The organism is Candidatus Proelusimicrobium volucris (genome assembly GCF_959605025.1).
GTDB classification, from domain to species: Bacteria; Elusimicrobiota; Elusimicrobia; order Elusimicrobiales; family Elusimicrobiaceae; genus Proelusimicrobium; species Proelusimicrobium volucris.
The window spans coordinates 228,545-285,317 of record NZ_CAUHCY010000002.1; the positions used below are offsets into that span (position 1 = coordinate 228,545).

A 56,773-nucleotide genomic window follows, 5' to 3' on the forward strand; every position below is an offset into this window, starting at 1 on the left:
TAGAGATAATAGCGGAATACTTTTTATAAGAACTTTAATGTTTGGGTAGTATTTTGGTCGTCGGTTATTGCTATTTCTAGTAGCGAAGCACATTTGTGTAGGGGAAGGTCCCGAGCTTTTTATGGTTTTAGTATTTTTGACTTCAAAGGAAAATAAAGAACCTAGGGCGAGGCCCTAGGCTCTGAACTAACCGCCCCGCATCTGAATGTGAGGCGTAAATATTTTATCATTATGGGGCAAGCGATACAATCGGGTTCTAAAATTTTGCGCCGAAGACGAAGGATGCTTGGCTTGAAGAGTCGCTTAAATTGTACGTATAGTTAAGCCCGAAGGGGAAGGGAAATCTCCAAAACTTATAGGATATGGAAGCGCCCGTTCCGCTTTGGTGGCGGTATCCTCCGTCATAGAGATAGGCAAGTTCATAAAAGGGCTGCAGGGAGAGTAGGCCGATATTGTTCCTTAGCAGATAGTATGTGAAAGAGGCGCTAGCGCCCGCGCCGTATCGTCCGAAAAGGGTGCGGCTGTATCTGCCCTGTCCGCCAAGCAAATCTTGGGCGCGAACTTGTGCGGCGAAGGGGGAATTAAAGGAGCTTTCTCCCCGAATTTGCAAAGCGAGCAAATGCCTGTTTCTAAGTTCCGTCAGGCTTTGCGCAGAAGCGGAAAGTTTTGATATGTCAAAATTCGCACCTGTCCAGTCCCCGCCGTTTTCATAAGAGATTTGGGCGGAAAAACCGTAAATCGGGATTGGCAGATCTTTCAGGCTTTCTTCTTTGTCGGTAAGGCCGTATCCGAACAATGCTCCCATATTGGCGCCGGATCGTATATTTTTTTTATAGTTTAGGCCGAAGGCGACGGTACTATAATTGCCGGAAGCAAAATCCTTATCGTATCTTATATATCTGTATTGCGGGGATATAAAGGCTTTAAGCGGGCCGTATTCGCGGGAGTATTGCAGATAGAAGGAATCTTCCTTTGTATATATTTGGGCGAGCGGATCGGAAAAATCTTCCTTATCGTCAGAGGTGCTGAAAATGCCGTCATTGTTAATCCAGTTGCCTTGATAAAAACGCTGTTCGAAATTCATATTTTTGGCGGCTCCTAAAAAGGTATTTCTTCCGTCTTTAAGCATAAAGCTGAGCATAGATCCGTCTTTGCCCATTCCGCCGAATATCATAATGGTTTCGCCTCTTTTAAAAAGATTGCCGGTAGCCAAGGCTAGGCCAGCCGCGCTTTTTTCCCCGCCCGTGGCAAAAGCCAAAGGAAATATATAATAACCGTCTTCGGCGTTTATGGATATATCGATGGTTTTATCTTCGCGCGGCTGAAGGGAAAAGGAAAGTTTCTTTGATATTCTTAAATCGTGCAGTTCGTTTTTTGCGTTTTCGTAGAGTGCGGAGTTAAAGACGTCGCCTTCTTTCAAAGCAAAATATTTTTTAAGCAGTTCAGGCTTAGTTCTTTTGGATAAGACATTGACTTTGTTTATGGTATAGCCGTCATATAGGGTATAGCTTTCCCCTGCGTAAGAGCAAAACTGCATAAAGGCGCAAAATAGCGCCGTCAGAAATATTTTATTTGTAAATTTCATAATTACCCCGTAAGCCGCGCGCAGACGCGTCGCCTATATTGTACAAAAAAGGGCGTAATATCGGGCGGAAAGCGCGGTATAAACGTCAATAATTTATATAATTTATACATATTATGAATAAGAATATATCTCAAACGGTGTTGGAAAAAGCCGAAACGATAGTATTTAAAGTGGGGTCCAGCCTGATAGTGGATTCCTCCGGCAATATCAGAACGGACTGGGTAGACTCCCTGGCCGAGGATATCAGGGACTTGGTCCTTAGCGGCAAGAAGGCCGTAATAGTTTCCTCCGGCGCGGTTGCGATGGGCAGGATCCGCCTAGGCCTTGGCATGCAGAAGCTCAATTTAAGCCAGAAGCAGGCGGCTGCGGCTGTGGGGCAGATAGAACTTTCGAGTTTGTATCAAGAGATACTCGAAATAAAAAAGATAAAGGCCGCGCAGGTGCTTTTGACCCAAGATAACGCCGATAATGAACATACATTTATTAACGCCGTGGCTACGTTAAAAACTTTGCTGGAAATGGACGTAGTCCCGATAATAAACGAGAACGACACCGTCAGCAGCGAGGAAATCAAATTCGGCGACAATGACCGATTAAGCGCGATAGTTTCGCAGATGACGGGCGCCGACGTCTTGCTTTTGCTTTCGGACGTCGACGGCCTTTACGAGCATGATCCGAAGCTGGATCCCAAGGCCAAATTTATTCCCGTAGTCAGGAGGATAACCCCCGATATAGAGGCCATGGCCTCCAACAGCAAAAGCACTCTGGGTACGGGCGGAATGAAGAGCAAACTTATGGCCGCGCAAATGTGTATGGGCATAGGCTGCGATATGGTAATATCGGCGGGCAAGGAACTTTATCCTCTGCGCCGTTTGCTCAACGGGGAAAAGTGTACTTGGTTTTTACACGGTGAAAAATAATGATTGAAAACACTATAAAAGAAATATGTCTAAGCGCAAAAGAGGCCGCGAAAGCATTGGCTTTGGCATCTTCGGAACTAAAGAACGAAGTCCTTTTAAAAGCGGCGGATAATTTAATTGCCGATACGGACAAAATCCTTAAAGCGAACGCAGAAGACATAAAGAACCTTTCGCCTGAAAAAGCGCATGCTTTTAAAGACAGGCTTCTCCTTAACGAAGAGCGGATAAAAGCTATGGCCGAAGGCGTAAGGAAAGTAGCCTCTCTGCCCGATCCCGTCGGCAGGGTATTGGCCTCTTGGCGGGTGCCCAGCGGTCTTGAGATAAGCAGGGTAACAATTCCGCTTGGTGTTTTGTGCGTAATTTTTGAGGCGCGCCCGAACGTCTGCGCCGATGCGGCCGCTTTATGTTTTAAAGCGGGCAGCAGCGTTATACTTAGGGGCGGGGGCGACAGTTTCAATTCCTGCTTGGCCATTTACGATTGTTTTAAAAAGGCTTTGGAGGAGTGCTCTTTGCCTCAAGGGTGTATAAATTTGGTGCCTTCTAAGGATCACGAAGCGGTGGATATTTTATTAAAGCAAGAGGATTATATCGACGTCTTAATCCCGCGCGGCGGTAAGAAACTTATCGAGAAAATCAGCCAAAGCCGCATACCCTCGTTCAAGCATTTAAACGGGATATGCCATACCTATATACATAAAGACGCGGATATGGAAATGGCCTGCAAAGTGCTTGTAAACGCCAAACTTAGGCGCACCTCCATTTGCGGCGCTACGGAAACGGTGCTTTTGGATAAAGAACTGGGCGAGGCAAAGATAAAACAAGTTCTCGGCGCGCTTATTGAAGGGGGCTGTGAGGTTCGTGCGGACGAGTATATCCGCTCCTTTATGCCCGATTTGCCCGCCGCCAAAGAAGAAGACTGGGGTACGGAATACTTGGACGCGATAATATCGGCCAAGACGGTATCATGCGTCAAAGAGGCGGTGGAGCATATAGGCAAATACGGTTCCAATCATACCGAATCCATAATCACGCAAGACGCCCAAGCGGCGGAAGAATTTTTAAACGGCGTAAACAGCGCGGTGGTAATGCATAATACTTCCACTCAGTTTTGCGACGGCGGAGAATTCGGCATGGGCGCGGAAATAGGCATAGCTACGGGCAAACTGCACGCGCGCGGGCCTGTCGGTTTGGAACAGCTTGTAACGTTCAAATATAAAGTGGAAGGACACGGAGAAACAAGAAAATGAATACGGGCAAGATATTGTTTGTCGGCTGCGGCCATATGGGCGGAGCATTGCTTGAGGGCTGGACGAAGTACGGCGGTTTAAGCAAAGAGGATATTATCGTCGCAGAGCCTTCAGATATTATAAGGAAGTGTTTAAAGAAAGAAGGCTATAAAGTTTTTGCGGGTCTTGAAAAGCTGCCCCGCAGGACGGAAATAAAAGCCGTCGTCCTTGCCGTGCGGCCCGATACTTTTAAAGAAGTTTTACCTTTGCTTGCCGAAAGGCTTTCTCCCTCGGCTTTAATAATCAGTATAGCGGCAGGCAAGAAGATATCCTTCATAGAAAGCTATTTGCCCAATAATCCTGTAATAAGAATAATGCCTAATATGGCGGTATCGCAAGGCTTGGGGATAAGCGGTTTGTGCGCCTCAAAGAAAACGAAGTCCGAACATAAAGATTATATTTTCGGCTTGATGAGTTCCTGCTCCCGCGCTTTATGGCTGGAAAAGGAAGAGGATATTCACAAGATAGTCGCGCTCGGCGGCAGCAGTCCCGCGTACATATACAGCTGCGCTTTGGCTTTGCAGAACGCGGCGCGCGATTACGGCCTGCCGGAAGATTTCGTGTCGGAAGCGGCGGTAAACGTGTTTTTGGGCTCGGCGGTATTATTTGCCAGAAGCGAAGGCTCTCTTAGCGACGCCGTTGCGAAAATAGCCACCAAAGGCGGCACTACGGAAGCGGCGGTAAACGCTTTTAACGAAGGCGACGCTTTGACAAAGCTCTTTTCCAAAGCGATGAAGGCCTGTATGGCAAGATCTAAAGAAATGTCCAAATAGCAAAGCCCCGCCGAGGCGGGGCTTTTTTTATGGTTAAACCGCGCTTGGCGGCGGGGTGGATAAACCATAAATGATATAATGAAATAAAAGGGCTTGAGGAGACCGATGGAAGAAAAATTCTCTAAAGAAGGACTTACCTTTGACGACGTTCTGTTGATACCGCAGCATTCGCAGGTGCTGCCCAAAGACGTAAAAACCCACACCCGCCTTACCAAAAAGATAAAACTTAACATACCGCTTATCAGCGCTGGTATGGATACCGTTACCGAATCGGCTTTGGCCATAGCCATAGCCAGGGAAGGCGGCATCGGCATAATCCACAAAAATATGCCTTTGCAGAAGCAGGCCCAGGAAGTGGACAGGGTAAAACGCAGCGACAACGGCGTAATTACAAATCCGTTTTCCTTGGGGCCCGATAACACTTTGCAAGACGCCAAAGATCTTACGGCGAAATATAAAATATCGGGTGTGCCGATAGTGGACGGCGCGGGCAGATTGGTCGGTATAATCACCAATAGGGATATGCGCTTTGAGACGGATAACTCCAAACGCATAGCCGAGATAATGACAAGCGACAATCTTATTACCGCGCGCGAAGGCACTTCCCTAAAGGAGGCCAAAGAGATACTCCGCCGCGCGAAGGTGGAAAAACTTCCTTTGGTTGACTCCAATAATATTTTAAAAGGCTTAATCACGATAAAGGATATAGAGAAATCGATTATCTATCCCAACTCGGCCAAAGACGAACAAGGGCGCCTTTTGGTTGGCGCGGCGATTGGGATAACCAAGGATATGCTCAACCGCGCGCAAACGCTTTTGGCGGCTGGCGCGGACGTGTTGGTGGTGGATACGGCGCACGGACACAGCCAGGGCGTATTGGACGCGGTTGCGAAGATAAAGCAGAATTTCCCGCAGTGTCAGCTTATAGCGGGCAATATCGCCACGGCGCAAGCGGCAAAGGCTTTGATAGAAGCCGGCGCCGATGCCTTAAAGGTAGGCATAGGCCCCGGCGCGATATGCACAACCAGGGTAGTAGCGGGGATAGGTATGCCTCAGATAACGGCGATTTACGATTGTTATACTGCCGCCAAAGAATATGATATTCCGATAATAGCCGACGGCGGCATTAAATATTCGGGCGATATAGCCAAGGCGATAGCGGCGGGCGCGAGCACTTGTATGTTGGGCTCTCTTTTCGCGGGCACCAATGAAAGCCCCGGCGAAAATATAATTTATAACGGCCGAGCCTTTAAGGCTTACCGCGGAATGGGCTCTTCGGCCGCGATGAAGGCGGGCAGCAGCGACAGATACTTCCAGGAAAACGCCAAAAAGCTCGTGCCCGAAGGCGTGGAAGGCAGAGTCCCGCACAGGGGCGCTTTGGCCGATGTGGTGTATCAGCTGGTCGGCGGGCTTAAGGCGGCGATGGGCTATTGCGGAGTTAAGACGGTGCAAGAGCTTAGGGAAAACGGCAAATTCGTAAGAATATCCAATGCCGGTTTGGTGGAAAGCCACCCCCACGATATTTTTATCACTAAAGAAGAAAGCAATTACAGCAAGGGTTTGTAATGGAAAGAGAACTTGTCTTAATAGCCGATTTCGGCGGGCAGTACAATCAGTTGATAGCAAGGAGGGTAAGGGAAGAACACGTATATTGCGAGGTTGTGCCCTTCCAAAAATTGCTTGCCAAAGCTAATGCCTCCAAGCCCAAAGGCATAATATTTACCGGCGGGCCTGCCAGCGTGTACGAGGAAGGCGCTCCGAAAGTGGAAAAGGAAGTCTTCTCTTTGGGGATACCCGTCTTGGGGATATGTTACGGACATCAGCTTACAGCGCATTTATTGGGCGGGGAAGTTGTCAGCCCGGATTTTAAGGAATACGGTAAAGTAAAGATAAACATAGACGGCGGTTTATTGTTTAAAGGAATAAAAAGCGAAGATATTTGCTGGATGAGCCACCGTGATTACGTTAGGCAGCTTCCGCCGGGTTTTAGAACTTTGGCCTTTACCGACAAATGCCCCGTAGCGGCTATGGCCGATGAGAAGCGCAAAATATACGGCGTACAGTTCCACCCCGAAGTGGAACATACCCCTTTCGGCAGGGCCTTGCTGAGGAATTTCCTCTTTGATATTTGCGGCTGTAAAGGCGATTGGACTATGGATAATATAGCCGCCGCGCTTATTAAAGAATTAAGACAAAAGGCATCTGGCAAGCGAGTGCTTTGCGCGCTTTCCGGCGGGGTGGATTCTTCGGTGGCGGCGGTGTTGGCCAATAAAGCAATAGGCGATAATTTGATATGCGTATTCGTTGACCACGGCCTGATGAGGAAGAACGAAGGCGACGAAATAGAAAAAATGTTCAAGCGCGATTACCACATCAATATGATTAGGGTAAACGCGGGCGAAAGATTTTTAAACGCATTAAAAGGCGTAAGGGATCCCGAAGAAAAAAGGAAAATAATCGGCAGGGAGTTTATTTCCGTCTTTGAGCGGGAATCTTTAAAACTCGGGCAGATAGACTATCTTTTGCAGGGAACGATTTATCCCGACGTCATAGAATCGGGCGCGGGCCAGGCCAGCGTTATAAAGAGCCACCACAATGTCGGCGGCTTGCCCAAGAATATGAAGTTCGGCCTTTTGGAGCCTTTGCGCCTTCTGTTTAAGGATGAAGTACGCGCGCTCGGTTTGGAAATTGGCCTGCCCAAAAGTTTGGTGTGGCGCCAGCCTTTCCCCGGGCCCGGCTTGGCGGTAAGGTGCCTTGGCGAGGTTCGGGAAGATAAACTTAAGATAATACGCGACTCCGACGCCATTTTGCGAGAGGAAATATCCAAAAACGGGCTTGAAGACAAAATTTGGCAATACTTTACCTTTCTGCCCAATATCAAAAGCGTCGGCGTTATGGGCGACGAGAGGACTTACTTCCACACCGTCGGCATAAGGGCTGTAACATCGGTCGACGCGATGACTTGCGACTGGGCCAAAATCCCCTATGATGTTCTTGATAAAATATCTTCCAGAATAGTCGGCGAGGTGGAAGGCGTCAATCGGGTTATATACGACGTAACTTCCAAGCCGCCCGCCACGATAGAATGGGAATAGCCAAATACCCGCACGGGGTATGCGTATGCTATAATAAACTAACGGAGGGCTTATGGCTTTGCATACCGATTGCAAGAACAATACTCAAAAAACTATCCGCCTGCTTAAAACGGCGCGCGGCCAAATAGATGGAATAATAAATATGATAGAAAGCGACAGGGCTTGCGTTGATATAAGTTCGCAGCTCTTGGCGACGCAGTCTATACTGAAAAAAGTGAATGTAGAGATACTTTCCAATCATCTTTCCCGCTGTGTAAAAGACTCCATAGAACATGACAGCGAAAAAGTTAAAAGAGCGAAACTGGAAGAAGTCGTATCCCTTTTAAACAAAATGCTTAAATAGTTTTTTCCACGTTTATTAAATAGAACTCGGCTTGAGCGGAAATTAGCGTTTTTATTTCTTCCGCGCTTTGCTTGGCGGAACATTTAATCACGGCGGCGTATTTGCCTTGGCCCGTATTCCAAATATGAAGATATTCCACGGATGCGCCCGCTTCTTTAAGGGTTGTGATGAGCTCTTCTTTAAGGGCGGGATCTTCATAGTCGGCCAATATTTTGCCCGTAGCTTTGATGAGCCCTAACGCCCAAGAGCAAATCAGCGCGCCGCCCAGGAAGCCCACCAGAGAATCCAGGAAATTTAACCCGGCGTATTTGCCAAGTATTAAAGCGGCTATTGCCAAAAGCGAAGTTAAAGCGTCGGCCAAAATATGCAAGTACGCCGATTTAAAGTTAAAATCTTCGTGTTTGTGTCCGCTTTGTGACTCGTGTTGATGCGCGTGCCTGTGGCTGTGGGCGTGGCCGCCCATTATAAAAGCGCATAAAGCGTTTACCAAAAGGCCGATTGCCGCCACCAAGATAGCCTCGTTAAAGTTTATTTCCAGCGGATTAAAGAACCTTTCGGCCGATTCGTATAAAATCCAAACGCCGGATAAGGCCAAAAGTATCGCGCTGGCAAAGCCGGCCAAGGGGCTGAATTTGCCGCTGCCAAAGGCCAGCTTTTCTGAATATTGGTATTTGCGTATCATCATATAGGCAAAGAAGGTTATTGACAGCGCGAAAGCATGCGTCCCCATATGCCAGCCGTCGGCCAAAAGCGCCATGGAATTGGTGAAATAGCCGAAAGTTATTTCCGCGGCCATGGTTATTAAAGTCAGTATTATTACTGTTAAAGTTTTTCTTTCGTTCTTTGTCATACTTTCTTCCTTACCGGATAAAGATCGGTGATATTCCTTATAGTCATACACCCCCCTGGGGTATAGTATTAGTATAGTTTATATATCTTCTTTTGTCAAAGAGTTTTATTTGCTAAAATTTAGCGTGTTTATAAGAAAAACCGAAGAAAAAGATTTGCCGTCGATAGAACTTATCTACGCCTGCGCCCGCGCTTTTATGAGGCAAAGCGGCAACGGCGGACAATGGGGCGAGGGCTATCCCAAACGCGAAAAATTGCTTGATGATATTTCGCGCGGCTATTCTTACCTCTGCCAGGAAGGGAATGATATTTTAGCGGTATTTAGCTTTTGCCCTTCGCCAGATCCGACTTACGCTAAGATAGAAAACGGCACTTGGCTTAACGATGAACCCTACCGCGTTATCCATCGTATGGCGGCGGGGAAAAGAAGGAGCGGAGCGGCCTCTTTTTGTTTGGGCTGGTGTTTTAAACAATGCCGCAATATCCGCATAGACACGCATAAAAACAACGCCCCAATGCTGGGGTTGATAAACAAATTCGGCTTTAAATATTGCGGAATTATCTACACCGACGACGGCAGCCCCCGCCTCGCCTTCCAAAAGAAAATATAATTTCGCGCTTAGACATTCTTTATATTTAAATAAAACCCCCGCTTTTGGCGGGGGTTTTTGGAAGATTCGTCTTATAAAAACAGTTATTTTATTTCTATGGTTTTAAGCGCGGCGTCTATTTTCGCGGCCAGATTATTGTTGATTTCTGTTTCTGCTGTTAATATGGCGTCTTTTTCCTCTTGGGTAAGATCATCCGTCAAAGCCTGATTGGCAAAGAAGGTTTGGATTATAATTTCCCAGGATTGTTGATTGTCGTGGCAGGATAGCATTACGACTTTTTTCTCGTCTTCCGTAAAGACGCTCTTCCTGCAGGTTTTTCCGCTTATGGTAATATCTTCTATTGCGTCATAAAAGACTTCCTGAAAACCAAAGGGAGGGCGATTTTCAAAGAAATTGGTGTTCATCTTGGTATAAGCGTAAGACAAACTTATAGGCGGATAATTTTCAAAGTTGTCATACATATAGGTTTGTACTTCGGTTATGGAAGGATCTTCTTTTTGATAAAATTGCAGATTCTCTTTCGGGTTTACTTTTATTTCCCTTAATGTCCCGAAATCCTGCTGCGAAAGTGTGATGTTTAATCCGCCTTTAAGAGCGTAAGTTTTGCTTTTATCGGCGGCTTTGTCTGCGCAGGCTTGAATCAGAAAAACAAAAGAAAGGAGCAGCATGGTTTTTAACATTGTTTTCATATATTGTCCTTACCCTAAAGGGATTTTATGATATATCAATTTTTATATTATCAAAACCGAATTGCTAAGGCAATAGCGGCAAGGAGGCTTTTGCAGACAAAAATAAAACCCCGCCTTAAGCGGGGTTTAAATGGCGGAGTCAACGGGATTCGAACCCGCGGTCTCTGCCTTGACAGGGCAGCGTGTTAACCAGGCTACACCATGACTCCAAGTACTTCAGTTATATATATTCTATATCTTTACGCTTCGCGAGTCAAGAAGGAATTGCATAATGACTTTTTTATCTTTCTAAAACTTACCCCAGAGTATTTGTTCCGGCTCAAGTCTGACTCCCGTTTGGGTGTAGACTTCTTCTTGCACTTTCCTTATAAGATTGTAAATATCGGACGCGCTGGCTTTGTCGTAGTTTATTATAAAGCCCGCATGCTTTTGGGATACTTGCGCGCCGCCTACGGTTAGGCCTCTAAGGCCGCAGGAATCTATCAGGCGGCTTGCATAGTCGTTTTGCGGTCTTTTGAACACGCTGCCCGCGGATGGGTATTCCAAAGGTTGTTTTTGCGCGCGCCTTTCAAGTATGGATAATCTGCTTTGTTTTAATTCTTCGGAGTTTTTCTCTGTCAGTTCCCAAGTAACGCTTAGTATGATACAACCTTCTATCCCTTTTACTTTGCGGTAGCCGTATTGCACTTCACTTTTAGAAATTTCTTTTATTTCGCCGTTTGGGGTGATTGCTTTAAAGGATTTAAGGCAGTCGAAAGTTTCCTGCCCGAAGGCACCCGCGTTCATAAAAACCGCTCCGCCGCAGCTGCCGGGTATGCCGCTTAGGCATTCTATCCCGCCAAGGCCCTTTTCGGTCGAGAAACGCACGGCTTCATCAAGCGCGGTGCCCGCCTTTGCGCTAAGGTCCTTGCCGTTTAAGGCTAGGCCGGCATAGTTCTTGAGGCAGCAGGTAATACCGTTTAAGCCCAAATCGCTTACTAATATATTGGAGCCGAACCCGATTATGCGGAAGGCAAGGCCGTATTGCTGGGAAAAAGTTTTCAGATACAAAATTTGATCTTCGTTTTCTGGCAAAGCCAAAACCTGCGCCGAGCCGCCCGTTTTATAGGTGGTATAATCGCGCATGGGAGCGTCGAAAATCAAAATATTTTTTATTTTTTCGTCTAAATTCTCTTTCCAATCCATTTAATATATTATATAAAAAGACTATGGAGGATAATTTATGACAGATAAAAACGCAGGCAAACTGCCTACGCAAAGTATAGATTTGAAAATGTTGGAAACGGAATTTTATAATCCTTCTTCGCAGCCCGCGAAGGTAAAATTCGGCACTTCAGGGCATAGGGGGGCGCTTGGTTCTGGCTTTTGCGCTTTGCACGCCAAAGCGATAGCTCAGGCCGTTGCCAAAATGCATTTGGAAGAAAACATAAAGGGCAAGGTTCTTGTAGGAGGGGATACGCGGCTGATGTCAAAAGTTACCGCCGAACTGTGCGCCTGTGTTTTGGCAGGCAACGGGATAGAGGTCTCTTTGCCGTCTATACCTGTGCCGACGCCGGTATTTTCTTTTGAGATTTTATCAAAACGCGTTGTGGCGTGCCTTAACGGTACGGCCAGCCATAATCCGCCGCAGGATATGGGGCTTAAATATAATCCTTCTACGGGCGGGCCGGCGGATTCTTCCATAACCTCTAAAATAGAAAAATACGCCAATTATTTTATGCAAAATGAAAGCGAGATAAAATTTATCTCGCTTGACGAAGCCAAAAAACGCGGCCTTATAGACGTGCCCGATATAATCGGCAATTATGTCAAAGCGTTGGGGGACAAGATAGATTTTAAAGTGATAAAAACCGCCGCGCTTAAAGCCGCTCTGCACCCGATGGGCGGGACGAGCCTTCCGTTTTTCAAAGCGATAAAAGAATATTACAAATTGGACAATGTGGAAATAGTAAGCGAATTGCAAAATCCTTCTTTTAACTTTATTCCGCTTGACCACGACGGAAAGACGAGAATGGATCCTTCCTCCAAATATCCGATGTCCCCGCTGATAGATTTGGCCTTAAGCGGCAAGTACGATTTTGCGGGAGCGTGCGACCCCGATGCGGACCGCTTTGGCGCGGCGACTTCAAAGGGAGGTTTGCTTTCCCCCAATCACGCGCTTTGCGTTATGCTTAATTATCTGGCGGACAATAAAAAGACGTCTAAAACGACAGCCGTCGGACGTACCATCGGCACTACTCACCTAATAGATAAAATAGCCGCAGCGAAAGGTTTGCGCGTTGATGAGGTAAACGTCGGTTTCAAATACTTCGTGCAAGGCCTTTTGAGCGGGGAACTTTTAATGGCCGGCGAGGAAAGCGCAGGTATGTCCGCGGCCGATTGGGTGACGGAAAAGGACGGTATGCTGGCAGTGTTCTTGCTTCTTGAAATTATGAGCAATACCGGGCAAGACATAGCGGGCTTGTATAAACAGCTTACTGAGCTTTACGGCAGCCCCGTTTATACGCGTGTTGATATGCCCGTTACGGAGGAAGTCAAAGCGAAACTTAAAGGGTTTAACAAAGAAAGTTTGGCGGGCCTCAAAGAAGTCGCCGGCGAAAAGGTTTTAAACGTGCGGGATACCGACGGCGTTAAAGTGTATTTGGAAGACAGTTGGTTTCTTGTCAGGCCTTCCGGCACCGAAGCGATAGTAAAATTCTATGCCGAAACTTTCAAAGGCGAAGAGCATCTGCATAAGATACTAGAAGAAGGACGAAAGGTTTTTGGCCTTTAGATGGGCGGTTTAAATATGTAAAATAAAAGCCCGGCTCGGCCGGGCTTTTTATTGCCATAGAAGGGTATATAATAGTTTTTATCTCTTCACAATGTTTATAGCGGAGGCTATCTTCAAAGAGATAAATTTTACCGGATTGCCGGCAGCGAACTAATACTCTTCTAAGGATATGCTTGGAAGAAAATAAATTGAGTATATTGAGCATGTCAAATCGTATTTGTAAGGGCCTTCCAAGAGGGATAAGCATTAATGAGTTTTAACCGCCAGCTTGGCTGTTGAATATTGTGCCGGAGAGAAAAAGCGAGAAGGCTTTCCGCCAAAAACTTTTATAAGACGGAGCTTTCCGTATTTTGGTACCTAAGATGGAAAACTTTATCATAAATATTCCGCATATACCTTTAATAAGCATGATAGCGGCCGATAGGGAAAAAAGGAACGAAGGCCAAGGTCTAAACTCGGCTGGGAAATAAGATCTGGTACAACTTTGAAATAATTAAATATAATAGGAGTGTATGGCTTTAAGTCCTTTAGACGGAAGATATGGCGAAGCTCTTAAAGAGCTGGCCGCTTTAGCCGGTGAGGAACGCCTGATTGCTATGAGAATCAAGGCGGAATGTTTGTATTTGCTCGCTTTGGCGGAAAACGGAATAATAAAAATATCTGCCGCGGACAGAAAGAAAATTCTTTTGCTTGCCGAGGCTCCAAAAGGGGCCGTTGAAACGGTAATACTTATAGAAACCAAAGGTTTTAAAGGCATAAAAGCAACAAGGCACGATGTCAAAGCCGTGGAATATTATCTGCGTCTGTCTTTTGAAGAAAAAGGCTTGGGCAAATATATCCAATGGCTGCATTTCGCCTTAACTTCCGAAGATGTAAACAGTCTCTGTTACGCCGTAATGATGAGAGACGCTTTGCAAGATCTTTTAATCCCCGCCTTGGACGGGATATTATCTGTCTTAGGCAAATACGCAAAGAGTTACGCGGACGACGTTCTTTTGGCGCGTACGCACGGGCAGGCGGCAGTGCCGACCACTTTCGGCAAAGAGTTTAAAGTTTTTGAATATCGGCTTTCAAGGCAGATAAAACAGCTTAAAAAACAGCAAATTTCCTGTAAATTCGGTGGTGCGGTAGGTTGTTATAACGCGCACGCCGCGGCATTTGGCGATATCGATTGGCCCAAATTTTCAAAAAAATTTATAGAAACATTTAACAAAGGGTGCAAAAGCAAGATATTTTTGTGGGAAGTGTCTACCCAGATAGATCCGCATGATTCCTATGCGGAACTTTTTGACAATCTGCGCCGCATAAATATGATACTTTTGGATTTTTCGCAGGACATTTGGCGTTATATATCCGACGGTCTGATAAAGCAAAAAAGCATAGAGGGAGAGGTTGGCTCCTCAACAATGCCGCAGAAAGTAAATCCGATAGATTTTGAGCAGGCGGAGGGCAACTTTGGTCTGGCTAACGCTTTATTTGGGTTTTTCAGCGGGAAGCTGACGGTATCGAGGCTGCAGAGGGATTTATCCGATTCCACGGTATTAAGGAATATTGTTTGCGCCTTCGGATATTGTTTGACAGCTTATAAGTCTTTGGACAGGGGTTTGTCAAAGATAAAGCCGGATACTCAATACGCCTTGGAGCAAGTGCGCTCCCATCCGGAAGTTATCGCGGAAGCGTTGCAGACTCTGCTCAGGACTTACGGCCGGCAAGACGCTTATGAAAGCCTTAAAGGGCTTACCCGCGGCAAGAAAATAACCGCTGAAGATATTGATGCTTTTGTGGGAAAATTAGATTTGACCCCGCTTCAAAGGAAGAAACTGCTCTGCCTTAAAGCGGAAAAATATATTGGCCTGGCGGCCAAAATGGCGAGGAAGGTTTATTTATGATAGATATAGTATCCGGCGGACAGGCCGGCGATGAAGGAAAGGGCAAAATATCGGCGTATCTTTCTTATAAGGGTAATTACTCTTATTGCGTCCGCATAGGCGGGCCGAATGCGGGCCATACGGTTTTGCATCAAGGCAAGAAGTATACTTTAAAAAATATTCCGTCCGGATTTCTTAACCCTAAGACCAAACTGGTTTTGGGCGCGGGCGCCTATACCAAAACCGATTGGCTTTTAAAGGAAGTTGAACTTACCGGGACAAAAGACCGTCTTATAATCGACCCTATGGCGGTGCTTATTGAAGATAGGCATACTTCGGCGGAGAAAGGCGACAGCCATTTTATGTCCGCGGTAGGCAGCGTAGGCACGGGCTTGGGCCAGGCGGTGAAGGAACGTATAGAAAGGCGCGAACTTAAATTCGCCAAAGACGAACCCCTTCTAAAAGAGTTTATACGGGACGTGCCGGAACTTTTAAACAAGTCCTTGGCTAAGGGGGAAGATATGTTGGTTGAGGGAACTCAAGGCGTTAAACTTTCGCTTTTGCACGGGGAATATCCGTTTGTTACTTCGCGCGACACAACGGCGTCGACCTTTTTGGGCGAGGCCGGGCTCGGCCCCAAGGCCGTAAGGGATTGCTGGGTCATTTTTAAGCCTTATGTAAGCAGGGTTGGCCCGGGGCCTTTGGCAAGTGAGATTTTTGACGAAAAGGAACTTGAACTTTACCACGGCAAAGGCTGCGAAATCGGCAGCGTCAGCAAAAGGCTAAGAAGGATAGGCCGCTTTGAAGATGAAACCGCCAGAAAGGCCATTATGCTTAATACCGCCACCAAAATAGCTATTACGCATATAGACCTTTTTGCCGGCAATGACGCCGGTACCGTAAGCAGCTACGAACAGTTCAGCGGCGAGGCCAAGAAATTCTTGGAGCATTTGCAGGGGATACTCAAGAGCACCTATCCGTATCCGGAACTTAAGCTGATCTCCAACGGGCCGGAATTGGAAGATATGGTAATCTTATAGATTTTCCAAACCGTACAAGCCGCCTATTGCCAATAGGCGGCTTTTTGTTTGGCGGTGAGATTTTTGTTGTTCGGTTTATGTTTGGCGTTTATACGGGATAATTTCTTAGCGGCGGAATTAAATAAACGGATTGCAAAAGGAATAAAAATTGTTAATAATGAATAAATAGACCGCGGAGGGACATTTATATGAAATCCTATGCCGTTGACAGCATTTACGCTTTTATTATAATAGTGGCAGTGTTTTTGGTTTTGCCTTTCTTTGTGCCGATGCAGGAGGAAGAGTTCGTGTCTGAGCCTGTCGGCGAATATACGATAGAGGAAGAAAAACCGGAGATTTTTACCCGAATAATAGACAGAGTCTCATCTTTTTATCATCTAAAGAAGAAAAAGAAAGCAGTGCTTTCTAAATCCTTTTCCGAAGATAAATCCGCGGATAAAAAAGGAGAGCTTTCTTCCCTGAATGCAAATTCTGCGGAAGGCGCGGCCCAAGCCGGGGCTTCAAACGAAAGAATGTCTGCCGATTCCGTGCGCACGCAGAGATCTCAGTCTGAAGGAACTGCCGGACGATATAACGCAAATCCGCGTTCTTTGCCGGATATGGCCGAACTTGACGGAAAAGTATATCAGATAATGCCAGATCCCTATGGCAATAAATATGTGATAGCCAAAGGCGGTCCGATACCGCTTAAGGACTTTATAGCCAAGGGCGGCAGGATAGTAAAGCCGTCGTTCAATTATGAAACGGGCAACAACTTATCAGTGAATATGTCTGGGGGGAGTATACGTTCCGTGGGGGAGGGATCTCCCGTAAGATATGGTAGTGTTTCCGGCGGCAGGGCCGGTGGCGACATATCTGCATATAAAGGGCGAAGGGGCGGCAAAATAAGTGGGTTTAATCAAGGAAAAGTTACAGACGTGGGAGAAGAGTCCTCCAGCGGATCTCAGGGCGGCTCACGGGGCATAAGCTCGGGTTTTGACTTAAGCGGTTTTGATTTTGGTTCAGGGGAAAGCTTTGGCGAGTTACAGCAAAATTTAGTCGCCAAAAGCGGAGGCGGGGCCAAAAGCGATAATACAGATGACAGAGATAACAGGCCTTCCAAGGTGTACAAACTTCAGAATACCAAGCCTTTCGTGAGCGAAAATGCCGTAGGCGTAGCGATACAAAAAGAAGACGAGGGTATAACAATTGACATGAGCGGCGGCGGAGAAACGGACGAATTCGGTTTCGCAGACACATCGGGTTTTGAATCCGATTTTGACTCGCAAACGCCGCAGGATGATGGGAATGTCCTTTTGTTGAATATAGAAGCCGGATATGAAAACTCTTTGGGAATTATCCCGGAAAATTCCGAGACTCGCAAAGCGATGACGCGCGAGCTTTTGGGGGATTCCTCTTTTATCGGTAAATCTTCCCGGGGGAGAGTAAGCGACCCGTGGATATTGCCTAACAATATAGACAACGGCCCCGGTAAAGAATTTTTTGAAGCGAACAGAGATGTCTTATTGGGCAGCGACGCTGTCAGCTTTAAGGAATGGGAAGAGAACGATATCTATTACAACAAGGTCCGCGGCGATATAGAAAGCACGACAAACGGCGCCGTTACTCCTTTGGTTATGATAAACGGGCAAAAAGGGCCTTTCACCATACAAGTTATGCCTGAAGACAGTTATTATTACAAAGTGACTTCCAATTTGCTTAATAATAAAGTCCGAAAAGTTGACGAAGGCGGCGAAGTAGATTTGAACCGTATAGACAAAAACAGGGTGTTGGTGGTTGTGCCTGAGCGTCCGTTGGCGGAGAATTTGAGGAAAGACGGTTATAAAGTCGCCATATTTGACAAATATATAGTAACGCCGGGCAATTTAAAGAATTTTTACGATCAAACATCAAACGCCATTAAGGATATAGAAGAAGGCAAAAAAGCCGATCACGAGGCAAAGAAACAAGATATAGCGCGCTCCTTAAAAAAGTGATTTGGGCCTTAAGACCCAGGTATTTTTGGGCCTAAAAACCCTTGTTTTATAGAAGGTTATTTAATAAATTTTAATAATAGAAGCAGTGTTTTTTATAGCTTTGACATTAAATTTACGGAGTAAGCGGATATGAAGAAAAAGTTTTTGTTTGTTTTGGCATTTTCGATATTGGCTCTTGGCGCTTTGCCGGCGCATGCCGATTTGCATATGTACTGCAAAATAAACGGCGTGGAATATGAATTGGGTGACGTAATTAAAAGATTTGGCAATTACAGCAAAGCCGTTATAGGCTGCTGCGATTTGACGAAAGTATGCGGGCCCAATTATATATCCAATGTCGAGGGTGACGAATACTTGCATTCTCTCAGCTTGATAGCGGCAAAATATAACCACTTAGGTTCTTTAAAATATCTTATAGACGTCAAGGGTGTAGGCTATGAAAGCTGGCCGATGAAAAAAGGCAGTGACGGTCATTATAGAGATTATAAAGATTATACCCAGCTTATGTACGCGATAAAGAACGGCAATGCGGATATGGTTGCTTATCTGTTAAAGAAAGGTGCAAACCCCCGTTTGTCCAACCAGTATGGCGAAGACGCTAAGGATATAGCCGAAGGGACGGATAATTCAGAGGTAAAGGAACTTGTAAGAGAGGCTTGGAGTTCTTACAGATACAAACTTGATATTGAATATAAACGGGATATTTTAGACCTTAAGAACGAAAATTACGACGATATCTTTGCCGGTTTTCTAAAGATGATAAATTTTGACGACAGCATTTAATTGAAGGACTGGAAGAGGAGGCGGCTATGGCGCATAAAAAAACAGGGAATATAATTATATGGATTTTTGCCGCCGTGGCGATATTTTTGGCGGTTCCGTTTGTTTTTCAGGAAGAAGTGCCGGGTAAAAGCGGAAGCGGAGTTTCAATAGACGGGGAAGGTCTTTTGCCGGTAGTCAGTTCCGAAAATCCTTTAACCAAATACGTAAAGAAGCTTGCGGAGTTTTACGGCTTTAAGAAAAAAGGTGTTCCCGCTGGGAAGTCTTTTGCCAAAAGCGACTCTTACTCCGAAGACGATTTGAGGTATATGAAAGATGCTTTCGGCGGCCTTTTCTCCAACTCTGAAGGCGGAGCAGACACCTCTGCGGGCGGGGATACCTCCGCGCTTTCTGCCGAGGCGGTTGGTTCTATTCGGGCGGCTTATGCCAAAGGGGAAAGTGTCTCTTTGGAAAACGGCACCGTAACTACCGCCAAGGGCCTTGTTCTTAAACCTTCAAAAGACGGCTATTCGATAAACGGCAAGTTTTATAAAAACGGGGCCTATCCGTCTGCAAAAGATAAACGTGAGATAGAGAGAGCTTTAAGCAAATTCCATAAAGAGAAGGCTGCCAAAGAAGGGCTTAGGGCAGCTTATGTGCGTAATCCCGATGGCAGTTTGTCGGTTCAATATATGTCACCGGAAACCCTGGATACAAGAATGGACAACAATTTGTACGCTTCAAGCAAAAGGGCCGGCGGCGATTATTACCGCGGCGCTAGGATAATTTCCAGAAAAGATTCCGCTCCCTCTTCCTCCGGCGGAGCCAGCTCTTCCGGATCCGCCTCAAAGCGGAGCGGATATTCGTCATTTGACAATATAGACTCCATATACGATAACGTATCTGATAGGTTAAAAGAGCATTTTGGAGATAAAGAAGAAACTGCGGCTGAAGAAGAGAATGAGCAAGAAAGTACCGACGGGCAAAGTCTTTCCCAAGAGCTTATAGCCAATTCTAACCGTGCGCCGGTAAGTTTGCTGATAAGCTCTCAGTTAAGAGAATCACCCAACGAAATCCCCGGCACTGAATATTTAAATGCCCCTAGGGTTTCCCTTAGATTGGCTAGGACTAATGCCAAGACGAAATCTTTGGAAGATTTTTTAAGTAAATACGGAGTTGAGGGCAAATTCCATTTTACCGAAATTCAAATGCCCTATATAGCGCGCGGTACTAGTGAAGAACAAATAAAAGAGATCATGTCTAAATGGTCCCAACAATTGGACTCCTTAAGATCTGAGGATGGCCTTCTTAGGGTGTTTTCTCCTTCAATGATACCTGATGAGGTTTTTATTAACAATACTCCCGATCCTACAATGTATATCGGATATCCTAGAGTGCCGTATATGGATATCGATTCTTCCGGCCAGCCTGCGCTTACCAGCTTTTCGGAAGTCTTTTTAAACAGAACGGGCCTTTCCAATATGTTCTACGCGATGAGCGATCCCAACGGCGAAAAGTTGGATACCTCCGAATTGGAAGCGCGTTATTATGCCTTGGACGATATGCGTAACGAAAATAACAAGTATTTGCAAATGTTTGGCAAAAATGAGGGAATAAAAAAGAAAATGCCCAAAGTGGTATTCTATTTGGGGAAAATGGTGAAAAATGAGGGGAATGTCGCGGTAGCCTCGCCTGCCTCGTTCCTGTACGTATATGCTCCGAATATGGCGCCGGACTTTATATTGGGCGATGATAAACTTTCTTCGTTTAGAGAAATGCCGGCGGACGTCTTTTTAAATAACGTTAATGAAAGCGGTAGCAACAACATAGTAATAGTTAATGACGAAAAAATCAAAGATACTTTAAATAAAGCCGGGGTAAAAAATGTGTCCGTTATAGAAACGGACAGACTCTCTTCCGGTACTCCGGAAGATGTTGAATATGTGATATCCGCTTTGAAAGACGTAGTCACGCAAAGAGTAATGGCCGATGAAGTGCTAAAGCAGGAGTTTATAAAGGCTATGAAAGAAGCCAGCGAAAAGGAAAAGGGAAAATAGTGATTATATTAAGCAAGGAGAGTTTAATATAATTATAAAGAGGGTAAATTTATGTCAAAGGGTTTAATATTAAAAATTATTCTTTGCGGGTTTGTGGTATTTTTGCTTCTTCCTGCCGTCTTTGATGAGGAGCAAGCCAAACCTGTAAAGAGACAGCCGTTTGAAGACGCCACCGAATTTAATCCCAGTTTATATGACGGGGAAGAAAGCCTTCCTATACTAGATATAGCAGAGCCTGAAGAGGCCAATGTCTTTACCAGATACGCAAAAAAATTTAAGAATATGTATGGCCGAGCATTATTTGGCCGAAACGACGAAAAAACACCCTCTTACAAAACGGCGCAAACCGATGAATACGGCGACGAGGAATTATACTATGCCATGGCCGCTTTGTTTAGCGCGGGAAATTCCGAAAAGGGTGGCGCCGAGCAAAGGGCATCTTATGACTCGGGAAACTCCAAAGGCGGAGCCAATATCAATGCCGTTGCATATGATAAAGAGTATTTCAGCGGGGTTCCCTCTACCGTGAAGCAGACGGTGCACGAAAATGCCCCGGTAAAAGGATTGTACGAAACTTCGGCGGTGGAATCTTATGAAACCCGCAGTAAGGCTCAGCAAGTATATAGCAATGTGATGAATAAAGTCGACAGAACCGTACCCAAAGCGGCTAGGGCGAAAGCCCTCGGCGAAGTTTCTTCCGCGGGAACTGAAGATACTGAAAGTTATCAGGGCGGCAGTTACGGCGCTTTTGATCAAGCCGCAGCGGCGGATATCGGCTACGATGATCGTATGCCGGACTTAAATGACTCTATGATGTTTGCCGCCGCTAGTACCAAGAAAAACAACAGTAAATATAGCGGGATAGCGAGCCGCAGCTCAAGCCGCAGCGGTGGGAATTACGGCAGTGGGAGTTATAGCGCGTATAGTAGAAACTCTGTCGGCAGTCTTGAAGATTTAGGCGGAGGCTTTGGCGATAGTTTTGAAGCTTTGCTATCCCGTACGCAAGGCAGCATCTCTACGGCGGCCGATATAATGAAAGAGGAACGGCGCGAAAGAGAGGAAAACGAATCTAAAGGACAAGGGGGGGGAAACCAAAGCGGCAATGATAAGGAAAGTGTGCCATCGCAGAGCGGGAATTTAGAAGGATTGCCAAATGATAACGGCCAATCGGGAGGAAATGAGGGCTCAGCCGTTGCCGGCGGGGACGAGGAAACCGTGCCTGGTGACGAAGCGGGCGAAAAAGATGGCGCCCAAAATGGCGGTCAAACTCAAGAGGGCGGCAAGAAACCTGGGCAGGACAATCCTCCATTGGGGCAGGATACGGTTTTTGACCAGCAAAAATACGATTATGTATTGCACGACACCTGTGTAGACGGCCCCAATTCGGATAGGTCTGCAAATACGCAGTTGCCTTTTACCGAGGAAATAGCTTCCTTTAACTCAAGAAAGGGAATATTATCTCCGTCTTCAGCTTCTAATCCTGATAAGATAGAACCATTTTGTTCTACTCCTTTAGAGGGTGCTCAGCCCATAGAAGCGGCCATTGAAGGGAAAAATATAGTTGTGGACTTGGGCTTAACGAAAGGCAATGACGGTAATTTGTATAGGGTAACGCCTACTTATATGTCGCTTTCTGACAAAGGGTTAAGCCAAATAGGTATAGAAGATTATTATGAAGGATCTAGAAACTCAATAAGTTTGGGAGAATTGTTTAAAGGCACAAGAATTTCAGAGTTTGCCGCCGCGGCAAACAATAAAAACAGCATTGTTATAACGGTATCTCCGGCCGTAGCGAGGGCGTATTTAGGCAAGTCTGTCCTTATAGAAGAAGGAGATTTGGAGAGCAAAAGCGGATTGAGATCCCTTTCAGAGAAATTAAATAATCTTCCCGCGGAAAGGGAGCGCATCCTTGCTGTTACCAGTCAACAACAGGCGGCTATAATCCCTCAGCCTCAAGGCAGAAGCCAAGCTCAAGAACAAGCCCGTAAAGAGGCTGCGGCCAAAGCTGACATTCAAGAAAAGAAAGAAGAGATAAAAGAGAAAGGCTTTTTCGGAAGGATATTCGACAATTTGCGAGGCGGAAATAATACAAAGAGAAAGTAATCTTTTTAGGGAAAGTCTAAAGCAAGACAAAATAAAAATGGAATTTAAATTTGATTTGAGCAATTTAGAAGAGTTTTTGCCTAAGGATTTAGACGCCGATAAACGGCTTAAGGCAAAAACTCTTTTCTTTAAGAAGCTGGCTTTGGCGGCCCATAGCTTTTACGGCGGCAAGTTGACGGTTCTGCCTAAATCCGGCCCGATGAGTTCGGGTTGGATGAATGTGTGGTATACACCGGGTGTATCGGCTGTGTCTACGGCGATAAGAGATCACGAGCCAAAATCTTACGATTTAAGTTCGCGCGGCAATAGAGCTTTGGTGTTAAGTGACGGCACTCGTGTTTTGGGTGACGGCGATTGCGGTGCGGCTGGCGGACTTGGCGTGATGGAAGGCAAGGCTATGCTTATGAAGTATCTTGGCGGCATAGACGCGGACGCGATATGCATAAACAGCCGTGACGGCAAAGGAAAGCCCGTATTTGGCAAAATAGTAGATTTCGCCAATATGATAGCGCCGAGTTTCGGTGCTATAAATTTGGAAGACATAAGCCAGCCCAATTGCTATAAGGTGCTTGACGAGTTAAGGAGGACTTGCCCGATCCCCGTATGGCATGATGACGCGCAAGGTACGGCGTGCGTTACTTGCGCCGCGTTGATAAACGCTTTAAAACTTGCCCGCAAAAAAATAAATAATATCAAGATAGTTCTTTACGGGGCGGGTGCCGCCAACAGTACGGTGGCGGAATTCCTTATGGCTATGGGCGCGGACGGCGGCAATATCATAATATTTGATAAGAGCGGGGCCTTAACTAAAAAAAGAACGGACCTGAAAAACGATCCGGATTTCTACAAACAATGGTCTTTATGTTTAAGGACGAACGGCGCAAATATTAAAGACGAGCATTCGGCTTTTAAAAATGCCGATGTCGTTATCGCGCTGTCAAAGCCCGGGCCGGATACGATAAAAAGCGAGTGGATAAAACTTATGGCACCCAAGGCGATAGTATTTGCCTGTGCCAATCCCGTGCCGGAGATATCGCCGGAGGAATCTTTGAAAGCGGGCGCTTTTATAGCGGCAAGCGGGCGGGGTGATTTTCCAAATCAGGTAAACAATTCGCTTTGTTTCCCGGGGATATTGAAAGCGGTGCTTTTGTGCAGGGCACGCGGCATAACCGATACTATGGCGCTTGCCGCGGCAAAAGCGATAGCGAAATGTGCGGAACTCAAAGGGATTAACCCCAAGAGAATATTGCCCGATATGTATGACGGGGAATTATATCCTATGCAGGTAAAAGCCGTTGTGGAGCAGGCGCGAAAGGAAGGCCTAGCCGGGCTGGAGATAACACCGCAGGAAGCCTATAAAAAAGCCAAGACCGACATAAAAGCGGCGCGCGCCCTTAGCGATGCTTTATGGCGGAAAGGGTATATTAAAAAAATGCCTCTGACGATAATCAAAAAAGCGTTGAGGGAAACGCTTAAAGAAATATGAGAATAATAAAAAGCGCGGAGATAAGAGATATGGTCGCCTCTCTTTGCATTGAGGCGGCTTATAATTTGCCCAAGAACGAAATAAAATTATTGAGGGCCGCTCTCAATAAGGAGAAGGGCCGTGCCGCCAATTTGATAAGGCTGATCTTAAAGAACGCCAAAATAGCTTCAAAAGGAGAATATCCCTTGTGCCAAGATACGGGCAGCGCGGTCATTTTTGCCGAAATAGGGGAGAAAGTTCATATTGAAGGCAATATAAACGAGGCCGTAAACGAGGGCGTCAGGAAAGGATATAAAGAGGGCTATTTACGCAAATCGATAGTATCAAACCCGTTGTTTGACAGGAAGAACAGCGGGGACAATACTCCGGCTATTTTGCATTTAAGCATAGTCAAAGGCGACAGAATTAAACTAAAAGTTTTGTTAAAAGGCGGCGGCGCGGAAAACGCAAGCCGGTTAAAAATGTTTACACCAGCAGACGGGAAAGAAGAAATAATCTCTTTTATCAAGCAAAGCGTGAAAGATGCCGGCGGCAAGGCGTGTCCGCCGTATATTTTGGGGGTAGGCATAGGGGGCGATTTTGAACAATGCGCTTTTTTAGCCAAGAAGGCATTAACTAGAAGCCGCGCCAACTCAAAGAAGAGTTACGCCCTGCTTGAAGAAGATATTTTAAGAGAGGTAAATTCCTTGGGGATAGGCGCGCAAGGTCTTGGGGGTAAAGTTACGGCTTTGGCCGTTTATGTGGAAAGTGCGCCGTGCCATATGGCAAGTTTGCCCGTAGCGCTAAACATTTGCTGCCACAGCCACCGCATAAAGGGGGGCGTGATATGAAGAGGATTTTTCTCCCTGCGGATATTGCGGCTCTGAAAAGTTTGAAAGCCGGCGAAGAGGTTTTGTTAAACGGAACGATTTATTCTCTTAGGGATAAGGCTCACGCTTTGCTTTTGGGCGTAGGGGATATTCCGGACTTTTTGAAAGGCAGCGTAATATATTATATGGGTCCTACGCCCGCGCGCCCTAATAAGGCTATTGGCAGCTGCGGGCCTACCACAAGCGCTCGTATGGATAAATATACGCCTACAATAGTCAAAAAAACAAGTATAATTGGTATTATAGGCAAAGGCGAACGCAGCGCTGCGGTAAACCGCGCGATGAAAGGCAAGGCGATATATTTTCTTGCCTATGCGGGATTGGGCGCATTGTGCGCCCAAAGCGTTTTGAGAAGTGAAGCTGTATTGTATAAGGAATTGGGAGCGGAGGCTGTTTTTAGGTTGGAAGTAAAAGATTTTCCGCTGATAGTGTGTCAAGATCTTAAAGGCGATAATATATACGGAGGAATAAAATGAAGAAGTCACTACTGTTTTTGATTGTATTATGCGGCGCGGTTCTTTTCGGCGCCTGCAGCGGCAATAAGAAAGACGCGAACTATGAGGAAGAACCATATAATCGTTCCAAGAAGGCCGCCTATGAGAGCCAGCTTAGATATTCTGTATTCGCGCCTTTTATGTATGAAGATAAGTTCTACTCTTATTATGCTTTGGCAAAGAAGATTTCCGGCCCGGACAATGAGGGCTGGTATGAAGCCGAATTTAAGAACGGCCCCAAAAAAGGCGAGCGCATAAAGACAAAGAATATTATTATCAAGACTAGGCCGGCCGACGATTACGAGTTAAAGAAAGGAATGGTTGTTTTGGTAAACCATTGGAACCCCAGAACTAAGAACGACGAAAGCCGCACGGATATGTGGCGCAAGGGCGTGGTGTATAATTTAGACGAACTCAGCAAAGGCAAAGTAATGTTGGAGTTCCCCTATGACCGCAACGATTTTATGGCTACCAAAGAGGTATACCTCTTGGATAATATAAGGCTGATATTGGAACCTAAAGGCGTGCGGGATCCCAGAATATTTTTAGATTAAGATATGTTCAAGAGAATATTTTTTGCGGTTTCGGCTTTGATACTTTGCTTTTTGCCGCTGCGGGCTATGCAGAGCGATACCTATTTGATAGATACGCCCACGGCCGAAGTCCTTCCGCTTAGGGATTTAAGCGTAAGAACCCGTATCTTTACAGGCGGCGGCGTACTTGCCTATTTTGATTTTACCGTTATAAACCGCTTAAGCATAGGCGCTTCCTTAACGGCGGAGCATTTGGTCGGGGAAAGCGACGAGGATATAAAACTGCTCGTGCCCGCGCTTCAGTTGAAATATCGTTTATACGACGGCGGGGAGCATTTGCCCGCTTTGGCCATAGGTTTTGACAATCAGGGTTTTAAGTATAACCACGATTTGGACGAATATGAACAGCCGGCCAAAGGCCTGTATTTGGCATTTAGCAAAGAAATACTGATACCGGGACTGCTGTTTAACCCCGGCTTGAACGTAACCGTAGACGGCTTTGAGTTCGACAAATTGGCAGGTTACGTATCGGCGGCTTACAATATAAAGGACATAGTCAATTTAATGTTTGAGTGGGATAATATACACGGTATAAAAGAGTCCCGTTTAAACGGCGGATTGAGGTTATACATAACGGAGAACTTTTCTCTGGATTTTGCGGTTCGCAATTTCAATCATAAGGCGGAGCGTATAGCGCAGTTTAAATATAGCTGCAGCATATAGGAATATGGAAAGAATAAAGAAACCGTATAAACGCAGTATAATTTTTATCAAAAAGCACATGCAGTTGAAGTTTGTGTTTTTGTCATTGCTTCTTGCTCTTTTGTGCGTAGTTATGTGCACTTATGAATTTGTAAGTATGATACAGGCCTTTTTTAAGGCTCATCCCGTATTGTTGCTGGAGCTTATGGAGCAAAGTTCCGTACTTATACCGATATCCTTAATGAAACTTGCGATATTTTTTGCGGTGATAGCGATACTTGCGGCTATTTTATCCAATAGAATAGCGGGGCCGATATACAGGTTTGAAAGCGTATGCAAAGAAGTGGCCAAAGGCAACTATAAGGTGCGGGTGAAACTGCGTGACGGCGACGGCCTTAGAAGTTTGGAAAAAGAATTTAACGCTATGCTCGACAGCTTGGAACGGAAAGAAGGGGAATCTAAAAATGAGAAATAAGGCTGCGGCTCTTTTGGCCGTGATAATGACTTTTGCGTGCTTTGCCGGCGCGCAGAAATACCGTATAAAATATTCGGTTGACGAGAAAGATCCTATTTCCTTGGAAAACGCCATACGTTTGGCTTTGGAAAACAATTACGAACTTTTGCTTACCGAGCAAGACGTGGTAATATCCGAGCAGCGTTTAAAGGAAGCGAAGTTCTTATATCTGCCGGAGATAAGCTTTAACGCCGCGGCGACGGGTTATAATTTAGATTCGCCGATAGTGCTGCCCGATAGTTTGGGGCTTAGATATATCGCCCCGGCCAAAGATCACGACACCGATACTCTTTTTTATGGTTTGGGTGTTTCCGCGACGCAGTATTTATATACGGGCGGGCGAATTTCAAGCACGGTAGGAATGGCGAAAGCCGGCCTTAAGGAAGCGATGAGCCGCTACGAGGCGGTAAAATACTCGGTAATTTATCAAGTTAAGGAAGCGTTTTTTGAGCAGCTTTTCCTCCAACGCAAGGAAGCCTTGCTTGAGGATATGGTAGAACGGGTGGAATCGTATTTGAAAGGTAAAAGTTACAAACAGTGGGAAAGAGTATTGATACAAGCCGAGCGCGCGAAAATGAAAAGCAAAGTAAACGCTTTAAAAGAGGAATTGTCTTCTGCCAATCTAAAATTGATAAATGTATTAAATAAAGAGCTTAACAGCAAAGTGGTAATAAGCGGGGAGTTTGATTTTAATCCTATAAACGTGGACTTGGCGAAAGCGACCTTGTGGGCTATGGAATTCCGCCCCGAGCTTAAAAGCGCCCTATATAAGTTGGAGATGGATAATATCTCGGTAAAATTATCTTTGGCCAGGCGTTATCCCAATATATTGCTCGGGATAGGCTACGATCGCCAAGGCGAGGATAATATCAACGACGAGAATATTCAAGCCACTTTGGCATTGAAGCTGCCGTTTGGGTACGATTACGGCACTCAGCTCAAGCAGAAACGCGCGGAACAGCGGCAAAGCAATCTCAAGCGCGCGGCGATAGAAGATTCCATTCGTTCCGAAGTTTTGGAAGCGTATAATAATTTAATGTTCTGGCAGGAAGAAACCGCCGTACGCATCAACACGTGGGACGCCATTAACAAAGAGCTTGGCAGTCTAAATTACAATACTTTAAGCAAGGAAGAAGCCATAAAAGTGTTTAATTACTATTACGAAGCGGGCGTGGATTATCTTGAAGGAATAAAAGAACATATGCTTGCCATAGCCAAGCTGGAACTGGCGGTGGGGCAGGACATAAGAGAATAGATTTGATGAAGTTTTACGGAATAAGAATAATTCTTTTCGCATTAAGTTTTTTGGCGGTATCATACGCGCAGTGCGGGGTAATAGACGACAAACGGGAAAATGAGATACTGCGCGAATTTTTATGGCAGGAATTTGTTTCTTTACCCAAAGATAAACGCCCTAAGATTGGGGTGACGCTTTCTGCAGGCGGCGTGCGAGGATTTTCTCACATAGGCGCATTGGAGGTTATCAAGGCCAGCGCCTTGCCGATAGATTATATGTCGGGTACTTCGATGGGGTGCATTGTGGGCTCGATGTTTGCGGCGGGAGTAAGCCAGGCGAGACTATTGGACTTGGCGGAAAACCCTAAACTTTCCTATATATCAAAAGATCTTACCATACTCGGCGTTATAAAATACGTTTTTGGCAATAGGTTATTCTCTTCGGAGCGGTTCCAAGAATTTATAGAATCGGAAATAGGATCCATATATTACGAAGATCTTAATATCCCCTTTGCCTGTGTCTCGGCAGATATAAAGACGGGCGAGAAGGTAATTTTTAACAGCGGGCCTGTGGCTTTGGGCGTACGCGCGAGTATGAATTTGCCCGGCATTTTCGCCCCGGTGGAATACCGTCAGCGTTATTTGGTGGATGGCGGTGTAGTGGATTATATGCCGGTTGATTTGGTTAAAGATATGGGGGCCGATTGGGTACTTGCAATATTTTCGCTGCCGGATTATTCCAAAAGCGTACCGACGACCATTTTGGGCTATATAGTCAGGACGGGCGATTTAAGGGGCGCTTTCCTTACGGAAAGCTCCGAAAAGAGCGCCAATTTCCTTATAGAGTCGCGCGTAGGCGATATACATTCCTTTAACCCTGGTGAATCTTTAAAAGCGCTTGAAATCGGGGCCAAGTCCGCCTATGGATCTTTAGATCAAATGAAAGATAATTTACTTTTATATTCGGTGGATTATGTTTTTAAATAGGGTATTGTTTATCGCGCTCGCCGCCTTGTTTTTATTATGGCCTTTTGAACAAAGCCGAGCCTTGTTCGGCATAAGCGCGCGCAAAGCCCAAAACCAGATGCTAAGCCAAGCGCAGGAGGCTTATGACGATGCTCAATATAAGCGCGTGGAGGAATTGGGCAAAGAGTTCTTGCTTAAATATCCCTCCGCCTCCAAGAAACGCCTAAAAACGATGTATTTGCTTTTGGGCGATTCTTACAAAGAGCGCGGCCAATACGATAAAGCATTGCTGACTTATAACGAGGCGGCGGAATTCCTGCCCAAAGACGAAGACGTAAATCTTGCATTGGGCGGGATATATCTTATCGGCGGGCTGACCGACAATGCCAAAGACATATTCAGAAAAGTGTTGGAAATAAACAAAGAAAACAAGGACGCTCTTTTAGGTATGGCAAGAGCTTATTATGAGGAAGGCCTTTTCTCACGCGCGAATGTGTTTTTTGAATATTACCGACAGGCCGGCGGCGAAGAAATATCGGGCCCGTTCTTCTATTATTATGCGATGTCGCAATACCTTGCCGACAATCAAGATGAGGCTTTGGATTTGGCTTTAAAAGCATTATCGGCAGAGGAGACGGCAGATACTTTATTTCTGCTGGCTAAAATTTACAGAAACGGCGACGACGAAGAAAACGCTTGGCTTTATATAGACGCGGCTTTGGATAAAGATCCTTCGCGCTATGATATTTATTTAACCAAAGCCTTATGGCTTTCTTTCGGAACTTTGGAACAGAATAAGCAGGCTGAGAAAATGGCAGACTCCATACTTAAGAAAAACAGCCGCGATAAATTGGCGCTGTTTATCAAATATTTGTCTTTACGAAAGCGCGGAGGCGACAGCGCCAAGGCTAGGGAATATTTAAGGACGATAATGTCTATGGAAGGCGATCAGCTTATGGATAAAATGGCCGCGAAACTTTACTATATGGATATGAACGGGAAAACTCTTAAATAAAATTTTGATAATAAAAACAGAAAACCGCCGCTTTTTAAGCGGCGGTTTCTATTTGGTAAAAGGGGCGGGGAACTACTCCTCTTTCTTTACGCTTATGTTTTTGAAGGCTTTAAATATCATCATTATTACGCCCATTAAAGCGTAAAGCCCGAATACGATAAATACCACGTCTTGCGGATATTTGAACAGGAAAGCTATCACTATGGCGATAATAGCCAGTTTGGTGACGGATATTTTCTTATGAGGGGTATCCTGCGAGTTTTCTTTCTTGCCTTTAAAAGCGGCATAAGGGATATTTGAAACCATAAGCAAAGCCAAGCCTATCGTAATAAAAGCTATCAGATTATAGATATAAGGAAGATAAGTTTGCATAAAGGGCATAACTTTGCCGTTGGCGTCCAGCGCGAATATATTGTAAGAAAGCGCGAAGGATACCAAAACCGCGGCGGCCGCGGGTACGGGCAAACCGGTAAAATACTGTTTTGAGGATTTTCCCGCATGGGCCATGGCATTAAATCTCGCCAGTCTTATAGCGCCGAAAAGTACGAAAATGAAAGCTATTTGCGCCCCAAAGACGGTAATATTCTGCAAGGCGATGTAGTAAATGAGGAAAGCCGGCGCGGTGCAGAAGGATATTAAATCCGCCAGGGAATCCATTTCCACGCCGAAAGAAGATTCCGCATTTAACATTCTGGCGACTCTGCCGTCGAAGGTATCAAGCAGCATAGCTATAAAAATAAGCCAACCCGCCTTTGAGTAATGGCCGTTTATGGAAGCCATTATGGAAAAGAATCCGCACCCTATATTGCCCATTGTGAACAAGGAGGGAATGGTAATAATGCCGGCGTGTTTTATTTTTTCTAAATTCATAAATTATCTCCAAAGGCCGAGTACGGTAAGCGCGCCTTGTACATTTTGGCCTTCTTTAACGGTGATTTTAACCTTGTCTTTAGGCAGATATACGGCCACTTGCGAGCCGAAGTATATCATCCCCGCATATTGCCCGGCTTTCACCTTTTCGCCCGGCTTAACCCAGCACTCTATTCTTCTGGCTATGGCGCCGGTGATTTGTTCCATATAGGCGAATTTATCGCCGTTGACGAATTTGATGAGGTTTCTTTCATTGTTGTTCGCCTCGGGGTTATTGGCGAAAGCGAATTTGCCTTTGGTGTATTTAACCTCTTGCACCTCACCGTCTATCGTTGCCCTTTGTATGTGGACGTTGAAAATGGAAAGGAATATGCGTATTACCAATACATTGTCGTCGCCTTCGGTTTTAATTGATAAAATTCTGCCGTCGGCGGGGCAGGCGATTTCGTCTTCTTTAAACACCGTAGGTCGGTATGGATCTCTAAAAAAGAATGCCACGAATATCCCTAGCGCGGTGTACAATACGGCTACCGCCAAGGATAAAACGGAACATGTAAAAAGGTAAACTATGAAGGCTGTTAGGGCAAGAGCGAATATTATAAGGGAGGTTCTTTTTCCGCGCGGGTGAACGGTCGTAACCCAGCCGAAAACTTCTCCCATAGTTCTTTTGATGTCTTCCAACATAAAACCTCGCTTATAAGGCGTATTATATAAAATAGGCCGCCCTTATGCGGCGGCTTTAAAAGTGTGGGCAGGGGGGGACTCGAACCCCCACGATCTTGCGATCAACAGATTTTAAGTCTGTCGCGTCTACCAATTCCGCCACCAGCCCTTAGTAAATTGTAAATATATTCTAGCAAATTTAATCGTAAAAGGCATTAAAAAATTTGTCGCAGGAAACGCTCTTTATCCCGATGGAACGGACCTTTTGCGCCAGCTCTCTGTCCGATGTCACCACCACCGTTCTTTTGCCGTATTCTTTGCAGTACTGCGCCTGTTCCAATATTACCTCGTCCGCGGTCATTTCTTCCGTAAAAGTTGCGTGTACGCAAGGCGTTACGGTAGGGCCTACTTTGCGGAATGTGCCGTCGAGTATCAATCGGAATTCCGAGCCGTACAACTTTTGCGAGCCCAGCTCGTCCAGCCAAGATATAAGCTCCGAAGTCAAATTATCTTCGCTTACATAACCGTTCCCGGCCAAGAAAGTTCTTATAAAGTTCAGGCCGTCTATAAAGTATATTGTTGGTTTGGAGCTGCCTTTCATAGTGTTATTGGGTATAAAAAAACCGCCTTTCGGCGGGACCGTTATAAAAACATTGCGGGGGCAGGATTTGAACCTGCGATCTCAAGGTTATGGGCCTTGCGAGATACCGGGCTTCTCTACCCCGCAATATTATTATACATAATCAGAAGGGACTTTGCAAATAGTGAGGAGTTTATACTCCGTTTCGGCGTGGAAGGCTCAGATAAGGGTTCTATAATATTCGCCCCATTTGGCCATCTCTTTTAAAAGCGGATCAAGCGTTTGGCCTAGAGGGGAAAGGGAATATTCCACCCTGGGGGGGACTTCCGGGTATACTTTCCTTTTTAGCAGTTTGTTTTCTTCCAATTGACGCAGATTGTCGGTAAGCACTTTTTGGGAGCATCCTATGCTTTTCTGCAGCTGTCCAAAGCGTCTTACCCCGCATAGCAAATCCCTTATGATAAGTATTTTCCATTTGTTTCCTATCAGCTGCAAAACTATAGCTACAGGGCATAGCGGAAGAGTTTTTTTATTATTCATGAAATCCCCTTTGTATTGATATAGTTACTTTTTTAATACTACATTACAAAAAAGTGCCTACTTTACATTTGTACTGTTGAAAATATAGCATATTATAACAAGAAAATAAAGGAGGAGTTATGAAGGAAATCATCGTTAAAAACTATAAGGAAACAGAAGGTATCCAGCAGGGGGAAGGAAAAAACAATTTTACGGTAAAGCCTGTAATCCCCGCTGAGGGCGTAAACAAATGTTCCGCTAATTTTGTGGAAGTAGCGCCAGGCAATACGGCTTACGGATATCATTGGCACGAGGCTAACGAAGAAGTATTTTATATTATCAGCGGGGAAGCTTCCGTAAAAACCGAAGACGGGGAAATCCACCTGAAACAGGGCGACGCGATCTTTTTCCCGGCAGATGTAAAAGGTTCCCACGTAATATCAAACCCGTCCGAAACTGAAAAACTTGTTTATTTGGATTTCGGTACGGCTAATAGACCCGATATTGTACATTTTACGGGTACGAAAGCCGGTATGGCTGTATCCGAAGACGGGAAAGTCCATATGTTCGGGAAATAGCAAGTATACGGCAAGTGCGGTAAGCTTTTAAGCCTGTTTTTTTATTCCAAGAATCAGCTTCGCGAGGGGTTTAAATATAAAAGAAATCAGCTTAAAAGCAAATGCCAGCAGTTTGGACAGCCCGGCTTTAAACAAGTAGAAAGCCGGGTTGTTTTTTTTGTATAAATTTTTAATCTCTTTACGAAGTCTTTTTTCTCCAGCCGTATTGCCCAAGCTTCGCATTGTGTAGCTGTTTTGCGTTAAATTCCATAGGGTAAGTTCTTTGTTTATAAAATGGAATTTATGCTTAAAAGAAAGCTTTGCCCAAAGCCAATAATCGGCCTGCGGAGGATAAGGGGAATCAAAACCGTATTCTTCGGCCAAAGCGGTTTTTAGCATTACGCAGGAAAAAGTCGGTATCGGGTTGAAAGAGAATAAAGGAAAAGTCAAATTATATTTACTTGAAAACGGATTTAAAATTTTTATATATAGTTCCGTCACTTTGTTAAAAAGCGTTAATTTCTTGACGCGGTTTTTATCTCCGAAGCATTTAACTTTATTGTAAATAATTTCCGCATCGGGGTTATTGCGTATGTAATTAACTTTCTCCTTAAGATAATCTTTATGCCAAATATCGTCGCATTCCAAGAAAGCCACATAATCCGTTTTGGCGCAGGAAATAGCTTTTTTTAGCGTTTCTTGAAGCCCCAGATTTCGGCCGTTCGGGTGGGAAAGTAATTTTATCCGCTCGTCTTGCTGTGCGTATTTGCGGATTATTTGCGCACTTAAATCTGAGGAGCCGTCGTCAAAGACTATAAGCTTCCATTTTCCGCAGGTTTGCGCCAGTACGGATTTTATAGTCTCCTCTATCGTGCCCTGGCAGTTGTAAGAGGCAGTAATTACCGTAATTTCCATTTTATGCCCGCCGTTTTTGTAAGATAGGCCAAATCGCCGCTGAAGAGAAGCGCAAGGCCGTTAAGGGAAACGAAGGCGCTTCCTTTTATCAATATTTCCATAAAGACATTTCCTTGATAAAAAGCGAACGCGTATTTAACAATAGCCGCGCAGATAAAAGAAATTAAAATCGTCTTTAATACCCAAAGCATATTTTTCCCGTAGGGGATAAACGGTGCGAAAGTTCTTACGGTAATGATATTCATAAAAGTCATAACGGCGTACATCGCCAGGAATATTACTGGATAAGCGTAAGCTCCGTAATATTTTACGCCCAATATAAACGCCGCGGTGCAAATTAGGCCGAGTATCAAATATCTGGGGGTGATCTCTTTTATTATTCTAAGTGCGGAAAACACATTGGAAACATTATTATTAAACCCGATAAACGGTACGGCCATAATGAACATCGCCAGGAATTTGGCGGTATTTTCCACGTCTTGCGCGGTAAAGTTGCCTCTTTTAAAGAACATTGTTATTATTTCTTGGGAGAACAGACAGGTAAACACGCAGAAGGGTATAAGCAATACGGAAACGGCCTTATCGGTTTTGATTACGGTATCGGCCATTTTGGCAAATTGTTTTTTTGCGGCCTCGGCGGTAAATTTTACTTTCGCTACGCTGTTTACTTTAGAGGTTAAAATATCGGTAGGGCTGTCGGAAAGCATTCTGGAATAATTTACCGCGCTTACCATACCCGCCTGAGTGGAGGAAATCATAAACAGCGGCGCGTAAAGCACGGCGGCCCAAACCATGGCACCGGGCTGGGAGTAGAGAAAGTTCTGTATAAATTTTTTGTTAAATTCGGGTTTAGCGGGCCTAAAATGCCAAGCCTGTTTTTTTCTCAGCAGATAAAGGGATAACAGGCCTTGAATCCAGTAGGCGGTTATGTAGCCTAGAAACATAGCCTCAAGTTTTTTTGATGAGAGTAAAAACAACAGCGGCAGCAAAGTGTTAAGCGGGGCGAGGAAGTAAATCCCAAACATTCTGTAACTTTCGCAAAGTGCTATCAGGTAAGACATTATAAAAAACGAAAAAAAATAAACCGCGCTTAAAAACAGCAAATTGGCGGAGCGGTTTACTTCCGCAGGCGAAAAGGCTGAAACGGCGCCGAGTATTTCGCTTGGCCAAATATAAGCGGCGGCGCAGAATATCAGGGCCGCGGCTATATAGATATACAAAAAGAAGTTGGCTAAATTTATTGCGGCGTTAGGGGATTTCTCTCTCTGGTGCATAAATTCGGGCAGCACCAGCGAAACGTTTAAAGAAGACAGCCAACCCGTCAGCACGGCACAAATGAGAATTAGGTAAAAGTAAACGTCCGTTTTACCCGTCGCGCCAAAGTAGAAAGCCAATAAAAGACTGCTTAAAAAGGAAAACAATTTCCCCGTAACCGTAGCGGCGACGGAGAGCGCGGCTCCTTTCTTATAATTCTCCATATTTGATATTATATTAAATATATGAAACACGAATTTGAACCTGTAATAGGGCTGGAAATACATGTCCAGCTAGCGACAGAAAGCAAGATGTTTTGCTCCTGCCCCAGCGGCGCCAAAAGCGATATGGCGCCCAATACTGCGCTTTGCCCGCTGTGCAGCGGCCAGCCGGGCGTACTGCCGGTGATAAATAAGCAAGCAGTCAAATTGGCCTTGAGGGCGGCTTTGGGCATTAACGCAAAAATAAACGAAGTTTCCGTTTTCGCCCGCAAGAATTATTTTTATCCCGATTTGCCCAAAGGCTATCAAATATCGCAGGACGACAAACCGATAATAGAACACGGATACGTAGAAATAGAAACGGAAGACGGTCAAAGCAAGAAAATCAATATCACCCGCGCGCATTTGGAAGAGGACGCGGGCAAATCCTCGCACGAGAGCGACGCTTCTTTAATAGATTTGAACCGCGCGGGCGTGCCTTTGCTGGAGATAGTCTCCGAGCCTGATATCCGCAGTCCGCAGGAAGCGTACAATTATCTTACTTCTTTAAAGAAGATAATGCAGTGGCTTGATGTTTCCAACTGCGATATGGAGAAAGGCGAACTGCGCGTGGATGTCAATTTGTCTTTGAGACCGAAGGGTACGGAAAAATTCGGCACCAGGATAGAGATAAAAAATCTTAATTCTTTCAAAGCCGTAAAAGACGCTTTAACTTACGAGATAAAACGTCAAAGCGAACTTTTGGACAACGGCGGCGTGATAACCCAGCAGACTATGCTTTGGAACGAGGAAGAAGGCGTAACCAAGACTATGCGCAGCAAAGAAACGGCGCAGGAATACAGATATTTCCCAGAGCCTGACCTCCCGCCTTTGGAGGTTACGGAAGAAATGCTGAAAGAGGTTAAGGCCTCAATGCCGGTTCTGCCTTGGGAAAAGCGCGAATATTACGAAAAGGAACTCGGCCTTAACGCCTATGACAGCAAACTTTTAATAGGCAGCCGCGCCTTATGCGATTATTTCGAGAAAGTGGTAAAGGCGGGCGCACAGCCCAAGAACGCCGTCAACTGGATAGGCACCGATTTGTTGGGCAAACTAAACGCGGCGGGCAAAGCGATAGAGGAAAGCCCCGTAAAGGCCGAAGACTTGGCCGCCTTGATAAACTATATACAAAGCGGTAAGATTTCTTCCAAGATGGCTAAGGATATATTTGTCAAAGCGTTTGAAAGCGGCAAAAGCGTAAAAGGCTTGGTGGAAAGCTCCGGCGCTTCGCAAATCAGCGACGAGGCCGCATTGGAAGCCTGGGCTAAAGAGGCCCTTGCGGCTAACCCTAAAGCCGCGGCCGACGTAAAAGCGGGCAACGGCAAGGCGATAGGCGCATTGGTGGGCGCGGTGATGAAGATGTCCAAGGGAAAAGCGAACCCCGCGCTTTTGAACAAGATATTTATGAAGTTGATAAACCAGTAAATATTTTGGGATATGTTTTATAAAAAGCCCCTCTTTCACGAGGGGCTTTTTTATCTGATAAAATTTTAATAAAGCGGCATATCCAGCAGGGAAAGATAAATGTCGGCAATATTTTTTAAGGCTAGCACAAATTTATAGGAGAACCAGCAGAACAACAACATCATTATCAGCGAGAATATCCACTTTGTCCACTTGTTTATCAAAGGCGAGCGCACGACAAAATATATCGCAAACGGCCCTATAAACAAATAAAGCAGCCACATGCCCCATATCTTGTAGTAGAAAGACACATGCTTGCCCTGCCCCGCTCCGCAGTATTTGCAGTAATTGTCAAAATCGCCTATATCGGCTTTACATTTCCAGCAAATCACAGTTCTATGCCTCTGCTTCTTAGGAAAGTCTTTATTTTGGAGCGGGCCCTGGCGGTTTTGGCCGCATCAAGCCATTGAGGTTTTGGCTCCACATTCTTTCTGGTTTGTATTTCCACAATGTCGCCGCTTTTAAGAGGGCTGTTCATCTTTACCATTTTATTATTTACCAAAGCGCCGCTGTAATGATCTCCTATTTCGGTGTGAACCAAATAGGCGAAATCCAGCGGGGTGGCGTGTTCCGGCAAAACCTTAACGTCGCCCTTGGGGGTAAAGACGAAAATCTGATTTAAGTTAATATCCGTTTGGAAGCTTTCCAAAAACTCTCTTGGTGCTGTCAAATCGCGCTGCCATTCTATCCATTGGCGTATCCAGTTGAGTTTCTCGTCCAAATTCGGGTCGGCCTTGCTGCCCAGTTTATAGCGCCAATGCGCGGCGATGCCGTATTCGCAGGTGCGGTGCATATCTTCGGTCCTGATTTGTACTTCCACCAAGCTGCCCTCAAAGAATACGGTCGTGTGTATGCTTTGATACATATTCATTTTAGGCATGGCGATATAATCGGTGAAGCTGCCCGACAACGGTTTGAAATTGGCGTGAAGCGCGCCCAAAGCCCTATAACAATCAAGTACGGTATCAGTGATAATGCGTACGCCCAAAAGGTCTTGGATTTGCTCGAAGGTGGAATCCTGCTTCTTCATTTTCCTAAAGATGGAATAATAATTTTTCACGCGGGAAAGCAATCTGTGCGGTATTTGGTCTTTATCCAGCACCGCGCCCAATGCGTTTTTAAAGGAGGCCAGTCTTTTGTCCAAATTGGCTTTTTTGCGGTTTACGCCCGCGACGATTTGTTTATATTCTTCCGGGAAAAGATATTTGAAAGAAAGGTCCTCAAGTTCGTTTTTTATGCTGAACATTCCAAGCCTTTGGGCTAGCGGAGCGTAAAGGTTTAAAGTTTCCAAAGCCTTCTCTTTTTGACGTTTTGGCGCGAGCGCGTCAAGCGTTTTCATATTATGGGTTCTGTCGGCCAATTTTATGAGGATAATGCGCATATCGTTTGATACCGCTATCAACATTTTGCGCCAGTTTTCTACGGTTTCCTCGTCGGTGGAAGTGCTTTCCAAACGGTCGATTTTGGTCAGGCCCGCAACCATATTGGCTATTTCTTTATTGAAATTAGTTTCTATATCCTTTACGGTTGTGTCGGTATCCTCTACGGTGTCGTGCAGCAATGCGGCGGAAATGGTGTCGGCGTCGAGTTTGTGTTCCAGTAGTATCTTCGCCACCTCGCAGCAATGCGTGAAGAACGGCTCTCCCGTAAGCCTTTTCTGGTTTTCGTGCGCTTTCTTTGCAAAGAAATAGGCTTTCTCAATCATCGCGGTATCGTGATTGGGATTATATTCCTTAAAACCCGCCAAAATTTCGTCTAAATAATGATCGTCCATAGTCACTCTTTCGGGAACACTTCGTCAATTATCATTTGCGCCGCCCTTTTCGCTACGCCCGGCTCGCCAAGCTGGCTTCTTAATTTAAGCAGCTGCGCGCGCATGGAATTGTAATTCTTCTCGCTACCTATTATGGAGCATATTTCCTGCGCTATGGCTTTGGGGTTGGCGTCTTTTTGTATAAACTCTTTTACCACACCTTTTTTGCTTAAAATGTTTACCAGGGAAATATAAGGCACCTTGATAATCATTTTCGCTATCTGATAAGTTACCCAGCCCGTCTTGTATACCACCAGCATTGGCAAACCCAAAAGCGCGTTTTCCAAGGTGGCGGTGCCGGAGCAGGTGATAACAAAGTCCATTTCGCTTCTGGCGGCGTAGTCGTTTTCGCGGACTATTTCCAGGCCGTCGCGGCGCGGGCCGATAAGCTCGTAAATTTTTTCGTCGCTTACTTCCGGCACTGCAAACAAATAGGCCTTGGCGTTGGGGAAGGATCTTCTTACTTCCTTAAACGCCTGATAGAAAAGTTTTGTGTGCTTTTCTATTTCTCTGGGCCTGCTGCCTGGCAAAAGGCCGATTTTCCATTCTTTGGTATTGTCACCCTTGAAGGGGTTTTCCTTCGGGGCGGGTATTTTATCCAAAAGCGGATTACCCAAGAATACGGCGTCGCCGCCCAAATCGGTATAAATTTTCTTTTCGAAAGGGAAGATGACGAACATCTTTTTTGCCAGCCTTACTATGCTTCTTGCGCGGTATTCGCGGCTAGCCCAAACTTGCGGGCAAACATAGTAATAAGCGGGGATATTTCTGTGTTTGGCTATGCCCAAAACTTGATGATTGAATCCGTAGAAATCCACGGTAATTATGCAGGCGGGGTTCTTCTCGTTGATGTAATTTTTTATCATATTCATCAATCTTACCCACATAGGCAGTTTTTTGAAGGGTTCCACAAACCCGCTTGCTCCGCGCGCGACAAGGTTATAGAGAAATTTGTCGCTTGCGGCTTTCATTCTTTCCCCGCCGATGGAAGTTACGGTAATATCGGGCGCGCAAGCTTTAAGTTCCTTTATCAGATTGGAGGCATGTACATCGCCCGAAATATCGCCCGCAACGACCAAAATATTTTTACTGTTAGGAATAATATGGGGCATAATTATTTACCGCTCCCTCTTTTAAGATTGCCCAAACTTTCGTCGAGGGCTATTTTCGCGGCCGTACCTATCTCATGCATAAGGTGCATGGGGCCGTGCTTTTCTTCTTTTGAACCTTGGGGCACGTTATAGCGTTTGATTTCGTCTATGATTTTTAAAGCTATCAAAAGTGCTTTGCTGCCCTTTTCGCCGCTGGGGCCGGGTGTTTTGTCATTTTGTATGCAATCGACGAAGTGCAAAATTTCCGATGTAATGGGCATTTGTTTGTCTACCGTCGGGTAGATTACGTCTATATCGTTTAGGGATTTTATTACGGGTACTTTCTTCCTGTAAATTTTAACTCTGGCGTTCATAAAATCCACGGAGATATAAGCGTCTTCCTGATACAAATTCATATAACGGGAGCGTTCAAAGCTGGCCCTGCTTGCGGTGACGTCTGCGGTGCAGCCGTTCGCGAATTTAAGGCGTACATTGGCGATGTCTTCATGAGCGGAGAATGCGCTTAGGCCGATAGCGTCTATTGATACGACGTCCGATTTAAGCATAGTCAAAAGCAAGTCTATATCGTGTATCATCAAATCGAGCACTACGCCGATATTGGCCATTCTCGGGTCATAGGGCCCTAGTCTTTTTATGGCGATAAATTTGGGGTCTTTTATGTATTTGAAGGCTTCAAGTACGGCGGGGTTAAATCTTTCCACGTGTCCTATTTGGAGGATTACATCCTTTTCGTGTGCTTTGGCTATCAGTTCTCTTGCCTGATCCATTGTGGAAGCTATCGGTTTTTCCATTAAGGTGTTCACCTTATGGTCAAGGCAGTACATACCTATTTTATGATGCAGTTCCGTAGGTGCGGCCACTATTACGGCTTCCACCTGGGGGATTAAATCTTCGTATTTTGTATAGGCGGTGGAGTTATATTCCCAGGCCAGCTTCTGCGCGCGCATGGGGTCATTGTCGCATACGCCCACCAGCTCGATGTTTTTCATTTTAGATAAAGTTCTTACGTGGAAAGTGCCGATTTTGCCGGCGCCGATAACGCCGAATCTTATTTTTTTATCGCTCATATAAAGTACCTCGTATGTTTAATTATAGCATTTAGGGCAACAGCGTCGTAAATTTTTATGCCGAAAACGGGCCCTTTTATTTTGTTATAATTACTTATATGAAAGAAAGAACTTTAGTTTTAATGAAACCCGATGCCATAAGCAAGAAACTTACCGGCATCATCATAGACCGCCTGGAACATCTGGGCTTGGATATTAAAGGCGCGAAAGTAAGAATAATGACGGAAGAGCTTGCTCGCGAGCATTATTCCAATTTGGCGGGCCAGCCGTTTTTGCCCGGCGTAATATCGTTCATGCGTGGCGATTTTAACGGGATAGCCGATCACCGCATTTACGCTTTCGTCTTTGAAGGGGAAGATGCCATAGCCAAAGTCCGCGGTGCTTTGGGTGCGACGGACCCGGCCAAGGCCGAGCCTTGGAGCATAAGGGGCGCTTTCGGCTGTTTTAAAGATGGCGTAATGCAAAATTGTGTGCATGCCTCCGGCAGCAAGGAAGACGCTCAGCGCGAAATCAATCTTTGGTTCAAGCCAGAGGAAATAGTCTAATGAAGTTAAAGGCGATAATAGTTTTTCCGCTTTTGTTGGTATTATCCTGCGCGCTTTTCGCGCAGGATAAAGTTACTTTGCGCACCGCCGACAAGTGGAACATAGCCGCGCTTTATAATCCTTCGCAAAACGGCAAATACGTAATTTTGCTGCACGATTTGGGCAGTAAGAAAGAAGAATATCCCTCTTTCAGCCGCGCTTTGGATAAAGCGGGTTTCGGGTATTTGGCCTTGGACCTTAGGGGGCACGGCCAGAGCACCAATATCAATACTTACGATAAATTTGAAAAGACGGGCGTCGACAATGAATTTAACAAAATGACGCGCGACGTTGACGCCGCGATAGACTATTTGCGCGGCAAGGGCGCGGGCGAAGGCGATATATTCGTTTTGGGCGCGGGCTTGGGCGCAAATGTGGCGGCGAAGTCTTTGCCGTTCCACCCGAAGTTGGGCGGAGTGGTTTTGCTCACGCCTTCCTTAAAAAACAGGGACGTTCTTACGATGGTTGGTATCAAGAATTTTAAGGGGCCGGTATTTATCGGGGTGTCTTCCACCGACAGGAAACAGCTTATGGAAGCCAGCTTTATCAGGAACGCGGCGTATTTGGCTTCGGGCAAGGGGAAGGTAACTTTTATGACGGCCTATAACCTTAAAGGGGTGGATATGCTCGACAGATACCTTACGCAGGAAGTCTTGCAGTGGCTCAGAACGCCGCAGCTGCCCGAGGTTCTGCCCGACGCTATTTCCTTTGAGGAAGAAACTTATTACGATACGCCCGCGGCCAAAAAGGACGAGCTGCCCGCAATGACGATGGGCGACGTATTAAAATCCCTCGACTGATCAATTTATGAAAACAAAAAACGCCCGCCGCTTTGAAGGCGCACTTGGCGAGAAATTGCCTCAGACGGAGGTATTAAACAAAAATTCCGCCGACTTCAGCTTTTGCGCTCCCGCAAAGATGTTTGACAAAATGCAGCGGGAAAATCTAAACGCCGTAAAATCCGTTGCCAAAGCCAAGAAAGCGATAACGGCGGCGGCCGAGCTTACTGCCGAAACTTATCTTAACGGCAATAAAATAATTTTTGCCGGTGCTGGCACAAGCGGGCGGCTTGGTGTGCTTGAAGCGGCCGAATGTCCGCCGACTTTCAGCGTCGGCTATGACGTATTCGATACCCTTATGGCTGGCGGAAAAAGCGCCGTATTTAAAGCGGTTGAGGGCGCCGAGGATGATTTTAATCTCGGCGCGCGCGACTTTAAAAAGAAGGCTAAAAGCGGCGATATTCTTATAGCGATAGCGGCCAGCGGCAGAACGCCTTACGCGTTGGGCGCTTTGCGTGCGGCAAAGGAAAGGGGCAACAAGACGGTTTTTGTTTCCTGCAGCGATACGGCAGATACTTCCAACGCGGATATTTTTGTTTATTTGCCTACGGGCGCGGAAGTTATTTCCGGCTCCACTCGCCTTAAGGCGGCAACGGCGACAAAATGCGCCCTTAATATGATTACGACAATGGCGATGGCTTTAAGCGGGAAGGTGTACAAGAATTTGATGGTAGACGTAAAGGCCTCTAACGTGAAACTTAAAGACAGAGCTGCGCGGCTGATAGCTAAGGCCGCCGGCATAGAAAAGGAAGAGGCTGTTGCTCTTGCCCAAAAAACACGCTACAATGTAAAGGCGGCCATAGTAATGGCCAAACTTAAAGTCGGCTTTGGCAAAGCGCAGGCTTTGTTAAAGGAAAGCGGCGGTTTTTTGGACAAGATTATAAATGAATAAAAAAAGCATACTTGCGCTGGGCCTGATGAGCGGCACTTCCGCCGACGGCGTGACTTTGTGTCTTTTCGATATAGCTTTAAAGAAAGTAGTTTGCTTCAAAAATTATCCTTACGACGGAAAACTCCAAAATAAAATACTTGGCGCTAAAGATATGAAAGCGCCGGAACTTTCCGAACTTAATTTTGAGCTTGGCCGCCTCTATGCCGATAAGGCCGAAAAATTTATAAAAGAATATAAGATAAACAGAAAGGACATAAAAGTAATAGGCTCGCACGGTCAAACGGTGTATCACAATCCTTCAAGCAGGGTGCCCAATACTTTACAAATAGGGGAAGGCGCGTTTTTGGCGCGCCGCTTTAAAGGGATACCGGTAGTGTATAATTTTAGGCCCGCGGATATTGCGGCTGGCGGATCTGGCGCGCCGTTTGTACCGATGTTTGACAGATACCTCTGCGGCGGCAAAAAGGCTATGCTTTTAAATATCGGCGGGATATCCAATGTTACGGTGTGTTTGGGCAAAGATACCTTCGGATTTGACATTGGTCCCGGCAACAGCTTAAGCGACGCGGCGGTAAATCTGCTAAGCGGCGGTGCCAAAACTTACGATAAAGACGGCAAAATCGCCGCGGCCTATGCGCCAGATATTAAAAAGGCGGAGCAGCTTTCAAAACTTTTCGTAGGTAATAGGCCGCCTTTATCGCTTGAAAGGAGCTCAATGGCGGAAGGGTTTATCAAAGCGCATTTTAAAGATTTGGCTTTACCCGATATTTCCACCTTGAATTATTTGACGGCTTTAATAATTGCAAAAAGTCTAAAAAAGTTTATACTTAATAAATATGAGATAAATCGTCTTTATTTATGCGGCGGCGGCGTTTACAATAAGACGTTGGTTTGTAATTTGGGTAAACTGCTGCCTAATATTAAAATTGCCGATACGGCCGAAATGGGGCTTCACCCGATGGCCAAAGAAGCGGCGGCGTTCGCCTACTTGGCATGGCTTACTTTAAACGGGCGGGCGGGTACATGTCCAAGGGCGACGGGTGCGGCGGAAAGTTCGGTCATAGGGTGCGTGATAAGACAATGAATACCAATCGATTAATACATGCCGGTTTCTGGTTCGGCAAGAGCGACGTAAAAGAAGCCTTGGAGCTTGCCAAGGCTGGGGTAGGCGGTTTTTGCATATACTTTGGCACTACCAAAGAGGTTAAGGAACTTATAGCCGCCTTGCGCGCGGCCGCGCCTAGCGGGCTGATAATCAGTGCCGATTACGAATACGGCTTGGGCCGCTGGCATAAAGACGCGCAGCTTCTGCCTTCCAATATATCGATAGGCGCGGCTCGTAAAGAGGACCTATCCTACAAAAAAGGTTTGATAACGGCGCGCCAGGCAAGAGAATTGGGGGTGGATTGGGTGCTCGCGCCTAATGTGGATTTGGCCGATACTCCCGCAAATCCGATAGTAAATACACGTTCCTTCGGCAAAGACGCTTCTTTGGTTACCGATATGGCCAAGGCCTTTATGCTTGGTTTGGCAGACGGGGGCTGTTTGAATTGTCTTAAGCATTTCCCGGGGCACGGTTCAACTTTGCTTGACAGTCATCTTTCATTACCTACGGTAAACAAGAGTTTGTCCAAACTGCAGGAAGAAGATTTGATCCCTTATAAGAAACTTTTGACCAAGGCCGATGCGATAATGCCTTCGCATTTATTGGTTCCCGCTTTTGATAAAGAAAAACCGGCCTCTTTTTCCGAGAAAACTATACAAGGTTTTTTGCGCAGGGAACTTCATTACAAAGGTTTGATAGTTACCGACGCTCTTATAATGAAAGCTACGGGTGGGCTGGAGCCCGTCGACGCTTTTAAGGCGGGCGCGGATATATTATTATGCCCGGAAAATCCTTTTGAGGTTATGGCAAAACTGGAAAAGGAAGTTAAAAAAGACCGTTCTTTAATAGACCATGCCATAAGCGCTTTAAGCGAGCAGGAAATGATGATAGCCAAACTTAAATCGGCGGAGGATTTCGTCTGTAAAGACTGCGCGGAACAGGCTGATAAGCTTTCTTTTGATACCGCCCGCGCGGGTATTTGCCTTAAGGGTGAGGATATAAAGCTCAAACACGGTAAAAGCGTAACTTATTTGGAGATTGACGTCTTCCCGGGCGGCGAAATGCAGGCCAAAGATTTTTACAATAAACTTAAAGCCGAGGGCATAAAGCTAAAGCCGTATAAAGCGGGCGATAAAAGCGACGTCCTTATAATAAGCACTATGGCCAATTACGCCGCATTCAGCGGGAAGATAAATTTTTCGGCGGAGCAGAAAGAGATTATTAACAAAGCGACGGCCAAAGCGGGCAAGAGCGCGCTTGTTTCTTTCGGGAGCCCTTTTGTTGACGATGGCTTAAAGATAAATTCTTTCCTTATGGCGGGTACTCAGACGGCGCCCTTCCAAAAAGTCTGCGCCGACATACTTTTGGGCAAAGAAGCCGCGCGCGGCTTTATGCCGGTTTAGTCTTTGAAGTATAGCTCCAAAGCGAGCAGGAATTTTTTCTTGTCTGTTCCGCAGGCAAAGCCCGACAGTTTCCCGTCCGCGCCGATTACCCTGTGGCACGGTACTACTATTAAAATGGGGTTTTTATTGTTTGCGTTTCCCGCGGCTCTGGCCGCTTTTTTACTGCCCGCATTTTCTGCCAGTTCAGCGTAAGAGACGGTTTGTCCGTAAGGTATTTTGATAAGGTTTTGCCATATCTTTATTTGGAACGGCGTTCCTTCAAGCAGCAAAGGCAAATCGAATTTTTTGCGCTCGCCTTTAAAATATTGCGAAAGCTGTTTTTCAGCCTCTAAGAGCAGGGGCGTTTTCTCAAGGATAAAATCTTTGCGGGCGCGGCGCTCTTTGGGGGCTATATCGCATATTTTGCCGTCCTTTTCGGCCAGGCAAAGTTCGCCGATGGGGGAAGATGTAAACATAACCTTTTTGATCATTAAAGAATAATATCAAATTTATATAATTATGGTATGCATATTAAAGAAATAAACGCTTTTCTGAAAGAAAATGCCGAGCCTGAATTTAGGGATTTTTCCGCCTCTTTGATACCTTGCGAAGGCGGCAAATTGCTTGGGGTAAGGTTACCGATTTTGCGAAGATTGGCCGCGCAAATAGCCAAAGGCGACTGGGAAGATTACTTTCTTAAAGCGCCGGAGGTCTATACCGAGCATATTATGCTCAAGGGCTTTCTGCTAGGGCATATAAAGGATATCGACGTCCTTCTTAAATATTTAAAGCTTTACATTCCAAAAATAAACAACTGGGCGGTGTGCGACAGCCCTTTATGCAGTCTTAAACTGATAAGGAAACATCAAGAAAGGGTATGGGTTTTCCTGCAAGATTACATAGAAGACAAAAGGGAATTTTACGCCCGCGCGGCCGCTTGCCTTTTAATGTGCTTTTTTGTTGACGATAAATATATAGACGGAACTTTGCTTGCCCTGTCCAAAATCAAAGCGGAAGGTTATTACCGGCAAATGGGCGTTGCGTGGGCGATAAGCGTATGCTATGTAAAATTCCCCGCCAAGACGGAAGAATTTTTAAAGAAGAGAACTCTTGATGTTTTTACCCATAACAAAGCGATAAGCAAAATACGGGAATCGTTCAGGGTAAACAAAGCTGATAAGGATCGGCTGCAAGCTCTAAAGCGGTAGAATATTTTAGTAGAATATATATATATGAAAGATAAAAACCACGGCGTGGTAGTCGCCCCCGGCGCGGGCTTTTGCCCCGGAGTAAAAAAAGCGATAGACTGCGTCTTGCATTTGGAAGCGGCGGGCAAGAAGCCTATATATACTATCGGGCCGCTTATACACAATAAGCAGGTTACGGATATGCTCGCGGAGAAGGGTATAACTTCGATAGACGAGCTTTCGCAAGCCAAGGACAAAAACGGCGTTCTGGTTATACGCGCGCACGGCATTACGCCTGAATTTCAGGCGGAGGTTCAGTCCCAGGGAATGGAGGTGGTCGATTCCACCTGCCCGCTGGTCAAGAAGGTGCATAATGTTATAGACGAATACGCCAAGCAGGGCTACTATACCGTAATAGTGGGCGACGGCGGACACGCTGAGGTGATAGGGCTTTTGGGCTATACGCGCGGCAAAGGCTACGTGATAGCCAACGCCGAGGAAGCTAAAAACCTGCCGCATTTCGATAAGGTAAACATAGTATCGCAGACCACTCAGAAGGAAGAAACTTTTTTTAAAGCGGCCGAAGCCGTTAAAGCCAAGGCCGACATATGCCAAATCAACAATACTATATGCCAGCCGACGAAACAGCGTCAAAAGGAAACATTGGAACTTGCCAAGAACGCCGATTTGGTAATAGTTGTGGGCGGCAGGCACAGCGCCAATACCGCCAGATTGGCCAAGCTGTGCGGGGAACTTTGCCCCAAAGTTATACATGTGGAGAGCGAGGACGAAATCCGCAGGGAAGATGTCCTTTCTCCAAGCAATATTTTTATTACGGCGGGAGCGTCTACGCCAAACTGGGTAATAGACAATGTGGCGAGCAGAGTCAAAAATTATAGGAAGGAAGCCTCCTCTTTTTCGGGGACGCTTGGCAGGATATGGGATTTTATAGTCAAGAGCTCCATTTTTACTGCTTTGGCGGCGGCGTGTCTGACTTATGTTTGCATGAAGCTTTCCGGCGCGCGAAACGATTTAAAGTTGTATTTGCTTTCGGCATTTTTTATCTTTACTTTGACTTTCGCCAATAAAACTCCGCAGGATATACCTTCAAAGATAAAGAAACGTTTTCTCGCGCCGATAGTATTGGGCGGGCTTACGGCTTTTGCGGTATCGTTTAATTACGGCACCGGGGTATGGCTTCCTACTTTGGTGTTCTTGATTTTGGGCGCGGCGGCTTATCCGTTTAGAAATAGGATAAGTTTCCTTTCCCGTTTGCCCGGCACAAAGGATATAGTTACGGCCTTGGGGTGGTGTTTCGTATGCGTATACGTACCGGCGGCGAGCCAAGGTCTTTTGATGAGCAAATCCGCATGGCTGGCGTTCAGCTACGGTCTTTTGCTGGTGTTTATCCGTTCGGTGATACTAAGCATCGGTGCGGAGAACAAAGACATGATGCTCGGCAAGGAAAGTTTTTATAAAGCCTTCGGCATTAACGCCACCAAGACGGCAATCGGCCTGATAATAGCGGCTTTGACGGCGGTTCTTATCCAGCTTTTGATAATGGGTTGGAAGAGCGGCATAGTTTTTATGCTGCTTTTGGGGCAAATTTATACAATAGTAATAGCGGTATACTTTTACAGCAGGAAGACGCCTCGTACAACGGCCAGCGAGACTTTTATAGACGGCCAGTTTTTCGTTCTGGCTTTGCTGACTTATTTGGCGGTGCGATTTTAAAATTTTAAGGAGCGGTATATAATATGAAAGTAAGAAGAATCGGCGTTTTAACTGCCGGCGGCGATTGCCCCGGTCTTAATGCCGTAGTGAGAGGCGTCGCCAAGCACGCCCTTAACTGCGGTATAGAAGTATTGGGTTTTAAAAACGGTTTTGACGGTTTGGTAAAGAACCAGTTTATGGAATTGGACAGCAAAACCGTATCGGGTATACTTACGCGCGGCGGCACTATACTGGGCACGAGCAATTTGGCCAATCCTTTCAATTACACATTGGCGCCGATGGGCTCGCCCGAGGAGCCCAAGGACGTATCTTCCCTGGTTCTGCATACGATAAAGACTAACAAAATAGACGCTTTGGTTACGATAGGCGGCGATGGAACTCTTTCCATGTCGCAGAAGTTTATAGAGATGGGCGTCCCGATAGTTGGCGTTCCCAAGACTATCGACAATGACCTTTCCGCCACCGATTTTACTTTCGGTTTTGATTCGGCACTAAGCGTCGCGACCGATGCCGTAGACAGAATACACACCACCGCGGAATCGCATCACCGCGTTATGATATTGGAAACCATGGGGCGCTACGCGGGCTGGATAGCTTTGCGCTCCTGCATAGCGGGCGGCGGTGACATCTGCCTAATTCCGGAGATACCTTACTCCGACGACGCTATTATAGACGCCATAGAGGACAGACAGCGCAAAGGCAAAACCTTCAGCATAATCGTTGCGGCGGAAGGTGCGGTAAACGAGCAAGGCGAAATGGCGGTAAAGGCAAAGATAGCGGGTTCTACCGATCCTATAAGGCTCGGCGGCATAAGCAGTAAAATAGCGGCGATGATAGAAGAACGCCTTAAAGTGGAATGCAGGGTTGTCGTGCTCGGGCACTTGCAGCGCGGCGGCACGCCTACGGCTTTTGACCGCTGGCTTTCCACCCGTTTCGGTGCCGAAGCGGTGGAGCTTATTTTGCAGGGCAAGACGGGCTATATGGTGGCTTTAAGAGGAACGGAAATAATAAGCGTACCGGTAAAAGACGCGGTATCGAAACTTAAAAGAGTCGACCCGAACGGCGAGGAAGTCCGCGCGGCTTTGGCCGTAGGGACGAGCTTCGGTTCAAGCAAAATCGGCGGAGCGTGCGGAATATAATGGAAAGAATAGACAAAGAACAGCTGATCTTCGGCATACACCCCATAAGGGAAGCGCTTAAAGGCAGAAAGCGCCAAATACTCCAGCTTTACATAGTGGAGAATAAAAAACAGAGCAAAGCGGTGGAAGACGTTATCCGCCTTGCCAAGACCAACAATGTAAAGATAAAGAGTATGGAAGAACGCCTTATGAACAACTTGGCCGGCGGCGCAAACCATCAAGGCGTGATAGCGCGGGCGGAACCTTTAAAGCTTATGCGCCTGACCAATGCTTTATATGAAAGTACGGGCAACAAGAAGGACTTGTGGCTGGCCATCGACGAGGTAACCGACCCGCAAAATTTGGGTTCTATGTTAAGAAGCGCGGCCTGTCTGGGTTTTAGCACTGTTATATTGCCCCAGCGCAGAAGCGTCGGCATAACGGGTACGGTGCATAAGGTGGCTTGCGGCGCTTTGGAAACTTTGAGGATTGTGGAAGTCACCAATCTTACCACCGCGTTGTTGGACTTAAAAGACGAAGGTTTTTGGATTTACGGCGCCGATATGGCGGGCAAGAGCATAAAAGAGATGGATTACGCCTACCCCGCGGTATTGGTTATCGGCTCGGAGGGAACAGGCCTCAGGCTTAAGACCAAAGAACATTGCGACGAGGTTATCAGCATACCGCAGCAAGGCGGCGTAAGCAGTTTGAACGCGGCGGCGGCCGGCGCGATAATAATGTATGATATGTTCTCCAAGATAAAATAGGTTTTGGAGCAAAAAGATCCCCGTCCTTTTAAAAGGGCGGGGATTTTTGTTTTATTGGAAAGCTATATCGCAAGTTTCAGGTTCAAACCGAGAGTATAATTTTCATCTTGGTGTTCTACGTCTTCAAAGGTGGCGAAAGCGGTTACGCCCAGCCTTGAAGGGAGGGGGTTGATGTCCAAGCGCGCGGTAAGGAAATAGCCTTTGTAGTAGCTGTCGCCGCCGAGGTCGTAGACTTTATAGCCCGCCTCTCCGCCGAAGCCGATGATGTCCATAACGTCAAAAATGGCGAAAGCCTTTAAATTACCGTTATAGATTTCGCTGTCGTTGTGCTTGCTCATAAGTCTGGCGTTTAAGCCGTCCCAGTAATCCAGACCGCCGATCGCGCCGAGGTAAAATATTCCCAAATCGGCGCCCGCTCTGGCAAAGAAGCCGTATTTATCGGTCCCGTCGGCTACGCCTCCTTCGGTAAAATCGTCAAAGGCGTCAAACTCTATACGCCCGCCCAAGTCGATATCAAGGCCGATGTTCCAAATCCTCAATATTGCGAAAACTCCGGGATTGGTAAAATCTTTGGTGTCGGTATTGTCGAGTTTGCTGTAACCGATATAACCGCCGAGCTGCAGCCTGTCGGTAATACCGAAAGAGAGCGCCTCGCGTAAGGTATAAATCTTATTGCTGTCGCCGTCGGTAGTATCCTGAAAAGTCGCCACAGTGTCGGAAAGGATCTGCCCCTCCGAGGGCATAAACAACGGGTTGGTTACCGCTTTGGCCAAAACGCACGGGCTTACAAATCCGAGCATAAAGGCAAAAAGCAATAGTTTCTTCATCAAAAAGCCTCCTTGCTGTGAAATATATTTCAATTATGCCAAAAACATATAAATAAGTAAAATATAGTATCATATAAAAAAGGGCCGCTTAACGAGCCCTTATTTATTCTTGCGGAATTGTTATGTATCTAAAAGCATTGGAAATTATAGGTTTTAAATCTTTTGCGGATAAGGTTAGACTGAATTTCGAGCCGGGCGTATCGTGTATAGTGGGGCCCAACGGTTGCGGCAAATCAAATGTTATAGATTCTGTGCGCTGGGCGATAGGCGAGATGTCTTGGAAGTCTTTGCGTTCGAGTTCGATGGTGGACATAATTTTCAACGGCACAAGGAAAAGGCCCCCGCTTAATATGGCGCAGGTCAATATGGTGTTTGACAATTCATCAAGAAAGTTGCCGGTGGCTTTTAACGAGGTTACGGTATCTCGTAAAATATACCGCTCCGGCGAGAGCGAATATTTCCTAAACAGAGTGCAGTGCCGCCTTAAAGACATCAGGGAAATGTTTTTGGATACCGGTATCGGCGGCGAGGGCTATGCCATAATAGACCAGGGCTCCGTAAATCAGCTTTTGGAATCCACCCCAGAACAGCGGCGCGAAATGTTTGAGGAAGTCGCAGGCGTATCAAAGTATAAAGCCAAGCGGGAAGAGGCCGTTCGCAAACTAGAGCGCGTGGATATGGATATAGCCCGCCTAAGCGACACGCTGGCTTTGATAGCGGAACAGATAAAAAAGCTTGACAGCGAAGCCCGCAAGGCCAGGTTATATCAAAAGTACCGCGAAGAACTTAAAGAAAGCGAGATTGCACTCTCCTTGGAGAATATAAAAAGCCACGAAGAACAAATCCAAACGGCGGCCAAAGAGCTGGAACCGATTTTGAAAGAGATAGAAGATTCCAATAATACCGTATCTGCCTTGGAAGGGCAGGTTGCGGCTTTGGATCTTAATCTTACCCACAAACAGAAGGAACTTTCGCAATTCGGGGAGAATATATCTTCCGCCAAATATCAGATAGGCCTATTGGAAGGCGCGATACAGAACTGCCAGAATTTAGCGGGTGAACTTGCTTTGCAGGTGCAGACGTCCAAATCTGAAGAAGCCGTGGCCTCGGCCAGATTGGGAGAACTGGGCCCCGCCTTGCAAGCCTTGAAGGAAAAAATACGGCAAGCGGAGGAGGAATACAAACCTCTGCAAGATAAATATAACGAGAAATATGCCCAAGTCAGCGCTAATGAGCAGGCCCTAAAGACGGCGCAGAACGACGTGGAGAGGGCTGTCGCGGCGGCTTCGGAAGTATCGCAAAAGCAGTTGGAACTTTCCGGCAAAATAGCTTTGGAGGAATCTTCCTGCGCGCACGAAGACGAGAATCTTATCAATTTGGAAAGAAATTTGCAGACCCAGCTTCAGCGGGCGCAAGTTTTGAAAGAAGAGATAGAGAAGTTTGCGGACTCGCTTTCTCAGAAGCAGAATTTGGTATCGCAAGTTAAGGAAGGCCAGCTTAAAGCGGAAAATGCCTTGAGCGAACTTAACTCAAAACGCCAATCGCTTAACGACAAATTGAACAATTTGAAAGGCAAACGCGCCTCGCTAAACGCCAAAATGCAAATGATACAAACGCAAGGCAAGAACGATCCTTATTGGGTAGGTACGAAACTTGTTGAGGAAAGCGGCATAGCGGGCATAAAAGGAACTTTAAGAAAACAACTTAAATTTAAGGAAGAAGATTCCTTGGCGGTAGAAGAGAGTTTTGGCAAATTTATGGATTCGGTTTTGGCGGAGGATTTTGACTCCGTAAAACAGGCGGTCTCTTTGCTTAAACAAAACGGCAAAGCGCGGTGCAGATTTATAATACTCTCACGCGTGCCGCAAAGCAGGGAAGGAACTTCCGTTCTTTCGGGCTCGGCGGTAGGCGGGCTTTTGCAATACCCGGCGGAACTTGAGGGCTTGATAAAATACGTAACGGCTTCTTACAGCGCTGTGGAGAGCGAAGTCGGCGACGGGTTTTGGGTTTCCGGCGGGGCGGCGGGCGTAAAATCGCCGGAGGCTTACTGGGGCGAGGAAGAAACCGTCAAAAAAGAATTAAAGCAGATTGACGCGGAAGAGAAGGAATTTTCCGATTCTTTGCAAAAGGTAAATGAGCAAGCCGCGGAAACGGAACAAACTTTGCGGGCTTTGCGCGCCAAGTATCAGGAAGAAAGCATAAGTCTAAATTCCTTAAACAACGACATCAACTTGCATAAAAGGAGCTTGACGGAAGCGGAGCAGTCCTGCCAGCAGATAGGCAAGAGCAAAGAGGAAATATCTTCAAGGGTTGCGCAGCGCAGGGCAAGAACCGGGGAACTTAAAGTGCAGCTTACCGAGCTTACCGGCAAATACGAAGAGGCCAAGGGCAATATCCAAACCCTTCGCGAAAAGCGCGAATCGTTGGAAAAAGAGGAACAAACCCTAAAGGCGGAAATAGAACAGGCCAACGCTAAACTGTACGAGGCCAAAATAAAGAAGAATAATCTTGATCTGGACCTTAGAACTGCCACCTCCGAGGAACAGAGTTTAAGGCAAGCGCAGAATAAGCGCAGCGAGAATGTAGCAAAAGCGACGGAGAGAATAAAAGTTTTGGAAGGCGAGAAATTGTCCTCTCAAGCCAAACTCGCGGCTCAGCGCGACGCTTTGGCCGCGCTTGAAGTGGCGGAAAACAAAATGCGCGGCGATTTGAATTTGATAAAAACGGAATTTGACGAGAAGAGCACCGCTCTTAACAAACGCAAAGCGCGCATAAACGAACTTACGTTAAAAGCACACGATTTGGAAAACGCGCTTGGCAACCACAGACGCCAGAAAACGGCGATAATAAACAATCTTTTGGAATCTTGGAATATAACCCCGCAGGAAGCGCAGATGAAGTGGGGGGAAGTCAAAGTGGATTACGAGCGCGTGAAGATGATGAGAAAACGCATAGAAAATATGGGCGCCGTAAATATGACTGCGCCCGAAGAATACGATGCTTTAACCCAACGCAACGACTTCCTTAAAAAACAGATAGAAGACTTAGGCAATGCCAAACGGGATTTGAAAGCGGCGATAAACAAAATAAACGCTACCACGAAAGAGAATTTCAAATATACCTTTGATCAGGTGCGCACGCATTTTAAGAGCGTTTACCAAACTTTGTTTGTAGGCGGGGAGGCGGAACTTACTTTAACCGACCCGGAAAACCTTCTGGAAACGGGCGTGGAGATAACCGTTCAGCCGCCGGGCAAAAAACTTTTGAACATATCGGCTTTGTCGGGCGGGGAGAAGGCTTTGACGGCAGTTTCTTTGCTGTTTGCGTTCTTTACGCATAACCCTTCGCCTTTCTGCATTTTGGACGAGGCCGACGCGCCTTTGGACGAGGCTAACGTGGAAAGATTTACCAATCTTATAAAAGAGTTTTCAAGCAAGACTCAGTTTATTGTGGTAACCCACAACAAGCGCACTATGGAAGCGGCGCAAATGTTGTACGGCGTGACTATGGAAGAGAGCGGTGTATCGAAAGTGCTTTCGCTCAATTTGAAGGATCAAGACTCAAAAACCAGACATTTGGTGGCGGCGGCGTCGGAGTAGAACCGCCGCTGTGGCCGGGCTATTGACTGAAGGACAAAATTAAAGTCTAATGGGGATAGAATGAAATACGCCGTACTTTCGGATATACACTCCAATTACGAGGCCTTGGACGTCGTGCTCAAGAAGGTGGACGAGATCGGCGTAGACGGCTATGCTTTTTGCGGCGATCTTATCGGATACGGGCCCGACCCGGAAGAATGCTGCCAAAGAATGATGAAACTCAAGAATTTCGTGGGCGTGATGGGCAATCACGATATGAGTTTGTTTCGGGAAGATTTTTTCAACTGGTTCAGCGATTATGCCAAGGAATCGATGCTGTATACCGCAAAGCAATTAAGCAAAAAATCGCAGGATTTTATAAAAAGTTTCGGGCGGGAATACCACGGCAAGGATTTTTGCATGGTGCACGGCTCTTTTTTGGACCCGTTTAGGGATTATCTGCTCAGCGCGGAGCAGTTCGTGCTGAATTTGGACAAGTGGAAAGGGCAGTTGTGTTTTGTGGGGCACAGCCACGTACCGTTCATTATGAGCTATAAGAGCAATCATATGCCGCAGATAGATTTGTTCTTGGGTTCGGACGTTACGATAAAAATGCTCCCCGGTATACGCTATATGATAAACCCCGGCTCCATAGGCCAGCCGCGCGACACTAATGCTAAGGCTTCTTTCGGGATATTGAATACTAAGGAACAAACTTTCCGTCTTATCCGCCTGCCTTACGATATAGAGGCCGTACAGTCTAAGATAGAAAGCCGCGGTCTGCCGACGATACTTTCCACCCGCCTAAAGCAAGGAAAATAAATATCTGTCGGATAAAAAGTTGACAAGGTTGCAATTTTGAACAATATTTGTTAATATATAGGTACGGGCCTGTAGCTCAGCTGGGAGAGCGCCTGCATGGCATGCAGGAGGTCATCGGTTCGATCCCGTTCAGGTCCACCAGATTTGATTAACCGCCGCTTTAAGCGGCGGTTTTTTATTGGGAATTTCCTTTTGGCGGGGCAAAACCGTTTTATATCTGTGCATTTGGGCGGAGGAATAATTTCTTCTCTGTGCGGGTAAAGCGGAGTTTATATGCGTTCGCTTCTTGACAATGCCCGTTTTAAGTGGGAAAATAAACTAT

At 46.0% G+C, this 56,773-nt stretch carries 52 protein-coding genes and 4 tRNA genes; 37 read left to right on the top strand and 19 right to left on the bottom strand.

Annotated features, from left to right (window positions below):
- Window positions 1-256: 256 nt before the first annotated feature.
- Window positions 257-1,585, bottom strand: a complete 1,329-nt coding sequence (locus ACQY3M_RS03140) for a POTRA domain-containing protein (protein WP_428066014.1) — start codon at window positions 1,583-1,585, stop codon at window positions 257-259.
- Between the two features lie 113 nt (window positions 1,586-1,698).
- Between ACQY3M_RS03140 and proB the strand changes: the two genes are divergently transcribed.
- From proB to ACQY3M_RS03170, 6 genes are all read left to right on the top strand, one after another.
- A complete protein-coding gene (proB, locus tag ACQY3M_RS03145) occupies window positions 1,699-2,505 on the top strand; it encodes a glutamate 5-kinase (RefSeq protein WP_428066015.1) in 807 nt (268 codons plus the stop codon).
- Window positions 2,505-3,752, top strand: coding sequence for a glutamate-5-semialdehyde dehydrogenase (locus ACQY3M_RS03150; RefSeq protein ID WP_428066016.1), 1,248 nt, complete (start codon window positions 2,505-2,507; stop codon window positions 3,750-3,752). The genes proB and ACQY3M_RS03150 overlap by 1 nt, the downstream gene beginning before the upstream one ends.
- The gene (locus ACQY3M_RS03155) at window positions 3,749-4,564 is read left to right on the top strand and encodes a pyrroline-5-carboxylate reductase family protein (RefSeq protein ID WP_428066017.1); all 816 of its coding nucleotides are present in this window, start codon (window positions 3,749-3,751) and stop codon (window positions 4,562-4,564) included. The genes ACQY3M_RS03150 and ACQY3M_RS03155 overlap by 4 nt, the downstream gene beginning before the upstream one ends.
- 105 nt (window positions 4,565-4,669) lie before the next feature.
- On the top strand, window positions 4,670-6,130 hold the full coding sequence (gene guaB / locus ACQY3M_RS03160) for an IMP dehydrogenase (RefSeq protein WP_428066018.1): 1,461 nt from the start codon (window positions 4,670-4,672) through the stop codon (window positions 6,128-6,130).
- Window positions 6,130-7,659 (top strand): glutamine-hydrolyzing GMP synthase, encoded by a 1,530-nt coding sequence (guaA, locus tag ACQY3M_RS03165; protein ID WP_428066019.1) that lies wholly within the window; start codon window positions 6,130-6,132, stop codon window positions 7,657-7,659. Before guaB ends, guaA begins: the two co-directional genes overlap by 1 nt.
- 52 nt (window positions 7,660-7,711) lie before the next feature.
- Window positions 7,712-8,002 carry a metal-sensing transcriptional repressor gene (locus ACQY3M_RS03170; protein ID WP_428066020.1) on the top strand — a complete coding sequence of 97 codons (291 nt, stop codon included), beginning with the start codon at window positions 7,712-7,714 and terminating at the stop codon, window positions 8,000-8,002.
- On the opposite strand, the gene dmeF is transcribed toward ACQY3M_RS03170, so the two are convergent.
- On the bottom strand, window positions 7,995-8,852 hold the full coding sequence (dmeF, locus tag ACQY3M_RS03175; protein ID WP_428066021.1) for a CDF family Co(II)/Ni(II) efflux transporter DmeF: 858 nt from the start codon (window positions 8,850-8,852) through the stop codon (window positions 7,995-7,997). The two genes, ACQY3M_RS03170 and dmeF, sit on opposite strands and share 8 nt — an antisense overlap.
- 124 nt (window positions 8,853-8,976) lie before the next feature.
- On the opposite strand from dmeF, the gene ACQY3M_RS03180 reads away from it, so the two are divergent.
- Window positions 8,977-9,462, top strand: coding sequence for a GNAT family N-acetyltransferase (locus ACQY3M_RS03180; protein WP_428066022.1), 486 nt, complete (start codon window positions 8,977-8,979; stop codon window positions 9,460-9,462).
- 83 nt (window positions 9,463-9,545) lie between these two features.
- Here the strand turns inward: ACQY3M_RS03180 and ACQY3M_RS03185 are convergent, their stop codons facing one another.
- The 3 genes from ACQY3M_RS03185 to murB form a co-directional block, all read right to left on the bottom strand.
- The gene (locus tag ACQY3M_RS03185) at window positions 9,546-10,151 is read right to left on the bottom strand and encodes a hypothetical protein (protein ID WP_428066023.1); all 606 of its coding nucleotides are present in this window, start codon (window positions 10,149-10,151) and stop codon (window positions 9,546-9,548) included.
- A gap of 131 nt (window positions 10,152-10,282) precedes the next feature.
- Window positions 10,283-10,360, bottom strand: a tRNA-Asp gene (locus tag ACQY3M_RS03190).
- Window positions 10,361-10,439: 79 nt separating this feature from the next.
- Window positions 10,440-11,336: a UDP-N-acetylmuramate dehydrogenase gene (gene murB / locus ACQY3M_RS03195; RefSeq protein ID WP_428066024.1), complete on the bottom strand. Its 897-nt coding sequence runs from the start codon at window positions 11,334-11,336 to the stop codon at window positions 10,440-10,442.
- A 37-nt stretch (window positions 11,337-11,373) separates the two neighbouring features.
- Between murB and ACQY3M_RS03200 the strand changes: the two genes are divergently transcribed.
- From ACQY3M_RS03200 to ACQY3M_RS03275, 16 genes are all read left to right on the top strand, one after another.
- The gene (locus tag ACQY3M_RS03200) at window positions 11,374-12,924 is read left to right on the top strand and encodes a phosphoglucomutase (RefSeq protein ID WP_428066025.1); all 1,551 of its coding nucleotides are present in this window, start codon (window positions 11,374-11,376) and stop codon (window positions 12,922-12,924) included.
- A 512-nt stretch (window positions 12,925-13,436) separates the two neighbouring features.
- Window positions 13,437-14,813, top strand: a complete 1,377-nt coding sequence (gene purB / locus ACQY3M_RS03205; protein WP_428066026.1) for an adenylosuccinate lyase — start codon at window positions 13,437-13,439, stop codon at window positions 14,811-14,813.
- Window positions 14,810-15,832, top strand: coding sequence for an adenylosuccinate synthetase (locus tag ACQY3M_RS03210; protein ID WP_428066027.1), 1,023 nt, complete (start codon window positions 14,810-14,812; stop codon window positions 15,830-15,832). The genes purB and ACQY3M_RS03210 overlap by 4 nt, the downstream gene beginning before the upstream one ends.
- Before the next feature lie 188 nt (window positions 15,833-16,020).
- Window positions 16,021-17,808, top strand: a complete 1,788-nt coding sequence (locus tag ACQY3M_RS03215) for a hypothetical protein (RefSeq protein ID WP_428066028.1) — start codon at window positions 16,021-16,023, stop codon at window positions 17,806-17,808.
- Window positions 17,809-17,937: 129 nt separating this feature from the next.
- Complete coding sequence (locus ACQY3M_RS03220) at window positions 17,938-18,591, top strand: ankyrin repeat domain-containing protein (RefSeq protein WP_428066029.1); 654 nt, start codon at window positions 17,938-17,940, stop codon at window positions 18,589-18,591.
- 26 nt (window positions 18,592-18,617) lie between these two features.
- Window positions 18,618-20,624, top strand: a complete 2,007-nt coding sequence (locus ACQY3M_RS03225; RefSeq protein ID WP_428066030.1) for a hypothetical protein — start codon at window positions 18,618-18,620, stop codon at window positions 20,622-20,624.
- Window positions 20,625-20,675: 51 nt separating this feature from the next.
- On the top strand, window positions 20,676-22,727 hold the full coding sequence (locus ACQY3M_RS03230; protein WP_428066031.1) for a hypothetical protein: 2,052 nt from the start codon (window positions 20,676-20,678) through the stop codon (window positions 22,725-22,727).
- Window positions 22,728-22,764: 37 nt separating this feature from the next.
- Window positions 22,765-24,213, top strand: a complete 1,449-nt coding sequence (locus ACQY3M_RS03235; RefSeq protein ID WP_428066032.1) for an NAD(P)-dependent malic enzyme — start codon at window positions 22,765-22,767, stop codon at window positions 24,211-24,213.
- Window positions 24,210-25,043 (top strand): fumarate hydratase, encoded by an 834-nt coding sequence (locus ACQY3M_RS03240; RefSeq protein WP_428066033.1) that lies wholly within the window; start codon window positions 24,210-24,212, stop codon window positions 25,041-25,043. The genes ACQY3M_RS03235 and ACQY3M_RS03240 overlap by 4 nt, the downstream gene beginning before the upstream one ends.
- Window positions 25,040-25,558: a FumA C-terminus/TtdB family hydratase beta subunit gene (locus tag ACQY3M_RS03245; RefSeq protein ID WP_428066034.1), complete on the top strand. Its 519-nt coding sequence runs from the start codon at window positions 25,040-25,042 to the stop codon at window positions 25,556-25,558. Before ACQY3M_RS03240 ends, ACQY3M_RS03245 begins: the two co-directional genes overlap by 4 nt.
- Complete coding sequence (locus ACQY3M_RS03250; protein ID WP_428066035.1) at window positions 25,555-26,130, top strand: hypothetical protein; 576 nt, start codon at window positions 25,555-25,557, stop codon at window positions 26,128-26,130. The genes ACQY3M_RS03245 and ACQY3M_RS03250 overlap by 4 nt, the downstream gene beginning before the upstream one ends.
- A gap of 3 nt (window positions 26,131-26,133) precedes the next feature.
- Window positions 26,134-26,832, top strand: coding sequence for a hypothetical protein (locus tag ACQY3M_RS03255; protein ID WP_428066036.1), 699 nt, complete (start codon window positions 26,134-26,136; stop codon window positions 26,830-26,832).
- Between the two features lie 4 nt (window positions 26,833-26,836).
- Window positions 26,837-27,286 (top strand): HAMP domain-containing protein, encoded by a 450-nt coding sequence (locus ACQY3M_RS03260; RefSeq protein WP_428066037.1) that lies wholly within the window; start codon window positions 26,837-26,839, stop codon window positions 27,284-27,286.
- The gene (locus ACQY3M_RS03265; protein ID WP_428066038.1) at window positions 27,276-28,580 is read left to right on the top strand and encodes a TolC family protein; all 1,305 of its coding nucleotides are present in this window, start codon (window positions 27,276-27,278) and stop codon (window positions 28,578-28,580) included. Before ACQY3M_RS03260 ends, ACQY3M_RS03265 begins: the two co-directional genes overlap by 11 nt.
- Window positions 28,581-28,585: 5 nt before the next feature.
- A complete protein-coding gene (locus ACQY3M_RS03270) occupies window positions 28,586-29,548 on the top strand; it encodes a patatin-like phospholipase family protein (protein WP_428066039.1) in 963 nt (320 codons plus the stop codon).
- Entirely contained in the window at window positions 29,535-30,542 is a 1,008-nt protein-coding gene (locus ACQY3M_RS03275) for a tetratricopeptide repeat protein (RefSeq protein ID WP_428066040.1), read from the top strand. The genes ACQY3M_RS03270 and ACQY3M_RS03275 overlap by 14 nt, the downstream gene beginning before the upstream one ends.
- Before the next feature lie 72 nt (window positions 30,543-30,614).
- Here the strand turns inward: ACQY3M_RS03275 and pssA are convergent, their stop codons facing one another.
- The 6 genes from pssA to ACQY3M_RS03305 form a co-directional block, all read right to left on the bottom strand.
- Window positions 30,615-31,412, bottom strand: coding sequence for a CDP-diacylglycerol--serine O-phosphatidyltransferase (pssA, locus tag ACQY3M_RS03280; protein ID WP_428066041.1), 798 nt, complete (start codon window positions 31,410-31,412; stop codon window positions 30,615-30,617).
- Between the two features lie 3 nt (window positions 31,413-31,415).
- Complete coding sequence (locus tag ACQY3M_RS03285; protein WP_428066042.1) at window positions 31,416-32,096, bottom strand: phosphatidylserine decarboxylase; 681 nt, start codon at window positions 32,094-32,096, stop codon at window positions 31,416-31,418.
- A 64-nt stretch (window positions 32,097-32,160) separates the two neighbouring features.
- Window positions 32,161-32,244, bottom strand: a tRNA-Leu gene (locus tag ACQY3M_RS03290).
- A gap of 30 nt (window positions 32,245-32,274) precedes the next feature.
- Window positions 32,275-32,676 (bottom strand): NYN domain-containing protein, encoded by a 402-nt coding sequence (locus ACQY3M_RS03295; protein ID WP_428066043.1) that lies wholly within the window; start codon window positions 32,674-32,676, stop codon window positions 32,275-32,277.
- 52 nt (window positions 32,677-32,728) lie between these two features.
- Window positions 32,729-32,802, bottom strand: a tRNA-Met gene (locus tag ACQY3M_RS03300).
- A 72-nt stretch (window positions 32,803-32,874) separates the two neighbouring features.
- A complete protein-coding gene (locus ACQY3M_RS03305; protein WP_428066044.1) occupies window positions 32,875-33,195 on the bottom strand; it encodes a winged helix-turn-helix transcriptional regulator in 321 nt (106 codons plus the stop codon).
- Window positions 33,196-33,314: 119 nt separating this feature from the next.
- On the opposite strand from ACQY3M_RS03305, the gene ACQY3M_RS03310 reads away from it, so the two are divergent.
- On the top strand, window positions 33,315-33,752 hold the full coding sequence (locus ACQY3M_RS03310) for a cupin domain-containing protein (RefSeq protein ID WP_428066045.1): 438 nt from the start codon (window positions 33,315-33,317) through the stop codon (window positions 33,750-33,752).
- A 27-nt stretch (window positions 33,753-33,779) separates the two neighbouring features.
- Here ACQY3M_RS03310 and ACQY3M_RS03315 read toward each other — a convergent pair whose 3' ends face one another.
- Together ACQY3M_RS03315 and ACQY3M_RS03320 are read right to left on the bottom strand one after the other, a co-directional pair.
- On the bottom strand, window positions 33,780-34,646 hold the full coding sequence (locus ACQY3M_RS03315) for a glycosyltransferase family 2 protein (protein WP_428066046.1): 867 nt from the start codon (window positions 34,644-34,646) through the stop codon (window positions 33,780-33,782).
- Window positions 34,631-36,124, bottom strand: a complete 1,494-nt coding sequence (locus tag ACQY3M_RS03320) for a lipid II flippase MurJ (protein ID WP_428066047.1) — start codon at window positions 36,122-36,124, stop codon at window positions 34,631-34,633. The genes ACQY3M_RS03315 and ACQY3M_RS03320 overlap by 16 nt, the downstream gene beginning before the upstream one ends.
- Window positions 36,125-36,145: 21 nt before the next feature.
- On the opposite strand from ACQY3M_RS03320, the gene gatB reads away from it, so the two are divergent.
- Window positions 36,146-37,585 carry an Asp-tRNA(Asn)/Glu-tRNA(Gln) amidotransferase subunit GatB gene (gene gatB, locus ACQY3M_RS03325; RefSeq protein WP_428066048.1) on the top strand — a complete coding sequence of 480 codons (1,440 nt, stop codon included), beginning with the start codon at window positions 36,146-36,148 and terminating at the stop codon, window positions 37,583-37,585.
- 65 nt (window positions 37,586-37,650) lie between these two features.
- On the opposite strand, the gene ACQY3M_RS03330 is transcribed toward gatB, so the two are convergent.
- Genes ACQY3M_RS03330 through ACQY3M_RS03345 form a run of 4 tightly spaced genes read right to left on the bottom strand, consistent with a single transcriptional unit; the run spans window position 37,651 to window position 41,616 of the window.
- Window positions 37,651-37,956 (bottom strand): hypothetical protein, encoded by a 306-nt coding sequence (locus ACQY3M_RS03330; protein ID WP_428066049.1) that lies wholly within the window; start codon window positions 37,954-37,956, stop codon window positions 37,651-37,653.
- Window positions 37,953-39,398 (bottom strand): RelA/SpoT family protein, encoded by a 1,446-nt coding sequence (locus ACQY3M_RS03335; RefSeq protein ID WP_428066050.1) that lies wholly within the window; start codon window positions 39,396-39,398, stop codon window positions 37,953-37,955. Before ACQY3M_RS03335 ends, ACQY3M_RS03330 begins: the two co-directional genes overlap by 4 nt.
- Before the next feature lie 2 nt (window positions 39,399-39,400).
- Window positions 39,401-40,549, bottom strand: a complete 1,149-nt coding sequence (gene lpxB, locus ACQY3M_RS03340; protein ID WP_428066051.1) for a lipid-A-disaccharide synthase — start codon at window positions 40,547-40,549, stop codon at window positions 39,401-39,403.
- Between the two features lie 2 nt (window positions 40,550-40,551).
- On the bottom strand, window positions 40,552-41,616 hold the full coding sequence (locus tag ACQY3M_RS03345; RefSeq protein WP_428066052.1) for a Gfo/Idh/MocA family protein: 1,065 nt from the start codon (window positions 41,614-41,616) through the stop codon (window positions 40,552-40,554).
- A 98-nt stretch (window positions 41,617-41,714) separates the two neighbouring features.
- On the opposite strand from ACQY3M_RS03345, the gene ACQY3M_RS03350 reads away from it, so the two are divergent.
- From ACQY3M_RS03350 to ACQY3M_RS03370, 5 genes are read left to right on the top strand one after another with little or no spacing between them, the layout of a single operon-like run.
- Window positions 41,715-42,161: a nucleoside-diphosphate kinase gene (locus ACQY3M_RS03350; protein ID WP_428066053.1), complete on the top strand. Its 447-nt coding sequence runs from the start codon at window positions 41,715-41,717 to the stop codon at window positions 42,159-42,161.
- Complete coding sequence (locus ACQY3M_RS03355; protein WP_428066054.1) at window positions 42,161-43,000, top strand: alpha/beta hydrolase; 840 nt, start codon at window positions 42,161-42,163, stop codon at window positions 42,998-43,000. The genes ACQY3M_RS03350 and ACQY3M_RS03355 overlap by 1 nt, the downstream gene beginning before the upstream one ends.
- Window positions 43,001-43,007: 7 nt before the next feature.
- Entirely contained in the window at window positions 43,008-43,931 is a 924-nt protein-coding gene (locus tag ACQY3M_RS03360) for an N-acetylmuramic acid 6-phosphate etherase (protein ID WP_428066055.1), read from the top strand.
- The gene (locus ACQY3M_RS03365) at window positions 43,924-45,015 is read left to right on the top strand and encodes an anhydro-N-acetylmuramic acid kinase (RefSeq protein ID WP_428066056.1); all 1,092 of its coding nucleotides are present in this window, start codon (window positions 43,924-43,926) and stop codon (window positions 45,013-45,015) included. The genes ACQY3M_RS03360 and ACQY3M_RS03365 overlap by 8 nt, the downstream gene beginning before the upstream one ends.
- The gene (locus tag ACQY3M_RS03370; RefSeq protein WP_428066057.1) at window positions 45,012-46,439 is read left to right on the top strand and encodes a glycoside hydrolase family 3 N-terminal domain-containing protein; all 1,428 of its coding nucleotides are present in this window, start codon (window positions 45,012-45,014) and stop codon (window positions 46,437-46,439) included. The genes ACQY3M_RS03365 and ACQY3M_RS03370 overlap by 4 nt, the downstream gene beginning before the upstream one ends.
- On the opposite strand, the gene ACQY3M_RS03375 is transcribed toward ACQY3M_RS03370, so the two are convergent.
- Window positions 46,436-46,909 carry a methylated-DNA--[protein]-cysteine S-methyltransferase gene (locus tag ACQY3M_RS03375; RefSeq protein WP_428066058.1) on the bottom strand — a complete coding sequence of 158 codons (474 nt, stop codon included), beginning with the start codon at window positions 46,907-46,909 and terminating at the stop codon, window positions 46,436-46,438. The genes ACQY3M_RS03370 and ACQY3M_RS03375 overlap by 4 nt on opposite strands.
- A gap of 33 nt (window positions 46,910-46,942) precedes the next feature.
- On the opposite strand from ACQY3M_RS03375, the gene ACQY3M_RS03380 reads away from it, so the two are divergent.
- Genes ACQY3M_RS03380 through rlmB form a run of 4 tightly spaced genes read left to right on the top strand, consistent with a single transcriptional unit; the run spans window position 46,943 to window position 51,224 of the window.
- Complete coding sequence (locus ACQY3M_RS03380) at window positions 46,943-47,626, top strand: DNA alkylation repair protein (protein WP_428066059.1); 684 nt, start codon at window positions 46,943-46,945, stop codon at window positions 47,624-47,626.
- Between the two features lie 24 nt (window positions 47,627-47,650).
- Window positions 47,651-49,339: a 4-hydroxy-3-methylbut-2-enyl diphosphate reductase gene (gene ispH / locus ACQY3M_RS03385; RefSeq protein WP_428066060.1), complete on the top strand. Its 1,689-nt coding sequence runs from the start codon at window positions 47,651-47,653 to the stop codon at window positions 49,337-49,339.
- Window positions 49,340-49,362: 23 nt separating this feature from the next.
- The gene (locus ACQY3M_RS03390; protein ID WP_428066061.1) at window positions 49,363-50,478 is read left to right on the top strand and encodes a 6-phosphofructokinase; all 1,116 of its coding nucleotides are present in this window, start codon (window positions 49,363-49,365) and stop codon (window positions 50,476-50,478) included.
- Window positions 50,478-51,224, top strand: a complete 747-nt coding sequence (rlmB, locus tag ACQY3M_RS03395; protein ID WP_428066062.1) for a 23S rRNA (guanosine(2251)-2'-O)-methyltransferase RlmB — start codon at window positions 50,478-50,480, stop codon at window positions 51,222-51,224. The genes ACQY3M_RS03390 and rlmB overlap by 1 nt, the downstream gene beginning before the upstream one ends.
- A gap of 62 nt (window positions 51,225-51,286) precedes the next feature.
- Here the strand turns inward: rlmB and ACQY3M_RS03400 are convergent, their stop codons facing one another.
- On the bottom strand, window positions 51,287-52,051 hold the full coding sequence (locus ACQY3M_RS03400) for a hypothetical protein (RefSeq protein WP_428066063.1): 765 nt from the start codon (window positions 52,049-52,051) through the stop codon (window positions 51,287-51,289).
- Window positions 52,052-52,173: 122 nt separating this feature from the next.
- On the opposite strand from ACQY3M_RS03400, the gene smc reads away from it, so the two are divergent.
- The 3 genes from smc to ACQY3M_RS03415 all read left to right on the top strand — a co-directional run bounded on the left by smc (window position 52,174) and on the right by ACQY3M_RS03415 (window position 56,592).
- Window positions 52,174-55,650, top strand: coding sequence for a chromosome segregation protein SMC (gene smc, locus ACQY3M_RS03405; protein WP_428066064.1), 3,477 nt, complete (start codon window positions 52,174-52,176; stop codon window positions 55,648-55,650).
- 60 nt (window positions 55,651-55,710) lie between these two features.
- Window positions 55,711-56,451, top strand: a complete 741-nt coding sequence (locus ACQY3M_RS03410) for a metallophosphoesterase family protein (RefSeq protein ID WP_428066065.1) — start codon at window positions 55,711-55,713, stop codon at window positions 56,449-56,451.
- 65 nt (window positions 56,452-56,516) lie between these two features.
- Window positions 56,517-56,592, top strand: a tRNA-Ala gene (locus ACQY3M_RS03415).
- The last annotated feature ends 181 nt before the right edge of the window (window positions 56,593-56,773 follow it).

Bases quoted from the DNA above. Each gene is read 5' to 3' on its own strand.
- guaA (WP_428066019.1), top strand. From the start codon at position 6,130: ATGGAAAGAGAACTTGTCTTAATAGCCGATTTCGGCGGGCAGTACAAT.
- ACQY3M_RS03170 (WP_428066020.1), top strand. From the start codon at position 7,712: ATGGCTTTGCATACCGATTGCAAGAACAATACTCAAAAAACTATCCGC.
- gatB (WP_428066048.1), top strand. From the start codon at position 36,146: ATGAAACACGAATTTGAACCTGTAATAGGGCTGGAAATACATGTCCAG.
- ACQY3M_RS03255 (WP_428066036.1), top strand. From the start codon at position 26,134: ATGTTCAAGAGAATATTTTTTGCGGTTTCGGCTTTGATACTTTGCTTT.
- ACQY3M_RS03320 (WP_428066047.1), bottom strand. From the start codon at position 36,124: ATGGAGAATTATAAGAAAGGAGCCGCGCTCTCCGTCGCCGCTACGGTT.
- rlmB (WP_428066062.1), top strand. From the start codon at position 50,478: ATGGAAAGAATAGACAAAGAACAGCTGATCTTCGGCATACACCCCATA.
- ACQY3M_RS03245 (WP_428066034.1), top strand. From the start codon at position 25,040: ATGAAGAGGATTTTTCTCCCTGCGGATATTGCGGCTCTGAAAAGTTTG.
- ACQY3M_RS03345 (WP_428066052.1), bottom strand. From the start codon at position 41,616: ATGAGCGATAAAAAAATAAGATTCGGCGTTATCGGCGCCGGCAAAATC.
- ACQY3M_RS03225 (WP_428066030.1), top strand. From the start codon at position 18,618: ATGGCGCATAAAAAAACAGGGAATATAATTATATGGATTTTTGCCGCC.
- ACQY3M_RS03285 (WP_428066042.1), bottom strand. From the start codon at position 32,096: ATGTTGGAAGACATCAAAAGAACTATGGGAGAAGTTTTCGGCTGGGTT.
- murB (WP_428066024.1), bottom strand. From the start codon at position 11,336: ATGGATTGGAAAGAGAATTTAGACGAAAAAATAAAAAATATTTTGATT.
- ACQY3M_RS03390 (WP_428066061.1), top strand. From the start codon at position 49,363: ATGAAAGTAAGAAGAATCGGCGTTTTAACTGCCGGCGGCGATTGCCCC.
- ACQY3M_RS03370 (WP_428066057.1), top strand. From the start codon at position 45,012: ATGAATACCAATCGATTAATACATGCCGGTTTCTGGTTCGGCAAGAGC.
- pssA (WP_428066041.1), bottom strand. From the start codon at position 31,412: ATGAATTTAGAAAAAATAAAACACGCCGGCATTATTACCATTCCCTCC.
- ACQY3M_RS03270 (WP_428066039.1), top strand. From the start codon at position 28,586: ATGAAGTTTTACGGAATAAGAATAATTCTTTTCGCATTAAGTTTTTTG.
- ACQY3M_RS03155 (WP_428066017.1), top strand. From the start codon at position 3,749: ATGAATACGGGCAAGATATTGTTTGTCGGCTGCGGCCATATGGGCGGA.
- ACQY3M_RS03305 (WP_428066044.1), bottom strand. From the start codon at position 33,195: ATGAATAATAAAAAAACTCTTCCGCTATGCCCTGTAGCTATAGTTTTG.
- ACQY3M_RS03240 (WP_428066033.1), top strand. From the start codon at position 24,210: ATGAGAATAATAAAAAGCGCGGAGATAAGAGATATGGTCGCCTCTCTT.
- ispH (WP_428066060.1), top strand. From the start codon at position 47,651: ATGAAAGATAAAAACCACGGCGTGGTAGTCGCCCCCGGCGCGGGCTTT.
- ACQY3M_RS03275 (WP_428066040.1), top strand. From the start codon at position 29,535: ATGTTTTTAAATAGGGTATTGTTTATCGCGCTCGCCGCCTTGTTTTTA.
- smc (WP_428066064.1), top strand. From the start codon at position 52,174: ATGTATCTAAAAGCATTGGAAATTATAGGTTTTAAATCTTTTGCGGAT.
- ACQY3M_RS03380 (WP_428066059.1), top strand. From the start codon at position 46,943: ATGCATATTAAAGAAATAAACGCTTTTCTGAAAGAAAATGCCGAGCCT.
- ACQY3M_RS03200 (WP_428066025.1), top strand. From the start codon at position 11,374: ATGACAGATAAAAACGCAGGCAAACTGCCTACGCAAAGTATAGATTTG.
- ACQY3M_RS03350 (WP_428066053.1), top strand. From the start codon at position 41,715: ATGAAAGAAAGAACTTTAGTTTTAATGAAACCCGATGCCATAAGCAAG.
- ACQY3M_RS03235 (WP_428066032.1), top strand. From the start codon at position 22,765: ATGGAATTTAAATTTGATTTGAGCAATTTAGAAGAGTTTTTGCCTAAG.
- ACQY3M_RS03210 (WP_428066027.1), top strand. From the start codon at position 14,810: ATGATAGATATAGTATCCGGCGGACAGGCCGGCGATGAAGGAAAGGGC.
- lpxB (WP_428066051.1), bottom strand. From the start codon at position 40,549: ATGCCCCATATTATTCCTAACAGTAAAAATATTTTGGTCGTTGCGGGC.
- ACQY3M_RS03215 (WP_428066028.1), top strand. From the start codon at position 16,021: ATGAAATCCTATGCCGTTGACAGCATTTACGCTTTTATTATAATAGTG.
- ACQY3M_RS03260 (WP_428066037.1), top strand. From the start codon at position 26,837: ATGGAAAGAATAAAGAAACCGTATAAACGCAGTATAATTTTTATCAAA.
- purB (WP_428066026.1), top strand. From the start codon at position 13,437: ATGGCTTTAAGTCCTTTAGACGGAAGATATGGCGAAGCTCTTAAAGAG.
- ACQY3M_RS03230 (WP_428066031.1), top strand. From the start codon at position 20,676: ATGTCAAAGGGTTTAATATTAAAAATTATTCTTTGCGGGTTTGTGGTA.
- dmeF (WP_428066021.1), bottom strand. From the start codon at position 8,852: ATGACAAAGAACGAAAGAAAAACTTTAACAGTAATAATACTGACTTTA.
- ACQY3M_RS03410 (WP_428066065.1), top strand. From the start codon at position 55,711: ATGAAATACGCCGTACTTTCGGATATACACTCCAATTACGAGGCCTTG.
- ACQY3M_RS03265 (WP_428066038.1), top strand. From the start codon at position 27,276: ATGAGAAATAAGGCTGCGGCTCTTTTGGCCGTGATAATGACTTTTGCG.
- ACQY3M_RS03140 (WP_428066014.1), bottom strand. From the start codon at position 1,585: ATGAAATTTACAAATAAAATATTTCTGACGGCGCTATTTTGCGCCTTT.
- ACQY3M_RS03355 (WP_428066054.1), top strand. From the start codon at position 42,161: ATGAAGTTAAAGGCGATAATAGTTTTTCCGCTTTTGTTGGTATTATCC.
- ACQY3M_RS03375 (WP_428066058.1), bottom strand. From the start codon at position 46,909: ATGATCAAAAAGGTTATGTTTACATCTTCCCCCATCGGCGAACTTTGC.
- proB (WP_428066015.1), top strand. From the start codon at position 1,699: ATGAATAAGAATATATCTCAAACGGTGTTGGAAAAAGCCGAAACGATA.
- ACQY3M_RS03400 (WP_428066063.1), bottom strand. From the start codon at position 52,051: ATGAAGAAACTATTGCTTTTTGCCTTTATGCTCGGATTTGTAAGCCCG.
- ACQY3M_RS03150 (WP_428066016.1), top strand. From the start codon at position 2,505: ATGATTGAAAACACTATAAAAGAAATATGTCTAAGCGCAAAAGAGGCC.
- ACQY3M_RS03360 (WP_428066055.1), top strand. From the start codon at position 43,008: ATGAAAACAAAAAACGCCCGCCGCTTTGAAGGCGCACTTGGCGAGAAA.
- ACQY3M_RS03335 (WP_428066050.1), bottom strand. From the start codon at position 39,398: ATGGACGATCATTATTTAGACGAAATTTTGGCGGGTTTTAAGGAATAT.
- ACQY3M_RS03315 (WP_428066046.1), bottom strand. From the start codon at position 34,646: ATGGAAATTACGGTAATTACTGCCTCTTACAACTGCCAGGGCACGATA.
- ACQY3M_RS03250 (WP_428066035.1), top strand. From the start codon at position 25,555: ATGAAGAAGTCACTACTGTTTTTGATTGTATTATGCGGCGCGGTTCTT.
- ACQY3M_RS03310 (WP_428066045.1), top strand. From the start codon at position 33,315: ATGAAGGAAATCATCGTTAAAAACTATAAGGAAACAGAAGGTATCCAG.
- guaB (WP_428066018.1), top strand. From the start codon at position 4,670: ATGGAAGAAAAATTCTCTAAAGAAGGACTTACCTTTGACGACGTTCTG.
- ACQY3M_RS03220 (WP_428066029.1), top strand. From the start codon at position 17,938: ATGAAGAAAAAGTTTTTGTTTGTTTTGGCATTTTCGATATTGGCTCTT.
- ACQY3M_RS03365 (WP_428066056.1), top strand. From the start codon at position 43,924: ATGAATAAAAAAAGCATACTTGCGCTGGGCCTGATGAGCGGCACTTCC.
- ACQY3M_RS03295 (WP_428066043.1), bottom strand. From the start codon at position 32,676: ATGAAAGGCAGCTCCAAACCAACAATATACTTTATAGACGGCCTGAAC.
- ACQY3M_RS03185 (WP_428066023.1), bottom strand. From the start codon at position 10,151: ATGAAAACAATGTTAAAAACCATGCTGCTCCTTTCTTTTGTTTTTCTG.